This window comes from Streptosporangium lutulentum, from assembly GCF_030811455.1.
Lineage (GTDB): Bacteria > Actinomycetota > Actinomycetes > Streptosporangiales > Streptosporangiaceae > Streptosporangium > Streptosporangium lutulentum.
In genome coordinates, this window is record NZ_JAUSQU010000001.1 from 1 (window position 1) to 57,671 (window position 57,671).

48 protein-coding genes and 1 tRNA gene are annotated in these 57,671 nt (G+C 68.8%); 27 read left to right on the forward strand and 22 right to left on the reverse strand.

Annotated elements, in window-relative coordinates; translation table 11 throughout:
* The 3 genes from J2853_RS00005 to J2853_RS00015 all read right to left on the reverse strand — a co-directional run.
* Positions 1–874: selenium-binding protein SBP56-related protein (locus tag J2853_RS00005; RefSeq protein ID WP_307553556.1), on the reverse strand; the 874-nt coding region annotated here is incomplete at its 3' end.
* A 748-nt stretch (positions 875–1,622) separates the two neighbouring features.
* A complete protein-coding gene (locus tag J2853_RS00010) occupies positions 1,623–2,681 on the reverse strand; it encodes a hypothetical protein (protein ID WP_307553558.1) in 1,059 nt (352 codons plus the stop codon).
* 1,606 nt (positions 2,682–4,287) lie between these two features.
* A complete protein-coding gene (locus J2853_RS00015; RefSeq protein ID WP_307553560.1) occupies positions 4,288–4,740 on the reverse strand; it encodes a TetR/AcrR family transcriptional regulator C-terminal domain-containing protein in 453 nt (150 codons plus the stop codon).
* 698 nt (positions 4,741–5,438) lie between these two features.
* Here J2853_RS00015 and J2853_RS00020 point away from each other — a divergent pair.
* From J2853_RS00020 to J2853_RS00045, 6 genes are all read left to right on the forward strand, one after another.
* Positions 5,439–7,208, forward strand: coding sequence for a discoidin domain-containing protein (locus tag J2853_RS00020; protein WP_307553562.1), 1,770 nt, complete (start codon positions 5,439–5,441; stop codon positions 7,206–7,208).
* 210 nt (positions 7,209–7,418) lie between these two features.
* Positions 7,419–10,304, forward strand: coding sequence for a PQQ-dependent sugar dehydrogenase (locus J2853_RS00025; RefSeq protein WP_307553564.1), 2,886 nt, complete (start codon positions 7,419–7,421; stop codon positions 10,302–10,304).
* A complete protein-coding gene (locus J2853_RS00030) occupies positions 10,297–11,886 on the forward strand; it encodes a ThuA domain-containing protein (protein ID WP_307553566.1) in 1,590 nt (529 codons plus the stop codon). The genes J2853_RS00025 and J2853_RS00030 overlap by 8 nt, the downstream gene beginning before the upstream one ends.
* Before the next feature lie 85 nt (positions 11,887–11,971).
* On the forward strand, positions 11,972–13,282 hold the full coding sequence (locus tag J2853_RS00035) for a DUF1996 domain-containing protein (RefSeq protein ID WP_307553567.1): 1,311 nt from the start codon (positions 11,972–11,974) through the stop codon (positions 13,280–13,282).
* A 306-nt stretch (positions 13,283–13,588) separates the two neighbouring features.
* Positions 13,589–15,112 carry a vWA domain-containing protein gene (locus tag J2853_RS00040; RefSeq protein ID WP_307553569.1) on the forward strand — a complete coding sequence of 508 codons (1,524 nt, stop codon included), beginning with the start codon at positions 13,589–13,591 and terminating at the stop codon, positions 15,110–15,112.
* A gap of 239 nt (positions 15,113–15,351) precedes the next feature.
* Positions 15,352–15,424, forward strand: a tRNA-Ala gene (locus J2853_RS00045).
* Between the two features lie 440 nt (positions 15,425–15,864).
* On the opposite strand, the gene J2853_RS00050 is transcribed toward J2853_RS00045, so the two are convergent.
* From J2853_RS00050 to J2853_RS00075, 6 genes are all read right to left on the reverse strand, one after another.
* Complete coding sequence (locus tag J2853_RS00050; protein ID WP_307553571.1) at positions 15,865–16,899, reverse strand: ABC transporter ATP-binding protein; 1,035 nt, start codon at positions 16,897–16,899, stop codon at positions 15,865–15,867.
* A complete protein-coding gene (locus tag J2853_RS00055; protein ID WP_307553573.1) occupies positions 16,896–18,050 on the reverse strand; it encodes an ABC transporter ATP-binding protein in 1,155 nt (384 codons plus the stop codon). The genes J2853_RS00050 and J2853_RS00055 overlap by 4 nt, the downstream gene beginning before the upstream one ends.
* Positions 18,050–19,009 (reverse strand): ABC transporter permease, encoded by a 960-nt coding sequence (locus J2853_RS00060; RefSeq protein ID WP_307553575.1) that lies wholly within the window; start codon positions 19,007–19,009, stop codon positions 18,050–18,052. The genes J2853_RS00055 and J2853_RS00060 overlap by 1 nt, the downstream gene beginning before the upstream one ends.
* A gap of 40 nt (positions 19,010–19,049) precedes the next feature.
* Positions 19,050–20,558, reverse strand: coding sequence for an ABC transporter permease (locus J2853_RS00065; protein ID WP_307553577.1), 1,509 nt, complete (start codon positions 20,556–20,558; stop codon positions 19,050–19,052).
* 148 nt (positions 20,559–20,706) lie between these two features.
* Positions 20,707–22,416 carry an ABC transporter family substrate-binding protein gene (locus tag J2853_RS00070; protein ID WP_307553579.1) on the reverse strand — a complete coding sequence of 570 codons (1,710 nt, stop codon included), beginning with the start codon at positions 22,414–22,416 and terminating at the stop codon, positions 20,707–20,709.
* A gap of 350 nt (positions 22,417–22,766) precedes the next feature.
* Positions 22,767–22,925, reverse strand: coding sequence for a hypothetical protein (locus tag J2853_RS00075; protein ID WP_307553581.1), 159 nt, complete (start codon positions 22,923–22,925; stop codon positions 22,767–22,769).
* Positions 22,926–23,152: 227 nt separating this feature from the next.
* On the opposite strand from J2853_RS00075, the gene J2853_RS00080 reads away from it, so the two are divergent.
* Together J2853_RS00080 and J2853_RS00085 are read left to right on the forward strand one after the other, a co-directional pair.
* A complete protein-coding gene (locus J2853_RS00080) occupies positions 23,153–24,424 on the forward strand; it encodes an MFS transporter (RefSeq protein WP_307553583.1) in 1,272 nt (423 codons plus the stop codon).
* Positions 24,425–24,500: 76 nt separating this feature from the next.
* Positions 24,501–25,265, forward strand: coding sequence for a peptidyl-tRNA hydrolase (locus tag J2853_RS00085; RefSeq protein ID WP_307553585.1), 765 nt, complete (start codon positions 24,501–24,503; stop codon positions 25,263–25,265).
* On the opposite strand, the gene J2853_RS00090 is transcribed toward J2853_RS00085, so the two are convergent.
* Positions 25,252–26,259: a DUF3616 domain-containing protein gene (locus tag J2853_RS00090; RefSeq protein ID WP_307553587.1), complete on the reverse strand. Its 1,008-nt coding sequence runs from the start codon at positions 26,257–26,259 to the stop codon at positions 25,252–25,254. The two genes, J2853_RS00085 and J2853_RS00090, sit on opposite strands and share 14 nt — an antisense overlap.
* A 234-nt stretch (positions 26,260–26,493) precedes the next feature.
* On the opposite strand from J2853_RS00090, the gene J2853_RS00095 reads away from it, so the two are divergent.
* From J2853_RS00095 to J2853_RS00120, 6 genes are all read left to right on the forward strand, one after another.
* A complete protein-coding gene (locus tag J2853_RS00095) occupies positions 26,494–27,336 on the forward strand; it encodes a hypothetical protein (protein ID WP_307553589.1) in 843 nt (280 codons plus the stop codon).
* A gap of 226 nt (positions 27,337–27,562) precedes the next feature.
* On the forward strand, positions 27,563–29,584 hold the full coding sequence (gene ftsH, locus J2853_RS00100) for an ATP-dependent zinc metalloprotease FtsH (protein ID WP_307553591.1): 2,022 nt from the start codon (positions 27,563–27,565) through the stop codon (positions 29,582–29,584).
* A complete protein-coding gene (locus tag J2853_RS00105) occupies positions 29,581–29,802 on the forward strand; it encodes a hypothetical protein (protein ID WP_307553594.1) in 222 nt (73 codons plus the stop codon). Before ftsH ends, J2853_RS00105 begins: the two co-directional genes overlap by 4 nt.
* A gap of 249 nt (positions 29,803–30,051) precedes the next feature.
* Positions 30,052–30,648, forward strand: coding sequence for a Maf family protein (locus J2853_RS00110; protein ID WP_307553596.1), 597 nt, complete (start codon positions 30,052–30,054; stop codon positions 30,646–30,648).
* A gap of 287 nt (positions 30,649–30,935) precedes the next feature.
* The gene (locus tag J2853_RS00115) at positions 30,936–31,685 is read left to right on the forward strand and encodes an EI24 domain-containing protein (protein ID WP_307553599.1); all 750 of its coding nucleotides are present in this window, start codon (positions 30,936–30,938) and stop codon (positions 31,683–31,685) included.
* A gap of 226 nt (positions 31,686–31,911) precedes the next feature.
* Complete coding sequence (locus tag J2853_RS00120; protein WP_307553601.1) at positions 31,912–33,030, forward strand: DUF4192 domain-containing protein; 1,119 nt, start codon at positions 31,912–31,914, stop codon at positions 33,028–33,030.
* Positions 33,031–33,034: 4 nt separating this feature from the next.
* Here the strand turns inward: J2853_RS00120 and J2853_RS00125 are convergent, their stop codons facing one another.
* Positions 33,035–33,373 carry a hypothetical protein gene (locus J2853_RS00125; protein WP_307553603.1) on the reverse strand — a complete coding sequence of 113 codons (339 nt, stop codon included), beginning with the start codon at positions 33,371–33,373 and terminating at the stop codon, positions 33,035–33,037.
* A gap of 456 nt (positions 33,374–33,829) precedes the next feature.
* On the opposite strand from J2853_RS00125, the gene J2853_RS00130 reads away from it, so the two are divergent.
* Positions 33,830–34,459 (forward strand): DUF1707 and DUF4870 domain-containing protein, encoded by a 630-nt coding sequence (locus tag J2853_RS00130; protein ID WP_307553605.1) that lies wholly within the window; start codon positions 33,830–33,832, stop codon positions 34,457–34,459.
* Between the two features lie 92 nt (positions 34,460–34,551).
* Here the strand turns inward: J2853_RS00130 and J2853_RS00135 are convergent, their stop codons facing one another.
* On the reverse strand, positions 34,552–34,842 hold the full coding sequence (locus tag J2853_RS00135; protein ID WP_307553607.1) for a septal ring lytic transglycosylase RlpA family protein: 291 nt from the start codon (positions 34,840–34,842) through the stop codon (positions 34,552–34,554).
* A 31-nt stretch (positions 34,843–34,873) separates the two neighbouring features.
* Between J2853_RS00135 and J2853_RS00140 the strand changes: the two genes are divergently transcribed.
* Positions 34,874–35,563 (forward strand): hypothetical protein, encoded by a 690-nt coding sequence (locus J2853_RS00140; protein ID WP_307553610.1) that lies wholly within the window; start codon positions 34,874–34,876, stop codon positions 35,561–35,563.
* 746 nt (positions 35,564–36,309) lie between these two features.
* Here J2853_RS00140 and J2853_RS00145 read toward each other — a convergent pair.
* Together J2853_RS00145 and J2853_RS00150 are read right to left on the reverse strand one after the other, a co-directional pair.
* A complete protein-coding gene (locus tag J2853_RS00145; RefSeq protein ID WP_307553612.1) occupies positions 36,310–37,836 on the reverse strand; it encodes an ATP-dependent DNA ligase in 1,527 nt (508 codons plus the stop codon).
* 475 nt (positions 37,837–38,311) lie between these two features.
* Entirely contained in the window at positions 38,312–38,686 is a 375-nt protein-coding gene (locus J2853_RS00150; RefSeq protein ID WP_307553614.1) for an FKBP-type peptidyl-prolyl cis-trans isomerase, read from the reverse strand.
* A gap of 151 nt (positions 38,687–38,837) precedes the next feature.
* Here J2853_RS00150 and J2853_RS00155 point away from each other — a divergent pair, with 151 nt between their 5' ends.
* From J2853_RS00155 to J2853_RS00180, 6 genes are all read left to right on the forward strand, one after another.
* Positions 38,838–39,608: an SDR family NAD(P)-dependent oxidoreductase gene (locus J2853_RS00155; RefSeq protein ID WP_307553615.1), complete on the forward strand. Its 771-nt coding sequence runs from the start codon at positions 38,838–38,840 to the stop codon at positions 39,606–39,608.
* A gap of 332 nt (positions 39,609–39,940) precedes the next feature.
* Positions 39,941–41,239 (forward strand): ABC transporter substrate-binding protein, encoded by a 1,299-nt coding sequence (locus tag J2853_RS00160; RefSeq protein WP_307553616.1) that lies wholly within the window; start codon positions 39,941–39,943, stop codon positions 41,237–41,239.
* 189 nt (positions 41,240–41,428) lie between these two features.
* Complete coding sequence (locus J2853_RS00165) at positions 41,429–42,397, forward strand: carbohydrate ABC transporter permease (protein ID WP_307553618.1); 969 nt, start codon at positions 41,429–41,431, stop codon at positions 42,395–42,397.
* A complete protein-coding gene (locus J2853_RS00170) occupies positions 42,394–43,281 on the forward strand; it encodes a carbohydrate ABC transporter permease (RefSeq protein ID WP_307553621.1) in 888 nt (295 codons plus the stop codon). The genes J2853_RS00165 and J2853_RS00170 overlap by 4 nt, the downstream gene beginning before the upstream one ends.
* Positions 43,278–44,705 carry a GH1 family beta-glucosidase gene (locus tag J2853_RS00175; RefSeq protein ID WP_307553623.1) on the forward strand — a complete coding sequence of 476 codons (1,428 nt, stop codon included), beginning with the start codon at positions 43,278–43,280 and terminating at the stop codon, positions 44,703–44,705. The genes J2853_RS00170 and J2853_RS00175 overlap by 4 nt, the downstream gene beginning before the upstream one ends.
* Entirely contained in the window at positions 44,706–45,701 is a 996-nt protein-coding gene (locus tag J2853_RS00180; RefSeq protein ID WP_307553625.1) for a LacI family DNA-binding transcriptional regulator, read from the forward strand.
* Here the strand turns inward: J2853_RS00180 and J2853_RS00185 are convergent.
* Both J2853_RS00185 and J2853_RS00190 read right to left on the reverse strand, forming a co-directional pair.
* The gene (locus J2853_RS00185; protein ID WP_307553628.1) at positions 45,685–46,683 is read right to left on the reverse strand and encodes a LacI family DNA-binding transcriptional regulator; all 999 of its coding nucleotides are present in this window, start codon (positions 46,681–46,683) and stop codon (positions 45,685–45,687) included. The genes J2853_RS00180 and J2853_RS00185 overlap by 17 nt on opposite strands.
* The gene (locus J2853_RS00190; RefSeq protein WP_307568538.1) at positions 46,680–48,059 is read right to left on the reverse strand and encodes a GH1 family beta-glucosidase; all 1,380 of its coding nucleotides are present in this window, start codon (positions 48,057–48,059) and stop codon (positions 46,680–46,682) included. The genes J2853_RS00185 and J2853_RS00190 overlap by 4 nt, the downstream gene beginning before the upstream one ends.
* A 191-nt stretch (positions 48,060–48,250) precedes the next feature.
* On the opposite strand from J2853_RS00190, the gene J2853_RS00195 reads away from it, so the two are divergent.
* The 3 genes from J2853_RS00195 to J2853_RS00205 all read left to right on the forward strand — a co-directional run bounded on the left by J2853_RS00195 (position 48,251) and on the right by J2853_RS00205 (position 51,673).
* Positions 48,251–49,609 carry an ABC transporter substrate-binding protein gene (locus J2853_RS00195; RefSeq protein WP_307553629.1) on the forward strand — a complete coding sequence of 453 codons (1,359 nt, stop codon included), beginning with the start codon at positions 48,251–48,253 and terminating at the stop codon, positions 49,607–49,609.
* Between the two features lie 86 nt (positions 49,610–49,695).
* Positions 49,696–50,667: a carbohydrate ABC transporter permease gene (locus J2853_RS00200; protein WP_307553631.1), complete on the forward strand. Its 972-nt coding sequence runs from the start codon at positions 49,696–49,698 to the stop codon at positions 50,665–50,667.
* A 55-nt stretch (positions 50,668–50,722) separates the two neighbouring features.
* Positions 50,723–51,673, forward strand: coding sequence for a carbohydrate ABC transporter permease (locus J2853_RS00205; protein WP_307553634.1), 951 nt, complete (start codon positions 50,723–50,725; stop codon positions 51,671–51,673).
* An 82-nt stretch (positions 51,674–51,755) separates the two neighbouring features.
* Here J2853_RS00205 and J2853_RS00210 read toward each other — a convergent pair whose 3' ends face one another.
* A complete protein-coding gene (locus tag J2853_RS00210; protein ID WP_307553635.1) occupies positions 51,756–52,478 on the reverse strand; it encodes a YflT domain-containing protein in 723 nt (240 codons plus the stop codon).
* Between the two features lie 232 nt (positions 52,479–52,710).
* On the opposite strand from J2853_RS00210, the gene J2853_RS00215 reads away from it, so the two are divergent.
* Positions 52,711–52,848: a hypothetical protein gene (locus tag J2853_RS00215; protein WP_307553637.1), complete on the forward strand. Its 138-nt coding sequence runs from the start codon at positions 52,711–52,713 to the stop codon at positions 52,846–52,848.
* A 79-nt stretch (positions 52,849–52,927) separates the two neighbouring features.
* On the opposite strand, the gene J2853_RS00220 is transcribed toward J2853_RS00215, so the two are convergent.
* Positions 52,928–54,367 carry a GuaB1 family IMP dehydrogenase-related protein gene (locus J2853_RS00220; protein WP_307553639.1) on the reverse strand — a complete coding sequence of 480 codons (1,440 nt, stop codon included), beginning with the start codon at positions 54,365–54,367 and terminating at the stop codon, positions 52,928–52,930.
* Between the two features lie 137 nt (positions 54,368–54,504).
* Between J2853_RS00220 and J2853_RS00225 the strand changes: the two genes are divergently transcribed.
* Positions 54,505–54,972 carry a GyrI-like domain-containing protein gene (locus J2853_RS00225; RefSeq protein ID WP_307553641.1) on the forward strand — a complete coding sequence of 156 codons (468 nt, stop codon included), beginning with the start codon at positions 54,505–54,507 and terminating at the stop codon, positions 54,970–54,972.
* Positions 54,973–55,039: 67 nt separating this feature from the next.
* Here J2853_RS00225 and J2853_RS00230 read toward each other — a convergent pair whose 3' ends face one another.
* Genes J2853_RS00230 through J2853_RS00245 form a run of 4 tightly spaced genes read right to left on the reverse strand, consistent with a single transcriptional unit; the run spans position 55,040 to position 57,561 of the window.
* Positions 55,040–55,567: a hypothetical protein gene (locus tag J2853_RS00230; RefSeq protein ID WP_307553643.1), complete on the reverse strand. Its 528-nt coding sequence runs from the start codon at positions 55,565–55,567 to the stop codon at positions 55,040–55,042.
* Positions 55,567–55,803 carry a helix-turn-helix transcriptional regulator gene (locus J2853_RS00235; protein WP_307553645.1) on the reverse strand — a complete coding sequence of 79 codons (237 nt, stop codon included), beginning with the start codon at positions 55,801–55,803 and terminating at the stop codon, positions 55,567–55,569. Before J2853_RS00235 ends, J2853_RS00230 begins: the two co-directional genes overlap by 1 nt.
* Before the next feature lie 19 nt (positions 55,804–55,822).
* On the reverse strand, positions 55,823–56,719 hold the full coding sequence (locus tag J2853_RS00240) for an ABC transporter permease (RefSeq protein ID WP_307553647.1): 897 nt from the start codon (positions 56,717–56,719) through the stop codon (positions 55,823–55,825).
* Positions 56,716–57,561: an ABC transporter ATP-binding protein gene (locus J2853_RS00245; protein ID WP_307553650.1), complete on the reverse strand. Its 846-nt coding sequence runs from the start codon at positions 57,559–57,561 to the stop codon at positions 56,716–56,718. Before J2853_RS00245 ends, J2853_RS00240 begins: the two co-directional genes overlap by 4 nt.
* Positions 57,562–57,671 lie beyond the last annotated feature (110 nt).

Sequence of the window (57,671 nt, forward strand, 5' to 3'; positions counted from 1 at the left end):
TGATCTTTCGAGCCTTCCAGACCCCGTCTTCCAGATACCAGGTGAAGATGTTGGCGGACAGGTCCTCGACGTTGATCACGGTGTTGACGAAGCCGTAGGTCTTGTTCGGGTCGTGGGCGGGACGGAGTTCCAGGGCCATCTGGTGCTGGTCGCCCAGGTCGATCTCCTGAAGGTGCTTGCGCTTGGACAGGTCCCAGACGTGCAACCGGTGACCGTATTTCCGGCCGACCAGCTCCTCCAGCGAGGGACCGGGCTCTATCTGGTTCGGGGTGCCCCACTCGCTGGTGACCATCCTGTCGTGGCCGAGATGCCACCAGAAGTCGTAGTGCAGCTCCTGAGGCCCCCTGTTCGCCTCCCAGCGCCCCTTGGGCTCGAAGGTGTCGTGGTCGAGCGTGAACACCCCGCCCGGTGCGTCGCCGTCCACGTTGCCGAGCGCGCTGACGTAGATCGCGTCGGTGCCGCAGTGGACGGTGTGCGGGCGGCTGTAACCGGTCTTCTTGAAGATCGTCTCCGGTTCGATCGTCTTGACGAGCTTGGGATGCCAGGGATCGTCCTTGACGTCGAAGATGTAGATCCTGCTCGACCGCAGGCCGGGAAGGACGAGATAGCGCCGCTCCACATGAGGGTGCGGAGCGTACGGGCACAGGGCCGCGCTGCACACGTTCCACCCGAAGTGATGTAGCTCGTCCCCGGGGACGGACATGTCGTGCACGCTGGCGATCGACCCGTCCGACAGATCGATCGTGGCGAGCGCGTCCGGCCGGCCTTCGCCGTCGGTGTCGAGCAGGGCGACGTAGGCGAGCTGTTCTCGCGGGGCGAGCATGGCCTCACGGGCGGACGGATAGAAGGTGGGGTCGGGCTGGATGAGTGCCATGGCGGACTCCTAAGCCGAAAGCCGATATCCCTACTAACATTGTGGGAAAACTCTCTGTTGTCCAGTGGCTGTGTTGCGTAGCCGACCGGTGGGGGAGCCGTGACGGCACGAGGAGGAGCGTGCGCCGCGTTCTCCGCTCTGAAAAGTTCGGCGTGGCCGTGCCGGCCCCGCCGCCGCGACGACCTGGGCACCGTGGGTCCACAGCGGGCCGACGAGCCGAGGTGCCCCGGCGAATCCGAGCACCGGTCGGTCCGTCTGTGCTCGGGCGCGCATGCTCATGTCGGGACGAGGTCGAATCCCCCGTCTGAACACGCAGGTCGGCGGCCTCGCCCACTTTCAGGTTAATCCCACCGGTGAGGGCGGCGCGGGTGCGGGGACGGCCGGTCCCGTTCGTGGACGCCGACGGATCCATGCCGGCCGGACGGATCCGGGGAGTTCGAGGAGCGGGTGGCTTGAGCGGGTTGCCCGTGTCAGGACCGCGCCGCTCGTCGGGACCACTCGGGACCACGCTGCCGGTGCGGATCCGGCGAATGCCGTGATGCACCCCGTGCCGACGAACCGCTTGCGGGCAAACGAAGAGGTGCGGGCCGGTGACGGTCCCGCACCTCTCCGTTCTTGCCTTGCTTACCGGTTACCTGTCTTGCTGGACAGTGCTACCAGCCGCCACACACCGTGGGCCGAACGACCCAGCTGGTTGGGCACACTGGCTGAACGTTGCCCAGAACGACGGCAACGGGGGTTCCCAAAGTCACGGGAGTTCCGGGAGGTCCGGGAGGTCCTTCCGGTCCGATCGGGCCTTGAGGTCCTTCGGGTCCTGCCGGTCCCTCAGGGCCGGTGGCGCCGTCGACACCATCGGCGCCTGCCGGTCCTGCCGGTCCTGCCGGTCCTGCCGGTCCTGCCGGTCCTTCGGGTCCGGCTGGGCCTTCGGGTCCGGGTGCGCCGTCGGCGCCTGCGGGTCCCTCAGGTCCGGCTGGGCCTTCGGGTCCGGGTGCGCCATCGGCGCCTGCGGGTCCTTCGGGTCCGGGTGCGCCATCGACACCGTCAGCGCCCGCAGGTCCTGCTGGGCCTTCGGGTCCAGGTGCGCCATCGGCGCCTGCGGGTCCCTCAGGTCCTGCTGGTCCTTCGGGTCCTGCCGGTCCGGGTGCGCCGTCGGCGCCTGCGGGTCCTTCGGGTCCGGGTGCGCCATCGACACCGTCAGCGCCCGCAGGTCCTGCTGGGCCTTCGGGTCCAGGTGCGCCATCGGCGCCTGCGGGTCCCTCAGGTCCTGCCGGTCCTTCGGGTCCGGGTGCGCCATCGACACCGTCAGCGCCCGCAGGTCCTGCTGGGCCTTCGGGTCCAGGTGCGCCATCGGCGCCTGCGGGTCCCTCAGGTCCTGCCGGTCCTTCGGGTCCAGGTGCGCCGTCAGCGCCTGCTGGTCCTTCGGGTCCGGGTGCGCCGTCGGCGCCTGCAGGTCCCTCAGGGCCGGTGGCGCCGTCAGCGCCTGCGGGTCCTGCTGGGCCTTCGGGCCCGGGCGCGCCGTCGGCTCCCGCTGGTCCTTCGGGGCCGGTGGCGCCGTCAGCGCCTGCCGGTCCTGCGGGTCCTGCTGGGCCTTCGGGCCCGGGTGCGCCGTCGGCTCCCGCTGGTCCTTCGGGGCCGGTGGCGCCGTCAGCGCCTGCCGGTCCTGCGGGTCCTGCTGGGCCTTCGGGTCCAGGTGCGCCATCGGCGCCTGCGGGTCCCTCAGGTCCTGCCGGTCCTTCGGGTCCGGGTGCGCCATCGACACCGTCAGCGCCCGCAGGTCCTGCTGGGCCTTCGGGTCCAGGTGCGCCATCGGCGCCTGCGGGTCCCTCAGGTCCTGCCGGTCCTTCGGGTCCAGGTGCGCCGTCAGCGCCTGCTGGTCCTTCGGGTCCGGGTGCGCCGTCGGCGCCTGCAGGTCCCTCAGGGCCGGTGGCGCCGTCAGCGCCTGCGGGTCCTGCTGGGCCTTCGGGCCCGGGCGCGCCGTCGGCTCCCGCTGGTCCTTCGGGGCCGGTGGCGCCGTCAGCGCCTGCCGGTCCTGCGGGTCCTGCTGGGCCTTCGGGCCCGGGTGCGCCGTCGGCTCCCGCTGGTCCTTCGGGGCCGGTGGCGCCGTCAGCGCCTGCCGGTCCTGCGGGTCCTGCTGGGCCTTCGGGTCCGGGTGCGCCGTCAGCGCCGTCAGCGCCTGCCGGGCCTTCGGGTCCTACCGGTCCTTCGGGTCCGGGTGCGCCGTCAGCGCCGTCAGCGCCTGCCGGGCCTTCGGGTCCTACCGGTCCTTCGGGTCCGGGTGCGCCGTCGGCGCCTGCGGGTCCTTCGGGTCCGGGTGCGCCATCGACACCGTCAGCGCCCGCAGGTCCTGCTGGGCCTTCGGGCCCGGGTGCGCCGTCGGCTCCCGCTGGTCCTTCGGGGCCGGTGGCGCCGTCAGCGCCCGCAGGTCCTGCTGGGCCTTCGGGCCCGGGTGCGCCGTCGGCTCCCGCTGGGCCTTCAGGGCCGGGTGCGCCGTCGGCGCCTGCGGGTCCTTCGGGTCCGGGTGCGCCGTCGGCGCCTGCGGGTCCTTCGGGTCCGGGTGCGCCGTCGGCGCCTGCGGGTCCTTCGGGTCCGGGTGCGCCGTCGGCGCCTGCGGGTCCGGGTGCGCCGTCGGCGCCGTCAGCGCCGTCAGCGCCGTCAGCGCCCGCGGGTCCTACCGGGCCCCGAGGACCCACTGGTCCCCGAGGACCTGCGGGGCCTTGAGTACCTTCCGGAATCTTGCAAAGGAAGACCGGTAGACCCATCCACCGGCACAGCGGGATGTAGTCTGACGGCTGCGGGCAAACCTGGAATGCCGCATAGATAATCTTTTGAACCCCTGAAGTATCTTCAGTTGAATTCTTCTGGGGTGGAGGACAGAGGCCTTCCGGAATCGCAGAAGGCCCTGGTGTGAAAGCGAGGCTGACTGGTTGGCCCGCGATGTAACTAACCGCTTGGTAGCGGTTGTTTTCCTGGGCCGTCAACCAGTTGGCAGCAGTTGCTGATGCAGGGGAGTGAAGGAGAACGGCCCCAGCGAGAGCACCGCTCGCCAAGGTCCGTTTCATAAATTTAGCCACGTTCATTCTCTCTCCCGGCGCCTTAGGATAAAACGCTTGGTCAGCATCCTTGGGTTGGCGGAGAACGTTCAAAAGAAATGTTTCATGAAACTGGCTGATACCCTTGGTAAGGGACATGCATTTCTTTGCCGTCACCAATTGGAATAACACATAAAGACCAATTGTTCGATTAGGTGAATTAATCGGACTAAAGGACTTATATTCGCTTAACGCGGGCTGTGTCCCCCCGTTCCTTCGCGCGGCAGAGGGGCTTCGCGTCAGGGGAAGGCGCTCTGCCACTCCTCGGCGCGAGATCGGAACCACCGGACGCAGGCACCCTTTGCCGATCTGGGGCGCGAGTGTTCAGGCGGACCGTGATCGGATGAAGGTCTCGATGCCGTCCAGCACGCGCTGCAGGCCGAAATCGAAGCCGTCGTCCACGCCGCTGAAGACTCCCGCCTGGGTGACACGCGCCAGTGTCGCGTAATGATCGTCGGCCAGGATCCTGTCCAGGAAAGGTGCTTGGGCCTCCCAGGACTGCTCGTCGCTGATCCCTGTGCGTTGCGCCGCCTGGGACGCTTCCGCGACCGTTCGCGCCGTGCCGACCACGTAGCCGTCGATGGGCGTGAGCATCGCCATCATCTCGCCCTCGTTGAGGCCGATGCCGTCAACGACGCGCAGCCCTTCCTCCATGCCCTTCAACGCGTTGGGGCCCAAGACCGGGCGGGCCTGGGACACCTGGAGCAGCCGGGAGTGGCGATGGTACAGCGCCCAGGACTGCCGGGCGATCAGCCCCGGGCCGGCCCCGCGAGCCATCCGGCCTCGTCCGATTCGGCCGTCGCCCAGGTCGTCTGCGGGCGGCTGGAGCGCTGCCTCGGTTCCGGAGGTTCGAGGGGAGCCGGCCACGGCCGGGTGACGCCCGGTGCTGCTCGGGATCTTCCGTCATCCGTTCCGCCGGACGGTTCCGCGTCTCCGGAACGCGCTGCCGTCCCGGAGGGGTGGCCGCGCGGAAGGGCGGCCGTTGTCGCTCGGATGGGCCGCCGGACGGTCCCTCGGGCGGGCGACCCTGTCGGCGTGATGGAGGCGGCCGTCTTCCGGCGCGCCGTCGAAGGTGGCGCGGCGTACTCGCCGGACCCTTTCTTAAAGTCTAACTTGAAGTCTAAACTTGATCATGGAGAGAGCGCTCCCTCCAAAAGGGTGATGGGGGTGAGTCCTCCTGTCAATTTTCCGCCCGACGGTGATCTTCGCGTTCGGGTCGAAGGGCGGGTGTGGGGAAGAAAATCCACCCTCATTTGGACTCAAGTAGCCAAAGCTCACGGCATTATGTCGCGTTACAACGTGATCTTCGAGAAACCCTCTCCCGGTCGCACCGTGGCCGTCCTCTCTCGTGATGCCTGTTTCCGGCATGTTAATTGGGCTCTTGACAGGGTCTGTCGGACGAGAGCAATCTCTCGTTGAGAGAGCGCTCCCCGACTCGTCATCGATACGGCACCCCCCACTCCCGAGGAGACGCGATGCCCTCGTCCCGAAGTCCCGGACGCCAGCGCCTGGCGCTGTTCGTCGCCGCGGCGGTCACCTTGATCACATCCTGCCTGGTGGTGGTGCCCGCGATGGCCGCCGCTCCCGTCCTGCTGTCTCAGGGCAAGCCCGCGACGGCGTCGTCATCGGAGGCGGCGGTCTTCCCCGCGTCCTCCGCCGTCGACGGCAATCTCGGAACGCGCTGGTCCAGCGCGTTCAGCGATCCCCAGTGGATCCAGGTCGACCTCGGCGCGACCGCGAGCATCACACAGGTGGTGCTGAACTGGGAGAGCGCACACGGCAGGGCCTTCGAGGTGCAGACCTCCCCGAACGCGAGCACCTGGACCTCGATCTACTCCACCACGACCGGCACCGGCGGCACGCAGACCCTGAACGTGACCGGCACGGGCCGGTATGTGCGGTTGTACGGCACCCAGCGCTCCAGCCAGTGGGGTTACTCGCTGTGGGAGTTCCAGGTCCACGGCACGATCGGCACCACCCCGCCGGATCCCACCCCCACGCCGACCGTGAATCCCCCCGATCCCGGCGGTGACAAGCTGCTGTCCTACGGCAAGCCCGGTTCGGCCTCGACATCCCAGAACGACCAGAACTGCGGGAACTGCATCCCGGCCAGGGCGTTCGACCGCGACCCCGCCACTCGCTGGGCGACGAGCTCCACCACGGGCTGGGTGGATCCGGGCTGGATCTCCGTCGACCTCGGCGCGACCGCGCAGATCAAGAAGGTCGTGCTGCAGTGGGACCCCGCCTACGCCAGGGCCTTCCAGATCCAGGTCTCACCGGACGGGAACGCCTGGACCCCGATCTACTCCACGACCACCGGCACCGGCTTCAAGCAGACCCTGAACGTCACCGGTTCGGGCCGCTACGTGCGCATGTACGGCACGCAGCGGGCCACGCCGTACGGCTACTCGCTGTGGGAGTTCCAGGTCTGGGGCACCGGTGGCGCCCCCATAACGCCCCCGCCGCTGCCTCCCGACCCGGCCGTCCCGCCGAGGCTCGTGTGGAGTGACGAGTTCAACGGCGCGTCGGGCACCAAGCCCGACGCGGCCAAGTGGCGGCCCGAGATCGGGCCCGGCGTCAACAACGAGCTGCAGTACTACACCAACAACGACAACGCCACCATGGACGGTGCCGGCAGCCTCGTCATGGAGGCGCGCAAGCAGGTCACCGCGGGTTCGGCCTGTCCTCGCGACCCGCTCAGCGGCAGCACCACCTGCCAGTACACCTCGTCGAGGCTCAACACCTACGGCAAGTTCAGCTTCACCTACGGCAGGGTCGAGGCCCGGATCAAGCCGTCGGGCACCAAGGGCCTCTGGCCCGCCTTCTGGATGCTCGGCGCCGACTTCTTCGACCAGAACCGGCCCTGGCCCTACGTGGGCGAGATCGACATCATGGAGCACGTCGGCAAGGAACCGCACAACGTGTACTCCACCCTCCACGCCCCGGCCTACTTCGGAGGAGGCGGGTTCGGCAAGTCGTACACGATCCCCGGCAACTTCAACGACGCCTTCCACGTGTTCGCCGTGGACTGGAACAGCAAGGGCATGAGGTTCACCGTCGACGGCAACCTCGTCCACGAGGTCAACCGCGAGACGCTGGAGACCACCGTCGGACCGTGGGTCTTCGACCACCCGTTCTTCATCATCCTGAACAACGCCGTCGGCGGTGACTGGCCGGGGCCGCCCGACGCCACCACGGTCTTCCCGCAGCGGATGCTCGTCGACTACGTCCGCGTCTACCAGTAACCGCCCAGGAGCGGCAACCGCCCAGGAGGGATCCGGCACGGCCGCCGGCCGTGCCGGATCCCCGCGCCTGCCGCCGGATCCCTTCCCCGCCCGCGACAGGCCCCGTACCCGATCCTCGTCGTGTCCGCCCGTAGATCCTTCCCCCGCCCGCTCACCCGCGAGTGAGCGGCACGCTCAGAGCCGAGATCGCCTCCACCCCCCGGAGGGAAGATGCGTTTCCCGCTTTTCCGCTCTCTTGTCATACCGGCGGCCCCCGGACGAAAACGGCCGCTCGTCGTCACACCGTTCGGCGCCGCGTTCGTGGCGATGCTCCTGGCCTTGGCCGCGATTCTCCACCCGATTCCCGCGTCGGCCGCCCCGCCGGTCGATCCCACCAAGTTCCAGCAGGTCACCCTCGCCAAGGGCGTCGCCGAGGTGGGCGAGCCCATGTCGATGGCCGTGCTGCCGGACCGCTCGGTCCTGCACACCGCCCGTGACGGCACGGTCCGGATCACCGACGCCGCGGGGAACACCAAGGTGTCGGGCAAGCTCTCCGTCTACTTCAACGACGAGGAGGGCATGCAGGGTGTCGGCGTCGACCCCGGCTTCGCCTCCAACAGGTTCGTCTACCTCTACTACGCGCCGCCGCTGTCCACGCCGCCGAACAATGCCCCGCTCGACGGCACCGCGGCGGACTTCGCCCGCTTCGACGGCGTCAACCGGCTGTCGCGCTTCAGGCTGAACACCGACGGCACGCTCGACCTCGCGAGCGAGAAGGCCGTCCTGGACGTGAAGACCAGCCGTGGTTTCTGCTGCCACGTCGGCGGTGACATCGACTTCGACGCCGCCGGGAACCTCTACCTGACCACCGGCGACGACAGCGAGCCCGGTTTCAACGACGGCTACGCGCCTTTGGACGACCGCGCCACCCGCAACCCCGCGCTCGACGCGCAGCGAGGCGCCGCCAACACCAACGACCTGCGGGGCAAGGTGCTCCGGATCAAGGTCAACGCCGACGGCTCCTACTCCATCCCGGCCGGCAACATGTTCCCGCCGGGCACGGCGAACACCCGTCCCGAGATCTACGCGATGGGCTTTCGCAACCCCTTCCGGATGAGCGTCGACAAGGCCACCGGAGTGGTCTACCTCGGCGACTACGGTCCCGACGCGGGCACCGCCGGTCCCCGGGGACCGGGCGGTCAGGTCGAGTTCGACCGGATCACCGGGCCGGGCTTCTACGGCTGGCCGTACTGCACGGGTAACAACACCCCCGCCGAGACCTACGCCCGCTACAACTACGCCACCGGGGCGATCGGCGCGAAGTACGACTGCGCGGGCGGCCCGGAGAACACCTCGCGCAACAACACCGGCCAGGTCAAACTGCCCCCGGCCAAGCCCGCCTGGATCACCTACGACGGCTGCAACCTGCCGGAGTTCGGCTGCGGCGCCGAGTCGCCGATGGGCGGTGTCGTCTACCGCTACGACGCCGCGCTGAACTCGCCGATCAAGTTCCCGCAGGCGCTCGACGGGCACTTCCTCGCGGGCGAGCTGCAGCGCCAGTGGATCAAGGACATCGAGGTCAACGCGGACGGCGGCCGCGGCACCATCCAGCCCTTCCCCTGGTCGGGCAAGCTGGTGATGGACATGGCCTTCGGCCCGGACGGCGCCCTCTACGTGCTCGACTACGGCACCGGCTGGTTCAACGGCAACCAGGACTCCGCCCTGTACCGCATCGAGGCCGTCGGAACGGGCGGGCGGGCACCCCTGGCCAAGGCATCGGCGGACCGTGTCTCCGGGAAGGCGCCGCTGACCGTGGCGTTCTCCTCCGCGGGCAGCTCCGACCCCGACGGCGACGCGCTCACCTACTCGTGGGCGTTCGGCGACGGCGGCACCTCGACCGCGGCCAACCCGACGCACGTCTACACCACCGACGGCAGGCGCACGGTCACGCTGACCGTCAGGGACGGCACCGGCCTGACCGCCACGGCCAACGTCGAGATCAACGTCGGCAACACCGCGCCCACCGTGAGCATCCAGCTCCCGCTCAACGGCCAGGTGTTCTCCTTCGGGGACACCGTGCCGTACCGGATCACCGTCACCGACCCCGAGGACACCGTGATCGACTGCTCTCGGGTGAAGCTGACCTACATCCTCGGCCACGACACGCACGGCCACCCGCTCGCGACGGCCACCGGCTGCTCGGGCACGATCCAGACACCCGCCAACGGCGACCACGACGGGGCGGCCAACCTGTTCGGCGTCTGGGACGCCGAGTACACCGACGCAGGCGCCCTCACCACCCACGCCCAGCACGTCACCCAGCCGAAGAACCGGCAGGCCGAGCACTACACCACCTCCCAGGGCGTCGTTCAGTACGACAAGCCGACCGCGCACGGAGCCAAGACCGTCGGCAGCATCGAGAACGGCGACTGGATCGCGTTCGACCCCTACGTTCTCGCCGGCGCCTCAAGGATCACCGCCCGCGTCTCCTCGGGAGGAGTCGGCGGGACCATCCAGGTCAGAGCCGGGTCGCCGACCGGGACGCTGCTGGGCACCGCGACGGTGGCGCCCACGGGCGGCTGGGAGACCTTCACCGACGTCGGCGCCACACTGGCGGGAGCGCCGGCCGGCACCACGAGGCTGTACCTGGTCTTCGCCGGTGGGACGGGCCCGCTGTTCGACGTGGACGACTTCACGCTGACCGTCGGATCCGGCCCGCCGCCCACGGGCGGTCTGCTGTCGGCAGGCCGGCCGACGGCGGCTTCCTCCACGGAGAACGCGGGATTCCCGTCGTCGGCGGTGGTGGACGGCAACGCCGGGACGCGGTGGTCGTCGGGGTTCGCCGACCCGCAGTGGATCTCGGTTGACCTGGGCTCGGTGAAGTCGGTCAACCGGGTCAGGTTGCAGTGGGAGGCCGCCTACGGCCGGGCCTACCGGATTGAGACCTCCACCGACAACACCACCTGGTCATCGGTCAGTTCCACGACCGCCGGCGACGGCGGCGTGGATGACATCACCATCCCCGCGGTGAACGCCCGTTATGTGCGGGTGTACGGCACACAGCGTGCCACACCGTACGGCTACTCCCTATGGGAACTGGAGGTCTACGGTGCGTAAGCTCATCGTCTTCTTCGCCGCCTTGATCGCGGTCGTGATCGGGTTCGGAATGCCCGTCACGGCCATGGCCGCCGATCCGGCCTACAAGGTGCTCGTCTTCTCCAAGACCGCCGGATTCCGGCACGACGCCATTCCCGCGGGCATCACCGCGCTGCGGGAGCTGGGGACGGCGAACAACTTCACCGTCGACGCCACCGAGGACGCCGCCGCCTTCACCACGGCCAACCTGGCCGGATACAGAGCGGTGATCTTCCTGATGACCACCGGGGACGTGCTCAACCCCACCCAGCAGACGGCGCTCGAATCCTACATGGCGAGCGGCGGCGGCTACGTCGGCGTCCACGCGGCCGCCGACACCGAGTACGACTGGGCGTACTACGGCGGCCTCGTCGGCGCCTACTTCGCCTCCCACCCCGCCATCCAGCAGGCCACCATCCGGGTCGAGGACACCGCGCACCCCTCGACGGCCCACCTGCCCGCCGCCTGGGTGCGCACCGACGAGCTGTACAACTACCGCACGAACCCCCGCTCCACGGCTCACGTGCTGGCCACGCTCGACGAGTCGACCTACTCCGGCGGATCGATGGGAGCCGACCACCCGATCGCCTGGTGCAAGCCGTACCGGGGCGGCCGGACCTGGTACACCGGGCTCGGTCACACCGCCGCGTCCTACACCGAGCCGAACTTCCGGGCGCACCTGCTCGGCGGGGTCCGCTACGCGGCCGGGGTCGCCGCCGCCGACTGCGGGACGGGCACGCCGCCGCCGGCCACCGGCGCGGTGGAAGCGGAGAGCTTCTCCTCCCAGTCCGGCGTCCAGGTGGTCGACAAGGCCGCCGCGCACGGCGGCAGGGCGGTCGGCTACGTCGACAACGGCGACTGGCTGGGATTCTCGGCCGTGGACTCGGCCGGGGTGACGGGTTTCTCCGCGCGAGTCGCCTCGGCGGGCGCGGGCGGCACGATCGAGGTGCGGGCGGGTTCGGCGACGGGCACCCTGCTGGGCTCGGTGGCGGTGTCTCCGACCGGCGGCTGGGAGACCTTCCAGACGGTCACGACCACGCTGACGGGCACGGGCACCGGTCCGCTGCACCTGAGGTTCACCGGGGGAGCGGGCTCGCTGTTCGACATCGACGACTTCACCCTCACCCGGGGATCCACGCCCACCCCCACCCCCACTCCCACGCCGCCGACGAGTGGCGCGTTGTTGTCGGGGGGCCGGCCGACGGCGGCTTCCTCCACGGAGAACGCGGGATTCCCGTCGTCGGCGGTGGTGGACGGCAACGCCGGGACGCGGTGGTCGTCGGGGTTCGCCGACCCGCAGTGGATCTCGGTTGACCTGGGCTCGGTGAAGTCGGTCAACCGGGTCAGGTTGCAGTGGGAGGCCGCCTACGGCCGGGCCTACCGGATCGAGACCTCCACCGACAACACCACCTGGTCATCGGTCAGTTCCACGACCGCCGGCGACGGCGGCGTGGATGACATCACCATCCCCGCGGTGAACGCCCGTTATGTGCGGGTGTACGGCACACAGCGTGCCACACCGTACGGCTACTCCCTATGGGAGCTGCAGGTCTACGGTGCGTAGCCGCCACGGCGGTCGCCCGGGTTCGCAGGTCACGAGACATCGCTTTTCGGCTGTATCAACCGCATGACCGGAGGAGCCAGAACCCATGAATCGAACAGTCCCCCCACCCCGCTTCGGGCGGCGAGGTCTACGTCTGGCGGTGATGATGGGAGCGCTGGTGGCGCTCGTGACCGGCTCCCTGACGGTCGTCACCGGCCAGGCCAGCGCCGCCGAGACCCCGCTCTCACAGGGGCGCCCCGCCAGCGCCTCCTCGACCGAGAACGGCGGCTCACCGGCCTCGTCCGCGGTCGACGGCAACCTCGGCACCCGCTGGGCCAGCGCCTTCAGTGACCCGCAGTGGCTCCAGGTCGACCTGGGCGCGTCCGCCACCGTCAACAGGGTGGTGCTGAACTGGGAGGCCGCCTACGCCACCGCCTTCACGATCCAGACCTCCGCCAACGGATCCACCTGGACGACGATCCACACCACGACCGCGGGCACCGGTGGCAACCAGACCCTGAACGTGTCGGGCAGCGGTCGCTACGTGCGGCTCAACGCCACCAAGCGCGCCACCCCGTACGGGGTCTCGTTGTGGGAGTTCCAGGTCTTCGGCAGCGGCGGCACCGCACCGACGCCCCCGCCCGCGGGACCGATCGTGCGCGTGGCGGAGTTCCTCGCGGAATGCCCGTTCACGCACCGCCTGCCCGACGACCCGATCGTGGTCCCGGGAATCCCCGGCGGGTCGCACATGCACAGCTTCTTCGGCAACCCCTCGACCAACGCCCACTCCACCCTCGCGAGCCTGCAGCAGGCGAACAGCAGCAGCTGCGCTCCGAGCATCGACATCTCGTCGTACTGGGTTCCGACCCTGTACTCCAACAACGTCGCGGTGGAGCCCACCGGCACCACCTTCTACTACCTGGGGGAGGGCGTGAACGCCGAGACGCTCGCCCGGACGCAGCCGATCCCGCTGGGCCTGAGGATCGTGGCGGGCAACGCCAAGGCGACCACCCCCAACGACCCCACCAGCAACGCGCGCTGGTCGTGCCTGCACGCCGGACAGGTCAACCCGTCGAAGGACTTCGTCAACTGCCCGGCGGGCACGATGATGGAGTCCTACCTGGACTTCCCGCAGTGCTGGAACGGCAGGGACCTGGACTCGGCGGACCACAAGAGTCACATGGCCTACCCGGTGAACAACACCTGCCCGTCCTCGCACCCGGTGCCGGTGCCGAAGCTGCGCCAGGTCCTGCGCTACCCGGTCAGCGGTGACCCCGCGAAGTTCCGGCTGGCGTCCGGCCCCGGCTACACGATGCACGGCGACTTCTTCAACGCCTGGCCCGAGGCGGAGATGGAGCGGCGCGTGCGCGACTGCATCCGCCCGGTCATCAAGTGCGGCTTCGACGGTCATCCCTAGAGGGACGGGCTTCGAGAGCCGTCCGTAGCGGGACGGCGGCGGGGTGACCCGCACCGTCCCGCCAGGGGGCGGGACCCGGAAGGCCGGGTGCCGCCCCCTGGCTTCTGCCAGAGGAGCCCGGGGAGGTCGCCCGGGTGCGCAGAACCCCCGGAGAGCGAGGCGCTCGGGGCCGGGCTCAGCGGGCGCCGTCCGGGCCGGGAAATTCGATCACATGCCGAACACGGTTTGCGCTCGCTTGGGTGAAGCACCCGGCTCCCGGTGAAAAGGGATCGTCGTAGGAAGCGACACGCATCCTACGGAGGCGAAATGAAGCGCGATATGAAGCTACGCCCCCTGGCCGTCGCCCTTGCCGTGATCGCCCTGCTGCTCGTCGCCGCCTGCAGCGGATCGCAGGATACCGGTGCGCCCGCCAGCGAACCGAACAGGAACTCGGGCAGAGGGATCCCGTCCCCGGCGCAGGGCGGGAACACCGAGGGGAGCACCGAAAGGAGCGGGGAACAGGACGCCACCGCCACCCGGGAACAGGACGCCACCGCCGGCCAGATCTCCACTTTCGCCCTCGACGTGGACACCGCCTCCTACGGCTACAGCAAGCGGATCCTCCAGGAGGGCCGCCTCCCCGAACCGGACCAGGTCCGGCCCGAGGAGTTCGTCAACGCCTTCAGACAGGACTATCGGGAGCCCGAGGACGACGGTTTCACCGTGAACATGGACGGCGCGCGCATGCCGGAGAACGGCACCGCGCTGCTCCGCGTGGGCCTGCAGACCCGTGGGGCGGACGCGCGGACGCGGCGTCCGGCGAACCTGACCTTCGTGGTGGACGTGTCCGGCTCCATGGGGGAGCCCGGCCGGCTCGACCTGGTCAGGGAGGCGCTGCACAAGCTCGTCGACCAGCTCGGGCCGGGTGACCAGGTCTCCGTCGTGGCCTTCAGCGGCGAGGCCGAGGTGATCGTCCCCATGACCTCGGCGACCGGAAGGGACCGGCTGCACGCGGCCGTCGAGCGCCTCGCCGTACGGGACTCGACGAACCTGGAGGCAGGACTGACCAGCGGATACGCCGAAGCCTCGCAGAGCTTCCGCCCGGTGGCCACCAACCGGGTCATCCTGCTCTCCGACGGCCTGGCCAACATGGGCGACACGAGCTGGCAGGGCATCCTCGACAAGGTCAAGGGATTCGCCGGCAAGCAGGTCACCCTCCTGTGCGTCGGCGTCGGCCGCGACTACGGCGACCAGTTGATGGAGCAGCTCGCGGACAACGGCGACGGCGCCGCGGTCTACGTCAGCTCGGTCGACGACGCGCGCAAGGTGTTCGTCGAGCAACTCGCCACGAACCTCGATCTGCGGGCCCGCGACGCCAAGGCGCAGGTCGTGTTCAACCCCTCGGTCGTGGAGTCGTACCACCTGGTCGGCTACGAGAACCGGCAGATCGCGACCGAGGACTTCCGCGACGACGCCAAGGACGGAGGGGAGATCGGCCCCGGCCACTCGGTGACGGCTCTCTACGAGGTACGGCTGCGCGGCGGGGCCTCGGGCCAACTGGCCACGGCCACCGTCCGCTGGCAGGATCCCGACACCCGCGACCCCGCCGAGACCAGCCACTCCCTGGAGACGACCGACCTGGCGGCCTCGCTGTGGCGGGAGTCGTCGGCGAGGTTCCAGGTGGACGTGGTGGCCGCGGCGTTCGCCGAGAATCTCCGCACCCGCGAGCGGTTCGCCGGAGCGGAGATCCGGGAGCTCGCCGAGCACGCCACCCGCCTGGCGGCGACCACGGAGGACGCCGCGGTGACCGAGCTCGCGCGGTTGATCGACCGGGCCTCGTCGCTCGGCTAGGCGAGGACCGTCGAACCGCGGGGCCGGGGGCTGCCCGCGCCCGGCCCCGCGCCGGGGGAGTCAAGTCCGGCCGCGAACGGCGCGGGTGAGCCACCACCGGCCCGTCCGGCCGGAGCACCGGGCGCGTCCGCCCTCCCCGGCGGCCGAGAGGTTCCACGGTTACAGGGTGGGCCGCGATTTCCTATACACTGGCGTGGCGCCGCTGAACGGAAGTTCGGCAGCGTCACGTTTCACCGCAAGGGGCTATGGCGCAGCTGGTAGCGCGCCTCCATGGCATGGAGGAGGTCTGGGGTTCGAATCCCCATAGCTCCACTTGTGGCTGGGGTCTGCTGTTCGCAAGCGAGAGCTTGCTCGCGGCGGGCCCCTTCGTCGTTTACACGGGGGGACGACCCCCCGAGCCCCCCGGTGCGGGGGCTCTGCCCCCGCGCCCCCGGGGCTGGCCTCGCTTCGCTCGGGGCCCTCGGGTGGTGGGGCGGGTTCGCCCGGGGTCGGTCGAGGACGAAGGAGTGAGCGCCCTCGTCATTGGGGGATCTCGCCGCCACCCCGGATGCCGGAGCCGGGGAGGATCGTCCGGCTCAACGACGATTTTCCGCGTGGGCGGCTGTGTGATGGAGCACGAAAGTAGGTGCCCGTGCCCTCGCGCGAACGCCTCGTGCCGTCGACGGCTCGGCGCCGAGAACCACGGCGGGGAAAGTGCCCCGGAACGCCGCGAGCCGTACGGGACGCCGGTCCCGTACGGCTCGCGGTTCGCCTCAGCGCTCGGTGACCTCGGCGAAGTGGCAGGCCACGGGGTGGCCGTTGCCGCGATCGACGAGCGCGGGCTCCTCGACGGAGCAGATCTCCTGGGCCTTCCAGCAGCGGGTGCGGAAGCGGCAGCCGCTCGGCGGGGCCAGCGGGCTCGGCACGTCACCGGTGAGGATGACGCGCTCCCTGGCGCGCTCCTCCTTCGGATTGGCCGTGGGGGCCGCGGACAGGAGCGCCTGGGTGTAGGGGTGGGCGGGACGGTCGTAGAGATCGTCCCTGAGCCCGGTCTCGATGACCTTGCCCAGATACATCACCGCGACCCGGTCGGAGATGTGGCGGACCACCGACAGGTCGTGCGCGATGAAGACGTAGGCCAGTCCCAGCAGGTCCTGCAGGTCCTCCAGCAGGTTGACCACGCCCGCCTGGACCGAGACGTCCAGCGCGGACACCGGCTCGTCGAGCACCAGCAGCTTCGGCTCCAGGGCCAGGGCCCTGGCGATGCCGACACGCTGGCGCTGGCCGCCGGAGAACTCGTGCGGGTAGCGGTTGCCGTGCTCGGGGTTCAGGCCGACCAGCCGCAGGAGCTCGGCCACCCGCTCGGGCCCGCCGTCCTTCCACCGGTCGTGGACCTTCAACGGCTCGGCGATGGTGTCGTTGACGGGCATCTTCGGGTTGAGGGACGCGTAGGGGTCCTGGAAGACGATCTGCATGTCGCGCCGCACGGGCTGGAGCTGCTTGGAGGACAACGTGGTCAGTTCCTTGCCCTGGAACCGTACCGAGCCCGAGGTGGGCTTGTGCAGCTGCAGGATCGCCCGGCCCGTCGTCGACTTGCCGCAGCCGGACTCGCCCACCACGCCGAGGGTCTCGCCCTCGTCCACGTGCAGGGACACCCCGCTGACCGCCTGGACCTGGGCCACCACCCGGCGCAGGAAACCGCCGCCCCGGACCGGGAAGTTCATCACCAGGTCGTTGACTTCGAGCAGGTGGCCGCCGCTGCCGGGCTCCTGCTGCGGAGCGGGCGTCTCCTCGGTCTTCACGCTCATGCCACGGTCTCGCTCTCGGTGCGGAAGAACACGGTCGGATCCTCGACCGCGGCCAGCCGGTCCCAGTGGTGGCAGGCCGCGAAGTGCCCGCCGCTGTCGGTCTCGGTCAGCTCCGGCTCGGCCGTCCTGCACTTGTCGTCCGCCAGCGGGCAGCGCGGCGAGAAGGGACAACCGGTCGGCAGGTTGATCAGGGAGGGAGGAGTGCCCTTGATCGGGCGGAGACGGCTCCCGGAGTTCTCCAGGGACGGGATCGAACCGAGCAGGCCCGCCGTGTACGGCATGCGGGGCTCCTCGAACACCGGGTCGGTGTCACCGATCTCGACCGGACGCCCGGCGTACATCACCAGCACCCGGTGGGCCATGCCCGCGATGACGCCCAGGTCGTGCGTGATGAGCACGATCGCCGCGTTGACCGCGTCCTTGACCTCAAGGAGCTTCTCCAGGATCTGAGCCTGGACGGTCACGTCGAGGGCCGTGGTCGGCTCGTCGGCGATGATGATGTCCGGATTGTTGATGACCGCCATGGCGATCATCGCGCGCTGGCGCATGCCGCCGGAGAACTCGTGCGGGTAACTGCGCAGCCGGGCCTCCGCCTGCGGGATGCCGACGAGGTCGAGCATCTCCCTCGCGCGGGCCAGCGCGGCCTTACGCGGGATCAGATCATGCGCGAGGATCGCCTCGGCGAGCTGGTCGCCGATCGTGTGCACCGGGTTCAGCGCGGTCATCGGGTCCTGGAAGACCATCGCGATCTTGCGTCCGCGCAGGCCCCGCTGCTTGCGGGGCGACATCTTCAGCATGTCGTCGCCGCGGAAGAGGATCTGTCCCTTGACCCGGGCGTTCTTGGGCAGCAGGCCCATGACGGCCAGCGAGGAGACCGACTTGCCGGAGCCGGACTCGCCGACGATGCCCAGCACCTCGCGCTCGCGCAGGCTGTAGGAGACGCCTCGGACCGCGCGCACGACGCCGTCCTCGGTCGGGAACTCCACGGTCAGGTTGTCGACCCGCAGGATCTCCTCCTCCGACGGAGGCCGTACGGCGTCCAGGGTCAGGCCGACGTGCACCTCCCCGGCGGAGTCGAGCACGCTGGGGGAGATGTCATAGGTGTGCGCGTCGCCCTTGCGGGGCTCGATCGGCACGTTGGGAGTCGTCATTAGGCACGCACCCGGGTCTGTCGGGGGTCGAAGGCGTCACGCAGGCCGTCGCCGATGAAGTTGATGGAGAGCGCGATCGCGATGATGAACATGCCCGGCCACCAGAACAGCCACGGGCGAACGACCATCGCGCTGCGGTAGCGGCTGATGAGCTGGCCCAGCGAGGTGTCCGGCGCCTGGATGCCCAGGCCGAGGAAGGACAGCGCCGACTCCAGCAGCACCGCGCTGGCGATGCCCAGCGTGGCACTGACGATGATCACGCCGACGGTGTTCGGCAGGATGTGCCGGAAGATGATTCGCCGGGGGGAGGTGCCGATGGCGCGGGCGGCCTCCACGAACTCCTTCTCACGCAGCGAGAGGAACTCGCCGCGGACCAGGCGGCTCAGCGTCGGCCAGGTCACCAGGCCGAGGAAGAGACCGAGGACGAGCGCGCCGCTGTCGCCCATCATGCGGCCGACGACGGCGGCGATGATGAGGACCGGGATGGTGATCATCACGTCGGTGAGGCGCATCAGCAGGGCCTCGAGCCGGCCGCGGAAGTAGCCGGCGACGGATCCGACGACGGTGCCGAAGAAGGTCGCGACGATGCCGACGACGAACGCGATGATGATCGACTGCTGGGCGCCGCGCATGGTCAGCGCGAAGTAGTCGATGCCGATGTCGTCCTGGCCGAACGGGTGCTCGCCCAGGTGCATGCCCGCGCCGCCGAGGAACTCGGGGATCAGGCTGAGGGTCGGTCTGCCTTGGTTCGTCAGGGCGCCGGTGTCGAGGTAGGTCTTGTCCCACCAGCCGGGGATGCCCGCGAAGCCGATGGAGCTGAACGCCAGGATGATGATGAGCCCGAAGAGGATCATCCCGGCCAGCGCGGCGCGGTGCCGGAAGAAGCGGCGGCGGACCATCTGGCCCTGGGTACGGGCGACGATCGCCATGCCCTGCGAATCGGATGCGTTGTCAGGCACCGATGCCTGCGCATTGAGCGTCATGGGTGGTTCTCCGATTTCAGGACAGCCGGATGCGCGGGTCGAGGTACGCATAGAGGATGTCGGCGACCATGTTGAAGACGACGATCGCGGTGCCGGTGACGATGAAGAACGCCATGACCGGGGCAGGGTCCACCTCTCTGAGACCCTTGATGAACAGGTTGCCCATCCCCTGCCAGCCGAAGACGTTCTCGGTGACCACCGCACCGCCGATGACACCGGCGAAGTCGAAGGCCATCAGGGTGGTGACCGGGATGAGGCCGTTGCGGAAGGCGTGCTTGACCACGACGCTCCGCTCCGGCAGGCCCTTGGCGCGGGCCGTGCGGACGTAGTCCTGGTTCATGACCTCCAGCATGCTCGCCCGGCTGTAGCGCGTGTAGGTCGCCAGCGAGACCAGGATGAGCGCCATGCTCGGCAGCAGCAGGTGGCCCGCCGAGTCCAGGTTCATCTGCCAGAAGTCACCCACGAAGTTGGGGGTGCGCGCGCCGATCGTCGAGATCGGACGGCCGCGGACCACCTGACTGTAGGAGTCGAAGGCCTGGAGCATCCGGTCCACGAAGATCAGGGCGCCGGTGAACAGGCCGGTCAGCACCGAGGCGGTGATCGCCTGGCGGCGCTGGATCCCGCCGAGGCCGTAGCCGAGGCCGACGCAGATCACGACCGTCACCAGGGCGAGACCGATGATCTCCAGCCAGGTCGGGTCGACCAGCAACGGGCCGAGCACCTCGGAGGCCAGCGCGCCGATCAGGGCGGCGCCGAGAGCGGCGTAGAGCGGTCCACGCTGTCGCAACCCGGCGGACAGGACGGTGAAGCCCACCCCCGCGGCGAGCGAGATGGCCAGGACGAGGGGGAGCCCGAAACCCGGGTCGGCGAACCAGCGGGTCACCGAGAGCAGCGTGAACAGCGTGCCGGTGATCGCGGCGCCGACGGCGAAGGCGATGAGCCGTCGCCGGCGGTCGCCCGCGGTGAGCGCGCCGAAGATCAGTCCGCCGATCAGCGTCAGGACGCCGATGACGGCCGGTGGGATGCTGGGATCCTTCAGCCAGTTGTTGAACTCGATGGCCATGTACTGCTTGAGCATCACCGCGATCCAGAAGATCGGCAGGGAGAAGCAGACGAAGGCGGCGAAGGTGACCGAGTAGTCGAAGCCGCTGTACTGGCGGAGGGCGGAGACGATGCCGATCGTGATGCCGACGACGATCGCCAGCACGGTGGCGACGAGCACGAGCTGGAGGGTGGCGGACAGGGCGTGACCGAGAAGCGGGGCGACGTCCTGGCCGTCACGGTTGACACCGAGTTCGCCCCGGAAGAGGCGGCCGAGCCAGCCGAGGTAGCGGAGGGGAATCGGAACGTCGAGCTGCATCCGTTCGGTGCGGTCGGCGATCTTAAAGGCCTTGTTCGGGCTGTTGTCCTGGCGGAGGTCTTCCAACGGATCGCCCGAGAGCGCCGTCAACACAAAGATGATGAAGGTGGCCGCCAGGAGGACGAAGAACGAGATGACCAGTCTTCGCGCGATGAAGACGATCATTCTGTCACCCCCTGCTCATTTGAAGGGACTATACGTGCGGATCAGGGCCGGGGCCCGAGGACTTGTGATCCTCCGGCCCCGGCCCTGGGAAGGTCGGTGTTACGTCAACCGCGGACGCGGTCGGTGAAGGAACCCTGGAGCAAAGGGATTACGTCAGGCTCCACTTGTCCATGTTCCAGGTGATGGTCGACTGCGCGGGGTTCGGGACGACGTTCTGGACCGTCTCGTCCCACGCGGCCAGACCGGGGTGCTGGAAGAGCGGGATGGTGGCGAGGTCTTCCCAGAGGATCTTCTCGATCTCACCGATGATCGGGTCCTGCGCGGCGATGTCGACGGTCGAGTTCAGCTTCTTGGTGAGTTCGTCGACCTTCTTGTTGGAGTAGCAGCCGTTGTTGTTGCCCTTGCTCTCGCCGTCGCACTTGGGCGGCGTGGTGTAGGTGGAGCTCCAGCCGCTGACCAGGGAGGAACCCGACCAGGCGTACAGCGCCACGTCGTAGCCGTTGGCGGGCATCACGGTGCCGAAGAAGTCCTCGGAACCCTGGTCGACGACCTTGAAACCGGCCTTGTTGCAGGAGTCCATGATGAGCTGGACGGCCGCGGTGCGGCGCGGGTTCGGAGTCTGGTAACCGATCTTGACCTCGAGGCCGGTCTTGCCCGCCTTCTCCACGAGCGCCTTGGCGCCCTCGATGTCCTGCTGGGCGTAGACGCCGGCGCCACCGCTGGCCGCGATCACCGCTGCGGCGTTGGTCTGGAACGGGGCCACGTTGCGGACCTCGAGGGGCTTGGCGTCCGGTGCGACCGGCTTGATCAGGTTGTCGACGATGAGCTGCCGGGGCACGCACTTGGCGAAGGCCTCACGCAGCGCCTTGTCCTTGAACGGGCTGGAGTCGAAGTTGAAGTCCAGGTGCTCATAGGTGTAGGCGTCGCTGATCTGGGTCTTCACGCCCTCAAGAGCCTTGAGCTGGTTGAGCACGTCGGGGCCGGGCTGCGGCTCGACGATCTGAACCTCGCGGTTCTGCAGCGCCTGGGCCTGCTCGTCAAGGGCGATGAAGCGCTCGACGATGGTGGGAGTCGCTGCGGGGGCGCCCCACCACTTGTCGTTGGCGACGAAGGTCAGCGACTGACCGGCGTCCAGCTTCGACAGCTTGTACGGGCCGTTGGACGGGATCAGGTCGGCCGCGGGCAGCGAGCCCTCGACGACCCAGCCGTCGTTGAAGAACTTGATGGCCTTCTCGAGCTTCTTGGCGTCGGTGGCCTTGACCGCCGCGATGAAGTCGTCCTCGGACAGGCCCGCCTGCTTCTCGACCACGTGGGCGGGCATGATCTCGCCCGCGCCGGGGCCGCCGGCGACCCAGTCCGCGAACGGCTCGGAGTATTCGAGGGTGAACTTCTTGCCGCCCTTGTCGCACTCGGGCGTCTTGGTGAGGTCGACGCCGCTGGCGCCGGCGGAGGAGAAGCCCTTGATCTTGGTGGACTTGAAGCCCCACCAGAGCAGGATGTCGTCACAGTCGACCGGGACGCCGTCCGACCAGACCGCCTTGTCGCTGATCGTGTACTCGACGGTCAGCGGGTCGTCGGAGGTCTTCTCGTAGGTGCCGAAGTCCTTGTCCGGCGTGATGGCACCCTTGTCGCCGTAGATCCAGAAGCCCGTCAGCACACGCTGGAGGGGGCCGGCGTTACGGGTGGCGTTCTCCGCGGCGGTGTTTTGGTTGTAGGAGTGGAACTCCTGCTCATAGGCGTACGTGATGGTCTGAGCCGCCGGAGCGGAGGCCGAGGCCGCGGCCGAACCCGAGGCGGTGGGGTTGCTCGCCGAGTCGTTGCCCGCGCAGGCGCTCAGCAGGAGGGCACCTCCCGCCACTACCGCTAAAAACTTGCCAGATGTCCGCGCATGGAACACGGCAGCACTCCTTCAATTATCCGGTTTGTGGTCAGCCAAGCATTGGTTGAACAAAGCTGAGCACCGTGACTCTCTCATGGACAAGTGGGACGACATGGGTGTTGCAGACCTGAGACCGGTAACGTCCCAAGCTGTAACAAAGTCGGGCGCGAAGCGCAAAACGCCCACATTGGGGAGAATCGGGGAGAAATGTAACGTTTGCCTGGAACGTCCCAATATGCGAGATGACGGAGAGTGTCCGACGGGGGGCGTCGAAAGTCCTCCGGATATGCGATCTCTGCACCGGATTGTTCCGAGGGCCGGAGCGTCGTTCACTGTCCGTAATCACGAAGGTGGGCGCCGCCTTTCCAGCCGAGATGCCCGCAAGGGATGCGAGCTTGACGGCTGAAGGTGCCGACGTTGGCGAGATCGTACAGGAATTCCTTTTTAGGCGGGTTCAGGGTTGATATCGGGTTGTCGAACCATCCCATGTATGAACCTTTTTGTTTCAGGCGTGTTTCAGGGAAGTTCCCTTAGCGATCTATCCGGTCGCTCGTTCGGCCCTCGAAGAGGGGAAACGTCTGTTCACGCATAAGCGGATCTTCTTCGGTCCTTGGGCCGGGCCGCCGAGGCGCGGCCGTCGATCTGGCCTGATCCTTACGGATATTGGCATCCGGGCCACTCGTGAGATCATGGGCCGGACTTCATGCTTGAGCCCATGACGATGACCCTTCGGACGCGCAAGCGCGTGCCGCACCGCGCCTGGATCGTGGCGGGAGTCGCGTTCGTGGCCATACTCGGCGCGGCCGGGTTCCGGGCGACGCCCGGTGTGCTGATCACCCCGCTTCAGGAGGAGTTCGGCTGGTCCCGGGGGACGATCTCGCTGGCCGTCTCGATCAACCTCATGCTCTACGGGCTGACCGCCCCCTTCGCCGCGGCTCTCATGGATCGCTTCGGCATGCGCAGGGTGGTCTCGTGCGCGCTGCTGCTCGTCGCCGCGGGCAGCGGGCTGACCATCCTGATGAACGCGCCCTGGCAGCTCATCCTCTGCTGGGGTGTCCTGGTCGGCCTCGGGACCGGATCGATGGCCCTGGTCTTCGCCGCCACCCTCACCGAACGCTGGTTCGTCCGTCACCGCGGCCTCGTCACGGGCGTGCTCACCGCGGGCGGCGCCACCGGCCAGCTCGTCTTCCTCCCCGTCCTCGCTCATCTGGCGGCCGACCAGGGCTGGCGATCGGCCGCCGTCACGGTCACCGCCGCCGCCCTGGTCGTGGTCCCCCTGGTCTGGTTCCTGCTGCGAGATCGCCCGGAAGAGGTGGGCACGACCGCCCTGGGCGCCGACCCCGACGCGCCCCCGGCCGTCGCGCGACCCCGGACCGGCAGCGCCGTGCGCGCCCTCACCGTGCTGTGGAGCGCCGCGCGGACCAGACCCTTCTGGCTGCTCGTCGCCGGATTCGCGATCTGCGGGGCGAGCACCAACGGCCTGGTCGGCACCCACTTCATCCCGGCCGCCCACGACCACGGCATGGCCGAGCCCGCCGCCGCGGGACTGCTCGCACTGGTCGGGATCTTCGACGTCGTCGGGACCATCGCGTCCGGCTGGCTGAGCGACAAGGTCGACTCGCGGATTCTGCTCGGCGTCTACTACGCGCTGCGGGGCGTGTCACTGATGATCCTGCCCAGCCTGTTCGCCGCCTCCACCGAACCCAGCATGCTCGTTTTCATCGTCTTCTACGGTCTCGACTGGGTGGCGACGGTCCCGCCCACGGTGGCCCTGTGCCGTCAGATCTACGGGCCCGACGGCGCCGTGGTGTTCGGCTGGGTCTTCGCCTCCCACCAGGTCGGCGCCGCGATCGCCGCCGTCGGCGCCGGACTCACCCGCGACCACTTCGGCACCTACGACCTCGCCTGGTACGTCGCCGGCTCCCTCTGCCTCGTCGCGGCCCTCATGTCGGTCGCCATCGCGAAGCAGGCATCCTTGAAGGCGTGAACGAACGAGATGGGCGAGTGGCCGGGCACGGGTCCGGGCCCGTCGCACGCGCGGCGGGAGAACCGGGGGAGATCGCGTGACCGACGTGACGGACGACATCGCGGGCGCGACGGACGGGGGCGCCGACATGACGGGTGGGGTGCCCGAGACGACGGACAAGAAGGTGCTCCCGCTGGTGGTGCGGATCGAACGGTCCGCGCCACCCGAGCGGTCCGACGCCCTGGAGGCGGCGGCGCTGGCCGTGCTGACGCTGCTGAACGACCCCCGGGCCCTCGACGACGGCGAATGGGCCGAGCAGGTGAGGGCCTGGGAGACCATCGGGATCAGGAAGGTCGTCCGGCGGGCACGCGGGGCGGAGTGGCGCCGGGTGCTCGACCTGCCGGGCCTCACCGTCGTCTCGGGCACCGCCGAGGTCCGGGTCCACCCGCCGGTCCCGCTCGACGACTGGCCCAAGGACCTGTCCAGGCTCCAGGTCTCCGGCACCGAACTGGCTGACTCCGCCGAGCCGGGAGCACCCGGGGACGTGGTCCTCTGGCTCAACCCGGAGCTGGAGATGTCGGCGGGCAAGGCCATGGCCCAGGCGGGGCACGCGGCTCAGCTCGCCTGGTGGGGAAGCGACGAGCGCGCCCGGCGGGCGTGGCGGGAGGCCGGGCTGGCGGTGGCCGTACGGACGGCCGACCCCGCCCGATGGGCCGCGCTGGTCGGCGAGGGACTGCCGGTGGTCAGGGACGCGGGGTTCACCGAGATCGAGCCCGGATCCCGCACGGTCATCGCGGACGCCCCCTGGCTGCGCGCGGGCGGCTTCCGGCCCGCGGGCTCCGGACCGCTCAGGTCATCCTGACGATGTCGGCGAGCACGCCTCCCTCCGGGGTGAAACGCGCCTCGGACGGGCTGTCGTAGACCACCAGAAGACGTTCGTCGTCGAGCACGGTGATCCCCTCCGCGTGGTCGGCGCCCTCCCCGTGGGCCAGTTCCACCACGAACTCGGGCTCGTGCTCCACGGACGGTTCGTCCTCGGGGCGCCAGCGCATCACCCGGACGGGGCCGTCGAGGCTCATGGTCGGTCCGGCGAGGATCAGCAGGTCGTCCCGGTGCGGGCACAGGTCGCGGATGCCGAGGCCGCCGAGGTTCAGGAAATGCGTCCGATACGGCCTGCCGTCGATGGGGGCGAGCCTGAGCCGGCCCGGACGACGGGGATCGCTCTGCGGCCGGAGCTCCAGCAGTACGGCCCAGCCGCGCAGCACCGGGCCGCGCAGACCGATGAACAGGCGGCCTCCGAGCACCGCGATGCCCTCGATGTCCAGGCCGTTGTCCTTGCTGGGAATCGATACGAAGGGGGCGAGGTGCGGATCGTCCGCCATCAGGTCGGCCAGGTTCCGGCCGGCGCCCGACAGGATCTCGGCCCTGCGCCGGCCGTCCTCGCGGACGGGGGTGGCGCCGACGAGCGGCAGCCGTACGAGGATGTAGCGGTTCTCCTCGCGCGCCACGTCGGCGAGACGGCGTCGGGCCTTCTGGGGGGAATGCTCTTTTTTGACCCGCCTGCGCTTGAGGCTGTGCGACCCCACGGCCCACAGCCAGCCGTCGGAACGGCCCAGACCCTCGATGTCGGCCTCCTCCGTGCGCCCGGCGGGCAGGTCCACGAAGTCGGCCAGGAAGAACGTGCGCTGGTTGTCGTAACGGCCGTCGTGCGAGGTCAGATGTTCGACGGTGGCGGTCTCGTCGCCGGCCAGCCAGAGACCGGGACCGTCGGCACGGACGGCGGACAGATTGGTGTGGGTCGCGGCCTCGCGGGAGGGGATGTCGAATCGGAGCTCTACCTGGCGTTCTACGCGCATCCCAGGATCATCGCAGGCGGCGTTCCCCGGTAATGAGGTAGGCACTCGTTCCCGAAGTGTGATGGGGATCCCGCACGAGAAAACCGGATTTGTCGTACGCTCCCGATCGTGCTCGATGGGTTGGGTGGGACTCAGGGGACCCGGGAGACGGGTTCGACGCCGACGTATGTGACCGCCGAGGCGGACACGTCGGAATTACCGAAAGTCTTCGGTGACGGCCCCGCGCATTCCCCGGTGAAGCGATCCCGTATCGGCGACCTGCCGATGCGAGTGATCTACCGCATCCTGGCGGTGGCCGTCGTGGTCGTCCTGGCCGCGGTCGCGGCCGTGGTCGGCTTCGTGATGTCGGGCTCCTCAGATCAACCGGGCGAGGCGCGGCCGGGGCCGATTGCCGCGCCATCTGCCACGACGCCCTCGTCCGGTGTCAGCTCGCCGCCGCCGGCGCCGTCAGCGTCGGCCTCCCCGTCCGCCTCCGCCTCGGCCTCCCCCTCGTCGACGCCGGGGATCTCCACCCCGGCGCCGGACCGGAGCGCGGTGGTGACGGCACTGGCCGACCCCCGCGTCCCCGATCTGCCGCGTGACAAGCGGCTCGCCCTGCTGCCGGGCAAGCCGTACAAGGGCAAGAGCCGCCTGCGGGACGCCAAGGCGGGGGTGTCGCTGGTCAGGTTCGGCAAGCCGTGGAAGCCCTACGGCGCGTCGCCGTTCTCCACCAAGCAGGTGCTGCCGGTGGCGAAGGGGGCCGCTCACCGGGCGATGGTCGTGACCTGCCCGGTGCCGATCCAGGTGCAGAAGGACCCGAAGGACACCGCGGTGCTGGCCGCCCGCTGGACGCTCAACCACCACCCCAAGGGCAGCAGGATCACCTGGACCGCCTCGCAGCCGATCAAGGACGGCTGGCTGCTCGCCTACCGGGTGAGGTACGAGGTCAAGGGCAAGCCCCGGTTCTCCCAGGCGGCCGTCGCCGTGACGGAGGTCGCCGGCGCCAAGCCCGCCATGCTCTTCGTGACGATCCCCGACGTCCAGCGCACGCACTGGCGTGACATCAACACGGCGGTTTCGTCCCTCAGATTGAAGTAGGCCCCCTCTGGGCAGGAATGGCGTTGTTCGCGGACGTGATGAAACTCGGGGGAATTTCATGGCCGTCCTCTCCGCGGTCGCGGGCGACGATCCCGCCACCGCTGAGCGGGTGGGGCTCCGGAACGAGCGGCAGAGCCTGAGGAACGCGACGGAGCCGACCGTCCCGACGCCCTCCTAGAGGACATGCGTTCCAGGAGGCTCCCCCAGAGTCGTGGAGGGGGATGTCGTGAAGCCACCGGCGCCTCAGGACCGCAAGGGGAGCGACCCGGAGGGGAACGGCGAGAAGGAAGAACTCAAGCCGTGGCGGTCGGAAGGTCTGCCAGGCGAGCCGTCGCCGAAGGGCCCGAAGATCAACTGGTGGCGGTTCGTGGTCACCCTGCTGATCGCCTACGCCGCCGTCTTCATGATCTCGTCCTTCTTCGACGAGACGGCTCCCGAACCGATCTCCTACACCCAGTTCACCCAGCAGGTGCAGGGGGGCAACGTCAAGGAGATCTACGCCAAGGGCACGTCGATCCAGGGCAACCTGAAGAAGACGGCCCCGGATCCCGACAACAAGAACCAGCCCTACACCAAGTTCTCCACCGAGATGCCGATCTTCGCCAACCAGCAACAGCTCTACCAGCAGCTGACCAGGACGGGTACGGAGATCAAGGCCGAACCCGTCAGCGGCAGCAGGGGCTTCTTCGGGAACCTCCTGCTGTCCCTGCTGCCCATAGTGCTGCTGGCCGGCCTGTGGATCTGGTTCATACGGCGCTCGGCGGCCTCGATGGGCGGGGGAGGGCTGGGAGGAGGTCTCGGCGGGATCGGCGGGCTCGGCAGGTCGAAGGCGGCCACGCCGCTGGAGGCGGGCAAGGTCCGGGTCGACTTCGACGACGTCGCGGGCATCGACGAGGTCAAGAACGAGGTCGCCGAGGTGGTCGACTACCTCAGGGAGCCCGGCAAGTATCGCCGGCTGGGAGCCAAACTGCCCAAGGGCGTGCTGCTCACCGGCCCGCCGGGCACCGGAAAGACCCTGCTCGCCAGAGCCGTCGCCGGAGAGGCCGACGTGCCGTTCTTCTCCGCGAGCGCCTCGGAGTTCATCGAGATGATCGTGGGCGTCGGCGCCTCCCGGGTGCGCGAACTGTTCTCGGAGGCCCGCAAGGTCGCCCCGTCGATCATCTTCATCGACGAGATCGACGCGATCGGCCGGTCTCGCGGCGGCAGTGTCATCGGTGGTCACGACGAGCGGGAGCAGACCCTCAACCAGATCCTCACCGAGATGGACGGCTTCACCGGCTCCGAGGGCGTCATCGTGATCGCCGCCTCCAACCGGGCGGAGATCCTCGACCCGGCGTTGCTGCGCCCCGGCCGGTTCGACCGGACCGTGGTCGTGTCCGCGCCCGACGTCAAGGGGCGGGAGGAGATCCTCAAGGTGCACACCCGCGGCGTACCGCTGGACGACAGCGTGAGCCTGAAGCAGATCGCCAGGACCACGCCCGGCATGACGGGCGCCGACCTGGCCAACCTGGTCAACGAGGCCGCGCTGCTCGCCGCCAGGCGGGGCCGGCAGAGAGTGCTCCCCCCCGACTTCGCCGACGCACTGGAGAAGATCCAGCTGGGTACGGCCCGCATGGTCGTGATCTCGCGGGAGGAACGCAGGCGCACCGCCTACCACGAGGCCGGGCACGCGCTGCTCGGCATGATCCAGCCCGGTGCCGACCCGGTCAGGAAGATCTCGATCATTCCTCGCGGCCGGGCGCTCGGCGTCACGCTCTCCACCCCCGACACCGACCGCTACGCCTACGACGAGCAGTATCTGCGCGACAGGATCATCGGCGCCCTCGGCGGCATGGCGGCCGAGCAGGTCGTCTACGACGTCATCACCACCGGCTCGGAGAACGACCTGGAGCAGGTCACGATGATCGCTCGCGGCATGGTCGGCCGCTGGGGCATGTCCGCCGGCATCGGCCCGCTGACCATTCTGCCCGGCTCCGCCGACGGCCAGCCCACCGCGGCTCCGGAAACCCTCGCCACCGTCGACAAGGAGGTCCGGCGCATCGTGGACGAATGTTACGAGGTCGCCTTGCGTGTTCTGGAGGAGAACAGGGAGCGCCTGGACGCCATCGTCGTGGCCCTGCTGGAGCACGAGACCCTGGGCGAGGCCGAGGTCTACGCCGCGGCAGGGCTTCCCCGGGGCGTCATCTCGGCTCTGCCCCCTCCCGAAGAACCCCCCGGACCGCCGCCCTCGGGTGAGGTCCCGTCATGAGGCCGATCTCCGTCGTGGTGGCCTCGATCCTGGCCCTGGTCCTCGTCGTGGCTCTGGCCGCGGCTCTGGTTCTGGCATCGGTCCTGGCCCTGGTCCTGCTCCTGGCTCTGGTCCTGACCGTGCTCCTGGTTCTGGTCCTGGTCCTGGCCGTGGTCGTGACCCTGGTCCTCGTCCTGGTGCTGATCTTCGCCTGGTCCCGGCGCCGATCCCGGTCCTGATCCGCCCCCGGTCCCTGAGCGGCCGGAGTGACTCACCGCGCTTCCGCCGGTGAATCGCCGGACGGTCGGCCACCGGGCTTCCGCCGGTGAATCGCCGGACGGCCGGCCACCGGGCTTCCGCCGGTGAGCCGCCGGACGGTCGGCCACCGGGCTTCCGCCGGTGAATCGCCGGACGGTCGGCCACCGGGCTTCCGCCGGTGAATCGCCGGACGGCCGACCACCGGGACAGAGCCGCTAGGCTCGATCGACATGACCCAGATCGTTCTCGCCTCCGCCTCGCCTGCCCGCCTCTCCCTGCTCCGCAGCGCCGGCCTCGATCCAAAGGTGATCGTCAGCGGCGTGGACGAGGACGCCGTCACCGCAGACAGCCCGGCTGAGCTCTGCCTCACCCTGGCCCGCGCGAAGGCCGCCGTGGTGGCGCGAGAGCTGAACGACGGCCTGGTCATCGGGTGCGACTCGATGCTGGAGCTCGACGGCCAGGCCTACGGCAAGCCGGATTCACCCGAGGAGGCCGTCGCCCGCTGGCAGAGCATGCGTGGCCGCGAGGGCCGCCTGCTCACCGGCCACTGCGTGATAGACGCCGCCAGTGGCAGGGAGGTCTTCGAGGTGGGCGCCACGGTCATCCGTTTCGGCACCCCCACCGACGCCGAGATCGCCGCCTACGTCGCCACCGGCGAGCCTCTCCGCGTCGCCGGCGCCTTCACCCTGGACGGCTTCGGCGGCTGGTTCGTCGACGGCATCGACGGCGACCACGGCAACGTCCTGGGCATCTCACTGCCCCTTCTCCGCCGCCTCTTCGCCGCCCTCGGCGTCGCCTCCGTCCCGTCCTTCTGGCGACGCGCCTGATCCGCCTCCCCACCCCGCTTCGCGCTTCTCCGCGCCCGGCTCGCCGGGTCGGGCAGTCCGCAAGCCGCCACGCCTCTTCGCGCCTCTTCGCGTCTCTTCACGCTTCTCCGCGCGTTTTCGCGTGTTGTCGCTTGAGTGGCGCCTCGTCTCGTCGCCGCGGCGCGTCGTCCGGCGATGCCCACCGGACGATCACTTGCCACTCGCCACTCGCCACTCGCGGGGAGAAGCGGGGGCCGGTGGTTTCCGAGTGGTCACTCGGGCTGCCTTGATCCCGATAATGTTCCGCCATGGGTCATTTCCGCTCCTTTCTGGACGGCATCGGGTTTTTCTTCCAAGGGCTGCGCTGGGTCACGCGACACCCCCGCTGGTGGCTGTTCGGGTTGATCCCGGCTCTGATCGTGTTCGTCCTCTACGCGACGGTCCTCTACCTCCTCGGCACGAACGCGCTCGCCATCGCCGACTGGGCGACGCCGTTCGCCGACGGGTGGGGTGAGGGGGCGCAGACGGCCCTTCATGCCCTGTTCGGGTTGGTGATCTTCGGTGCCGGAGTGGTCCTGTTCGTGGTGACCTTCACCGCGACGACCCTGATCCTGGGCGAGCCCTTCTACGAGAAGCTCTCCGAGAAGGTCGAGGAGACCCACGGCGATGTGCCGACCGGGCACGAGCTTCCGCTCTGGAAGTCGATCCCCAGGTCCATCAAGGACAGCCTGGTCACCCTCGGCTACGTGCTGCTGTTCACGATTCCGCTGTTCTTCCTGGGATTCGTGCCGGTGATCGGGCAGACGGTGGTGCCGGTTCTGGGCGCACTGATCTCGGGTTTCTTCCTCACGGTCGAGCTCACCACGCTTGCCATGGAGCGCAGGGGCATAGCCCGCAAGGGTCGTTTCGTTCTGCTCCGGGGCAACAAGGCTCCGGCACTCGGCTTCGGGGTCCTCCTCTTCCTGCTCTTTCTCATTCCGCTGGTCGCGGTGGTCGCGATGCCCGCCGCCGTAGCGGGCGCGGCCATCATGGTCCGGACGCGGCTGTCGCCTGCCTGAGGCTTCCGCGGGAGGTCGCACGCGCCGCCGCGGCCACCGGTCAGCCCAGACGATCATTCAGGGCGAGGGACTTCGGTGGGGGCCGAGGTGCTCCGGGCGGTCACCGTCCGTTCTCGATGGGGCGTCTTCGGTCGCGGACGATTCGGGCTGTGGACAGTCCGGTGTCTCTCCACAGAACGCGGCTCGGCAGGCAGATGGGCCGGGGGATCCCGCGAAGCTCTCGGACATGACAACCGACAACCAGACCTCTCCCGGCCGGCCCGCCTCACAGCCGCGCCTGCTGCTCGGCTCCACGGAGGAGATCCTCGGTGCCGTGCCCTACCTCCTGGGATTCCACCCCGCCGACAGTCTGATCGTGATCGGGCTGGAGGGGGAGCCTCCCCGGGGCCGGCTGCACATCACCGTCCGGTGGGACCTGCCGCTGGCGGCCCCGGGCCTCGGCCAGATCATCCCGTTGTTCCGCAACGAGGGGATCACCCAGGTCGTTGTCATCGGCTACGGCTCCGGCCCGCTGGTGACCCCGGCCGCCGACATGGCCGTCGCGCTGTTCCGCCAGAGCGACCTCACACTCGTCGACGCCCTTCGCGTGGAAGACGGTCGCTACTGGTCCTACATCTGCTCACGGGCCGGCTGCTGTTCCGGCGACGGCACTCCGTACGAGCGAGGAGCCAACGCGATCGCCGCCCAGGCCGTCGTGCACGGGCTGGTCGCCCTGCCGGACCGGGAGACCCTGGAGCACTCGATCGACCCCGTCGGCGGGCCCGAACGGGCGGCCGTGCGCGAGGTCACCCTCCGCGTCACGGAAGAGCTGCACGGCAGACTCACCAGACGTGAGGACGACGAGGGATTCGCGGCGGAGTTCGTCGCGGACGGGATGGCCAGGGTTCGCGAGGCGATCGGCATATACGCCTCGGGCGGGCGGCTGGAGGACGAGCAGGTGGCCAGGCTGGGGCTGGACCTGGCGGTGATCCGAATCCGTGACGAGGCATGGGCGCTGATCACGGACGATACCCACGACGTCCACCTCAGGCTGTGGCAGGATCTCACCCGGCGGCTGGAGCCCAGGTTCGTTCCCCCCGCTGCCTCCCTGCTCGGGATGGCCGCCTGGCGCCAGGGCGACGCCGCGCTGGCGGGTATCGCCCTCACCCGGGCATGCGAGATAGACCCTGGTTACTCGATGGCGAACCTGCTCATCCACGCGCTGCGTCACCTGCTCCCGCCGCACGTTCTCCGGGAGAGGATGCCCAGCCCGGAGGAGCTGGACCAGGAGATGGGCAGTCCCACGATGGCCTGGCTCCTCCCGATGATCGCCTTACTGGAGGAACCGACGATCATGGCCGGGTGACCGCTCAGCCTTCGGTGCGCTTCTGACGCTCGTTGTACGCGCGCATCCGAGGCGGGTAGCCGGTAAGTTGCACGTCATAGACAGGGAGGGCCAGATCGCGGGCCACTTTGCGGATCACCGCCGGTGAGCCGACCCGGCGCCGGGTCCACTCGCCGTCATCCGCGACCGCCACCGCGGTGGTGTCCGTGGCGAAGGTCTCGGGCTCGACATAGAACTCAACGCCGCGACGTGACTTCGCGAAGGCGATGAGCGCCTCGATGTCAGCGTCGGTTGCAGGCCGGTCGAACTTGGCGATCTTCGGTCCGCGTAGACGCCTCAACCCATAACGGTCGCGCCATCTCATTCAATTACCTCCAGCGTGAAAACTCGGTCCTTCGGGGCCGGGAGGAGACGCCGAACGATCCCGGGCTTCTGAGTGGGTGGTGTGGCCGTAGCCGTCGGCTCGTTGGAGCAGTCGAACGTGACGGTGATGAATACCGTGGACGGTGCCGTGCCGGGTGGTGACGGTGAAGCTGCCGGTGGGTCTTGCCACTCACCTGAAACGTCGTCAATCGAATGCACCTCCTTCACGATGATCGACTCGAGCTGGTCAACGCGGGACATCAGTGCACGATGCGACACCTCAAGTTCTTACCTTCGGGCCGGGATCGTTGATGTCTCCTTGTATACCTCTCGTACTCGCTCCGTGGCGGGAGCCAGGGATGACTCTCAGGGGCTTGTAGGGGTTTATCCGGATAGACCCGAACGACGCTGTCGACGAGCATTGAGATCAAAGCGGCGACGAAAGGTTATCGGTCCCATGGCAGGCACAGCGACACCAGCGGCGAGCTCGTGGCACGAGGGCGTGCCGACACCGGGCCGGCGCCCCGAATACGCCGGGCTCCGAGTGAGCAACCAGGATCGGGAGCAGGTGGTCGGTCACGTCAAGACCGCCTACGCGGAGGGACGACTCGACAAGTTCGAGTTCGACGACCGCCTGGAGCGGGCGATGACGGCCCGCGTCCACGGCGACCTCATGCCGATCATGCACGAGCTGTACGGCTCGCACCCGGCGCCCTCATACCCTCCGGCCATGAGCCGGACGGTAACCGGCCGTCACCTCGACGGGCGGGCGGGTGTGGGAGGGGAGCGTCTGGGCGCGGCGGCGGCGCACCTCCTACCGCTGACCGGTCTGCTCGCGATCGGCCCACTGATCATGATGCTCACCATGGGCAAGACCTCGCCCTACGTCCGCGCACAGGCGGTGGAGGCCCTGAACTTCCAGTTGACGATGCTCGGAGCCACCATCCTGCTGGCGATCACGTTCGTGGGCGTGGTGCTGACGCCCGTGCTCTGGATCGGAGGCCTGGTGCTGTCCGTCGTCGGCGGTCTGGCAGCGCTGGGCGAGGGTGACTTCCGCTACCCGTTCACGGTGCGTCTGGTGAAGTAGACAAGGCGCGTGAAGTAGACAAGGCACGGCCGGGGTTCGCGGGGGCCGGATCACGTGCGCGCGTACCTCCGCGTCCGGTGTGGCAGGTTGGGTCAGGCGCCAAGGACCTCGTACTTGACCTGCATCGTTCCGGCGCCGACGTCGCCGATGGCGGCGAAGGCGGCCTCGGACAGGTCAAGGCAGCGTCCGCCGACATACGGGCCGCGGTCGTTGATGCGGACCGTAACCGACTTGTCGTTGTGGAGGTTGGTCACCCGGACCTCGCTGCCCATCGGCAGGCTTTTGTGCGCCGCGGTCATCGCACTGGGGTCGAAGGGTTCGCCACTCGCCGTCATCTGCCCCTCCGCGTAGAAGGAGGCGCCGCAGGTTCCGGTCGAGAGCACGTGGGTCTTCGCCCTGGGAGAGGTCTTGGCCGTGTCCTTGCGGGAGGTTCCGGGAGAGTCGGATCTGTTGCCCTTGGGCGTTTTCTTCGATCCGAAGGAGTCGGACTTCGAGCCTTGGGATGTGCCCTTCGTCTTCGGTCCGAAGGAGTCGGACCTTGAGCCTTGGGATGTGCCCTTCCCCTTCGGTCCGAAGGAGTCGGACTTCGAAGCTTGGGATGTGCCCTTCCCCTTGGGCGTGGTGGGGTCGTCCGACGACGGAGTGGTGGTTTCCGGGCTGGTGGGGCCTTCCGACGGTGCAGTGGTTTCCGGGGCGGTGGGGTCGCCTGACGGTGAGGTGGTGGGGTCGTCTGACGGCGGGGCGGTGGGGTCGTCTGACGGTGAGGTGGTGGGGTCGTCTGACGGCGGGGCGGTGGGGTCGCCTGATGGCGAGGTGGTGGGGTCGTCTGACGGTGAGGTGGTGGGGTCGCCTGATGGCGGTGTTGTGGGGTCGTCTGATGGTGAGGTGGTGGGGTCGTCTGATGGCGGTGTTGTGGGGTCGTCTGACGGTGAGGTGGTGGGGTCGTCTGACGGCGGAGTGGCGGGGTCGTCCGACGGTGTTGTGGGGTCGTCCGACGGTGTTGTGGTGGAGTCGTCAGGCGGAGCGGTGGTGTCCGAGGTGGTTGGATCGTCCGACGGTGTGGTGGTCTCTGACGCGGTGGCGCTCGCCTCGGTCGTGGGCTGAGGCTGGGGTGTGACCTCAAGAACGGGCTCGGTTGCCTCGGCGTCGGCCGTCTCGTTCTCGGAGGGAACGGAGTCACCGGCGGCCTGGTCGTCGAGCGGCTGAGCGCCGGCGTAAGCGGCTGCCGCGGCCGTCCGCGAGAGGCCGTCTCCGCTTGAGAATATTCCGACGATGACCGAGGCCACGGTCAGCGCGGTGAAAACGGCGATCAACGCGATCAGGTATCGCTTGCTCAGCGTCGGTTTCTTCGAGGCGGACGCGTCGGGAGAGGGGGAGCGGAGGTGTCGGCCCAAGGTAAACCACGATCCAAAATCCGAGGGAAGGCGTGGGAGGGTCGCGCGTGGCGGGGGAGAAAGGGGAGCCACGCCGACCGGTCCCACTGACGGAGCGTGGGGACTGTCCGTCAGAATGTGGTTGACCATATGCGACAAACAGGTGGTAAAGGTACGTTAATGTCGTAAAGAGAAGCCATGTTTTGGCAAAGAAATCGTTGGTCAACGAGCGACGAAGCGTGCTGTCCCCAAAACGCCGGTCACGTGAAGGACCGCGCAAGGTGTCCAAAACGCCGGTCAAGAAGGGACCCACGCGTGGAGTCCCGAAGCGCTGGCCAAAGAGGGATCCACGCGTGGAGTTCGTGGTGCCGGTCAAAAAGAGAACCGCGCATGGAGTCCGTGGCGCCGGCCAAGAAGGGACCCGCGCATGGAGTCCGCGGCGCCGGTCAAGGGGTGTGCGCCTCTTCGAAACGCCGGTCAGAGCAGAAGTGCGCGCACCATCTCGACGGTGTCGGCCTGATCCGCGTTCTTGTCCGGGCGGTAACGGATGACCCTGGCGAAACGCAGTGCCATGCCGCCGGGATAGCGGCTGGACTGCTGGACCCCGTCGAAGGCGATCTCAACGACGAGCTCGGGGCGGACGGCGACCGTCCAGCCGTCGGTGGGGCCCTCGGCGAGCCCGAGGAAGCGTTCGGTCTGCCAGGCCAGCAGTTCGTCGGTCAAACCCTTGAAGGTCTTGCCAAGCATGACGAAGCCGCCGGTGGCCGGATCCCGGGCGCCCAGGTGCAGGTTGGAGAGTTTTCCCTCCCGGCGGCCGTGGCCCCATTCCGCGGCCAGGACGACCAGGTCGAGCGTGTGCCGGGGCTTCACCTTGATCCAGCCCGCTCCACGGCGGCCGGCGGCGTAGGGGGTCTGCAGGGACTTGACCACCACACCCTCGTGGCCGCTCCTGATCGCGTCCTTGAAGAACGCCTCGCCCGCCGTGACGTCGTCGGTGACCATCCGGGGGATCACCAGCTCCGCGGGCACGGCCCCGGTCAGGGCCACGTGACGAACCTCGCCCGGCAGGTCGAGCAGATCCGCGCCGTCCACCCGCAACGCGTCGAAGAAGAACACGCTCAGCGGGACCTTGCCCCGTACGGTTGACACGTCGATGCGGCTGGACACGCGGCCGGAGGTGACCTGGAAGGGCTCGGGGCGCCCGTCCGGACGCAGCGCGATGACCTCGCCGTCAAGGACGAGATCCCGGGAGGGCAGGGCGCCGACCGCCTCGACCAGCTCGGGCACCTGTGCGGTGATGTCGTCGAGGGTCCGGGTGAAGACGGACACCTCGTCGCCGGAGCGGTGGGCCTGGACGCGGACGCCGTCGAGCTTCCACTCGATCGCGACCGGCCCGCCGAGCTTGCTCAGCGCGGCGGGGATGGAGGTGGTGCTCTGCGCCAGCATCGGCGACACCGGACGGCCGACCTCCAGGTGGAAGGCATGCAGCGCCGCGATCCCGTCGCTCAGGGCGGCGGCGCCGACAGCGGGCAGCCAGCCGCGGAGGGTCAGCGCTCGCCGGACCTCGGCGGAGGGAAGTCCGGCGGCCTTCGCGATGGCTTCGATCATCACGCCGTCCAGCGCTCCCTGTCGCAGCTCGCCGCGGAGCAGCCGGGACAGGAACATCTGCTCCTGGCGGGTCAGGGCGCCGAACAGCTCGACGATCAGGGCCCTTCGCGCGGTCTGGGAGCCCGGACCGGCCTGGGCCTTGATACGGCTCAGGAGGTCGTTGACCTGACGCAGGGTGGCGGTAGCCGCCAGCCGGGGCTCAGGCGGATCCTGCAGGCCGGCCAAACCCACGCCGATGTTGCGCTGCGGCAGCTCGCCGGAGAGGTAGGCGATGGCGATCTCCGCCTCGTCCGGCTCGATCCGGCCGAGCAGCTCCGCGAGGTGGGTGATCTTCGCCAGCCGGGCGGAGCTGGCGGCCACGGCCGCCGAGGTGCGCGCAAGGTCGATCAACAACACAAGGGCCAGCTTAGGCGCTACCGAGCTGAGGGCCGATGCTCCGGTATTCATCCCGTAGAGGGATCAAGGATGGCGTTTTGAAAAAACCAGCATCCTTCGGGGCAATCCAGGCTTCGTGCGGCAGGCGGCCACCGTGGGGGTCCGTATTCGGTTCGAGCGGGTGAGCCACGGCGGAAGCCGTGCGGCGAGCGGGCCGCGGTGGAATCGGGGTTCGGCTTGAACGGGGGCCACGGTGGAGGCGGTGGTCCGTATGACAGGCGGGCCGCGGTGGACGTGGGTGTTCGGTTCGAGCGGGGGCCCTGGTCGAAGCGGTGGTCCGTACGACATGGCGGGTCACCGCGGACGTGGATGTCCGGCTTGACCAAGCGGGTCACGGTGGCGGCCCGTGGGGCGCACGCTGAACGGGTCACCGCGTACGTCGAGTGGGCCGCCCCGTGAAGGAGAGGCGGCCCACTCGCTGAAATCCGTCGGACCGTCAGCTCACGTTGAGCAGGTCAACGACGAAGATGAGGGTCTCGCCCGGCTTGATGGCGGCACCCGCGCCGCGGTTGCCGTAACCGAGGTGGGCCGGGATGGTGAGGCGGCGGCGTCCGCCGACCTTCATGCCCGCGACGCCCTGGTCCCAGCCCGCGATGACCCGGCCGCCGCCCAGCGGGAACTGGAAGGCGTCGCCGCGGTTCCATGACGAGTCGAACTCCTCGCCGGTGGAGAAGGCCACGCCGACGTAGTGCACGCTGACCTGGTGACCCGGCTTGGCCTCCGGCCCGTCTCCTTCGACGATGTCGACGATCTGCAGATCCTTGGGAGGGTTGCCCTCCGGGAAGTCGATCTCCGGCTTCTCCAGTTCCACGTGGTTCTCCTTGGTTGGATGCGCGCCGGCCGCTTTCCGACCGGCCGAATGACTCTACGTGGTCCCGAGGCAGTGTGAGAGACAACGGGACGAGGCGGCCCTCACGTCGTACGCTCGGAAAGACCACTCGGGGAGACCGACTGGAGGCGCGATGCGCAAGCCGTACACCCCGGAGGAGATCCTCCTCACGGGGAAGGTCGCCGTCGTCACGGGGGCCGCGCGAGGGCTGGGACGGGCGATCGCGGAGACCCTGCGGGAGTTCGGCGCCGAGCTGGCGTTGTGTGACAGGGAGACGATCGAGGGGTTCGACACCCTCACCCTGACCGTCGACGTGCGGGATCCGGCGGCGCTGGAGGTGTTCGCCCAGGCGGTGCGCGAGCGGTTCGGGCGGGTCGACCTGCTGGTCAACAATGCCGGCGGGACCTTTCACGCGGCATTCGCCGAAACCTCGCCCCGAGGCGAGGAAACGCTGATAGCGGAGAATTTCACTCAGGTCACCGCCATGATCCGGCGATTTCTGCCGCTGATGTCCCCGGGCGCGTCGATCGTCAACCTGACCTCCAGCGAGGCGTGCCAGGCGGCACCCGGATTCGCGGTCTACGCGGCGATGAAGGCGGCCGTGGAAAGTCTGACCCGTTCACTCGCGCTGGAGCTGGCCCCGCGCGGGATCCGGGTGAACGCCATCGCGCCCGACGCGCTGCCCACGGGCGGCGAGGAGGGCGTGCGGGTGCGCATGCTGGAGGATCCGCTGCCCTTCGAGCCGGTACGGCTCCCGCCGCTCGGCTACCTCGGAGATCCCGCCGAGGCCGGGGCCGCGACGGTGTTCCTGGCGAGTGAGATGGCTGGATTCATCACCGGGACCACCTTGCACGTGGACGGTGGCATCCACGCCGCAGGTGGCTGGCGACGCGTGGAGCCCTGAGGAGAGACGTAGGGGAGCGCTCTCTGAAAGAGAGATTGGCCGCGTGCGGGGGAGCTGTCAAGGCTCCGTGTCCGGCCTGCGGAACCTGACCGAAACGCGACCTTAATATGTCTTTTTATCGTGGGAGCGCTCCATTGATTCCGCCCTGGAGCTATTAATACCCCTTTGAACTGCGGAAACATTATCTCCCATGGGAGAGCGCTCTCCCGATATGCGGCGCGGGGTAACGGCGATCGTTATCTGGAAGGTCGTTGACACGTAACCCGGATGCCATCAATCTGCTCAGGGAGCGCTCTCTTCATGATCACTTATGAGGACCCTAGGAGGGTTCCATGCGTAAGTTACGCCACCGGTTCCTCGTCCCGATGGTCGCCGTTTCCGCCTTGGCCCTGGGTCTCACCGCCTGTGGCAGCGGCGGTGACGCCCCCGCGAGCGGCGGGGCGGCCTCCCAGCCGGCAGAGAAGATCAAGCTGACCGTCGGGCTCTTCAGCGACTTCCACTACGCGCCGCTGTACGAGGAGTTCAAGAAGACCCATCCCAACGTGGAGATCGTGGAGCGCCGTGCGCAGTTCAACGACCACCACACCAACCTCATCACGCAGCTGACCACCGGCGCGGGGGCCGCGGACGTGGTCGCCATCGAGGGCGGCTACATCGCCGCGTTCACGCCCGTGCCCGACAAGTTCTACAACCTCAAGGACTACGGACTGGACAAGCGCGAGAGCGAATACCTCGACTGGAAGTGGAAGCTGGGCGTCTCCAACGACGGCTCCTCGCTCATCGGTCTCGGCACCGACGTCGGCGGCCTGGCCATGTGCTACCGCCCCGACCTGTTCGGGAAGGCCGGCCTGCCCACCAACCGTGACGAGGTCTCGGCGCTCTGGCCGACGTGGGACGCCTACATCGAGACGGGCAAGAAGTTCGTCGCGGCCAAGGTCGAGGGCGCCAAGTTCACCGACGGCCCCGGTGAGCACTTCCGCGCCATGGTCGAGCAGGCCCCGGTCGGGTTCTACGACGCCCAGTACAACATCGTCGCCGCCACCAACCCCGAGGTGCGCAAGGCGTTCGACATGGGCGTGAAGATGATCAGCGACGGTCTCTCGGCCAACCTCGCCGCCTTCTCGCCGCCGTGGAACACCGGAATCGCCAAGGGTACCTTCGCCACCATGGTCTGCCCGGCCTGGAAGACCGGCACGATCAAGGACCAGAAGCCCGGTGAGGGCACCTGGGACATCGCCGCGGTGCCCGGCGGCGGCGGCAACCAGGGCGGCACCCACCTGGCGCTGCCCAAGCAGGGCAAGCACCCCAAGGAGGCCGCCGAGCTGATCAACCTGCTGACCAGCAAGGAGAGCCAGGTCACGCTCTTCACGGAGGCCAGCGCGCTGCCCTCGCTGCCCGCCCTGTACGACGACCCCGCGGTGAAGGACTACGTCAACCCGTACTTCGGCAACGCGCCGATCGGCAAGATCTTCACCGACGCCGCCAAGGCGCTCAAGCCGCAGCCCGTCGGTCCCAAGGCCGGCGACGTCCTGCAGGCGATCGGCAACGGTCTCCAGCGGGTCGACCAGGGCAAGCAGAACGCGGAGGAAGCCTGGGCGCAGGCGCTCAAGGACGTCAGCAGGATCAAGTAGTCGCCCCTCGGCCGGCTGGTCTCGCACCGGTCGGCCACCGGCTTGCCGTCCCGGCGAGCCGCGCGCCCGTCCGCCTCGACGAATCAGCGAATCGACGAATCGGCGAGTCAGTGAATCGACGAGTCAGCGCATCGGCGAGTCAGTGCATCAACGAACCAGCGAGTCAACGAGTAACCGAAAGGAGCTGCCATGGCGACTCGGGCACCCGAACGCCTGGCGGCGGTTCCGCCGAACAGGCCGGTGCGACATCGCCGCCTCCGCCGCCACCTGGTCCACCAGCTCGACGTCAAGGGCTCGCCGTACGCCTACGTGGCCCCGTTCTTCCTGCTCTTCTCCGCCTTCGGGCTGTTCCCCCTGGCCTACACCGCCTGGGTGAGCCTGCACGAGTGGACGCTGCTCCGGGACGAGCAGACCTTCATCGGCCTGGAGAACTTCAGGACCCTGCTCGCCGACGACTACTTCTGGAACGCCACCTTCAACACCCTGTCCATCGGGGTGCTGTCCACCGCCCCGCAGTTGCTGCTGGCCATCTGGCTGGCCCACCTGCTCAACCGGCCGCTGCGGGCGCAGACCTTCTTCCGCGTCACGCTGCTGCTGCCCAACGTGACCAGTGTGGTCGCGGTGGTGGTCATCTTCAGTCAGCTGTTCGGCCGGGACTTCGGCATGATCAACTGGGTGATGTCGCTGTTCGGGGTCGAGGGCGTCGCCTGGAACGAGGGGGTGCTGAGCTCCCACGCCGCCATCTCCACCATGATCATGTGGCGGTGGACGGGATACAACGCCCTGATCTTCCTGGCGGCCATGCAGGCCGTGCCGCGCGAGCTGTACGAGGCGGCCACCATCGACGGCGCGAGCGGGTTCACCCAGCTCCGTAAGATCACCATTCCGATGATCAGGCCCACGATCGTCTTCGTCGTCATCACCTCGACGATCGGCGCCATGCAGATCCTCGCGGAGCCGCTGCTGTTCGGCTCCTACCTCATCACCGGCGGGGTGGACCGGCAGTACCAGACGCTCTCGCTGTTCATCTACGAGAACTTCACCAAGCTCGACTTCGGCTACGCCTCGGCCATCTCCTGGATGATGTTCGTCTTCATCGTCCTGGTCGCCGGCGTCAACTACCTGATCACCCGTCGTGGGAAGGGAGGGCTGACGTGAGCGCCCCCGCCGCCCCGAGGTCCTCCAAACGCCCGCGTCCCGCCCTCAACGGCTCCACGGCCCGGCGCTCCGAGCTCGCCCGCAGGCTCACCTACCTCACGCTGACCGCGGTGGCGTTCTTCTCGATGCTGCCGCTCTACTACAGCATCGTGGTGGCCTCCCGCGACAACGCGGCACTGGCGGACGTCCCGCCGCCGCTGGTGCCCGGCGGCAACTTCTTCGCCAACGTCGCCCGCGTCTTCGACACGGTCCCGTTCGCCATGGCGATGGTCAACTCCGTCCTGGTCTCCGGCTCCGTCGCGATCGCGGTGATGTTCTTCTCGACGCTGGCCGGGTTCGCCTTCGCCAAGCTGCGCTTCCGCGGTCGCAACGCCCTGCTCCTGCTCACCGTCGCGACCATGATGGTGCCGACCCAGCTCGGCATCATCCCGCTCTACATGCTGATGGTGAAGCTGGAGTGGACCGGCAGCATGTACGCGCTGATCGTGCCCGCGCTCGTCAACGCGTTCGGCGTGTTCTTCATGACCCAGTACCTCTCCCGGGCGCTGCCGACCGAGTTGCTGGAGGCCGGCCGGGTCGACGGCTGCACCACCTGGGGTCTGTTCTGGCACGTCGTGCTCCCGGCCGCCCGCCCGGCGGCGGCCGTGCTCGGCATGCTCACCTTCATGTCGGTCTGGAACGACTACTTCTGGCCACTGGTCGTCCTGACCCCGGAGGACCCGACGGTGCAGGTCGCCCTGTCCACCCTGGCCAGCGGATACGTCAACGACTACGTACTGGGCCTGGCGGGCACCACCCTCGGCACCCTGCCGCTGGTCCTGGTGTTCGCTCTTCTCGGCAAACAGATCATCGGAGGAATCATGCAAGGAGCTGTAAAGGGATGACCGTCGTCAGCACACGGGGGGCCACCCTTACGCAGGGGCGTGCGGACTTCCCCGTCGGTTTCGTCTGGGGCGCCGCCACCGCCTCCTACCAGATCGAGGGCGCGGCCCATGAGGACGGCCGCGGGCCCTCGATCTGGGACACCTTCTCCGGCACGCCGGGCAAGGTCATCGGGGGAGACACCGGTGACGTGGCCTGTGACCACTACTTCCGCTATGCCGACGACGTCCGGCTGATGAGCGACCTGGACCTGGCGGCCTACCGGTTCTCCGTCGCCTGGCCCAGGATCCAGCCGGACGGCACCGGTCCGGCCAACACCCGCGGCCTGGACTTCTACAGCCGCCTGGTCGACAGGCTGCTGGAAGCGGGGATAACGCCCTACGTCACCCTCTACCACTGGGACCTGCCCCAGGCACTGGAGGACGCGGGCGGCTGGCCCGAGCGCGACACCGCCTACCGGTTCGCCGACTACGCGCGAATCGTGCACGCGCGCCTGGGAGACCGCGTCCAGCACTGGACCACGCTCAACGAACCGTGGGTGGCGGCCTTTCTCGGCTACGGCAACGGGGTGCACGCGCCGGGCAGGAGGGAGCCCGCGGCGGCCTTCCGCGCGGCCCACCATCTGCTGCTGGGGCACGGGCTGGCGGCGCGGGCGATACGCGAGGCGGGGGCCGAGGAGATCGGACTGGCCCTCAACCTCTCACCGGTGATCACTCCCGCGCAGGTGGGCGACCCCGCGGCCGTCCCGTCGCTCCAGGACGCCGAGGCGGTCGGCCGGATCGACACGCTGCTCACCCGGCACTTCCTCGACCCCGCGCTGCGCGGGGAGTATCCCGTGGAACTGCTCGCGATGATCGAGCGCAACGGAGGTCTGGCCCACATCCGGGACGGTGATCTGGAGATCATCAATCAGCCGATCGACGTGATCGGCATCAACTACTACAACCCGTGCGTGGTCGAGTCGGGGCCGGGCCAGGCCGCCGACGCGGCGTGGCCCGGCAGCGAGGACATCCGGTTCTGCCCGGTCGACGACGTGCCGGCCACCGCGATGGGCTGGCCGATCGTGCCGAACGGGCTCTCCCGCCTGCTGGTACGGCTGGCCGACGACTACCCGGAGGTCGGCCTGGTCATCACCGAGAACGGCGCGGCCTTCGAGGACGTCGTGGAGGGCGACCGCGTCCACGACACCGGCAGGACCGGCTACCTGGACGGCCATCTGCGCGCCGTGCACGCCGCGATCGCCGACGGGGCGGACGTCCGGGGATATCTGGTCTGGTCCTTGCTGGATAATTTCGAGTGGGCCTACGGCTACGGGCGTAGATTCGGGATCGTGCACGTCGACTTCGACACCCAGCGGCGTCTCTTCAAGGACAGCGCGCTGTGGTACCGCGAGGTCATCAAGCAGAACGGACTGCGGGGGAACTGAATGAGACGCCCTACCTTGGAGGCGGTCGCGGCCCGGGCCGGGGTCTCCCGCTCGACCGTCTCCAGGGTCGTGAACGGCCAGACCACGGTCACCTCGGACATCCGTGACCTGGTCATGCGCGCCGTGAACGAACTGGGCTACGTCCCCAACGGCGCCGCCAGGAATCTCGCCACCCAGCGCACCAACTCCGTCGCGCTGGTCGTCTCCGAGTCCCCGCACCGGGTGTTCTCCGACGATCCGATGTTCTCCACGGTCATCCGCTCGGCCAGCATCGAGCTGGAGGCCGTCAACAAGCAGGTCGTGCTGCTGCTGGCCGGATCGCCGGAGAGCCACGCCCGCGTGGAGAACTACGTCGCGGGCGGCCACGTGGACGGTGTCATGCTCGTGTCGAGCCACGGCGCCGACCCCCTGCCCGTCGCGCTGACCCGGCTGCGCGTCCCGGTCATCTCCTACGGCAGGCCCGCGGTGCCGGTGACCATGCCGTACGTCGACACCGACCACGTCAACGGCGCCGCCACGGCCGTGCGCCATCTGCTGGAGCGGGGGAGGCGGCGGATCGCCACGATCTCCGGGCCGCTGGACATGATCGGCGGCCAGGACCGCCTGGCCGGATACCGCGAGGTGCTCCACGACTCCGACCGCCGCTCGATCATCGCGGTCGGCGACTTCACCCGCGAGTCCGGCGCGGTCGCGATGCGGCAGCTGCTCGCCGACGACCCCGAGATCGACGCGGTGTTCGCCGCCAACGACCTGATGGCGATCGGCGCCATGCACGCGCTCCGCCAGGCGGGCCGCCGGATCCCGGACGACATCGCCGTCGTCGGCTACGACGACATAGAGGCCGCCCGCTACACCGACCCGCCGCTGACCACCATTCACAACCCGCACCAGGAGCAGGCCGCGGCCATGGTCCGGCTGCTGCTCGGCCTCCTGGACGGCGAGCAGGTCGAACCGGTGATCATGCCCACGGAGCTTGTCGTCAGGACGTCCTCGTAGACTCCCGCACCACCAGCTCGGTGGGGAGGACGAGCTGTGCCTGCTCCTCCAGGCCCAGCACCATGCGCGCGAGCCGCCGGCCCATCTCGACGGTCGACTGCCTGACCGTGGTCAGGGGCGGTTCGGCGTAGGCCGCGGCCGGGATGTCGTCGAAGCCGACGACGGCCACGTCGTCCGGAACCCGGCGCCCCGTACCCCGCAGGGTCCGCAGCGCTCCCAGCGCCATCAGGTCGTTGGCCACGAACACCGCGTCGATCTCGGGGTCGTCGGCGAGCAACTGCCGCATCGCGATCACCCCGGACTCGCGGGTGAAGTCGCCGACCGCGATGATCGAGCGGCGGTCGGAGTCGCGCAGGGTGTCGCGGTAGCCGTTGAGCCGGTCGATCCCGGCGATCATGTCCTGCGGTCCGGCGATGGTCGCGATCCGGCGGCGTCCCTGCTCCATCAGATGCGCGACGGCGCGCTCGGCGCCCCCCGAGTTGTCCATGTCCACGTACGGGAGGTTGCTGGGCGTGCCCGGGCGGCCGCTGCAGACCACCGGGACGCCGCGCCGGGTCAGGATCGCCGGCAGCGGATCGGCGCCGTGCATCGACGCGATGATCACGCCGTCCACGTGCCCGTTGGTGGCGTAGCGCTCGACCCGCTGGTAGCCGCCCTCCGCTCCGGTGAGCATCAGCACGAGCTGCTTGTCGGCCTGTTCGATCTCCATGCTGACCCCTCGGATGATCCCGGCGAAGGTCGGGTCGTCGGAGAAGACGCGGGTCGCGGGCTCGGGGAAGACCAGGGCGATCGAGTCGGCCCGCTGGGTGACCAGGCTGCGCGCCGCCTGGTTGGGGACGTAGCCCAGTTCTTCCACGGCGCGATTCACCGCCTCGCGGATCTGCGGGGCCACGCGGGTCGAGCCGTTGATCACGCGGGAGGCGGTCGCCCGGGACACTCCTGCCCGGGCGGCCACTTTCTCCAGGGTCGGACGGGCCCTCACAGCCCGTTCCGGCGGACGACCTCGCGGAACCACAGGGCGCTGTCCTTGGGAGTGCGGCGCTGGGTGCTGTAGTCGACATGTACGACACCGAACCGTTTGCGATACCCTTCCGCCCACTCGAAGTTGTCCAGCAGCGACCAGACCAGATAACCGCGCAGATCGACGCCCGCCTCGATGGCGGCGTGCGCGGCGCGCAGGTGCCCGTCCAGGTAGGACAGGCGGCCGACGTCGTGCACCTGGCCGTCCTCAACGACGTCGTCGAAGGCCGCGCCGTTCTCGGTGATGATCAGTGGGGTGTCCGGATAGTCGTGCGACAGCCGCAGAAGCAGCTCGGTCAGCCCGAACGGCTGCACCGGCCAGCCCATCGCGGTCTTCGGCGCGTCGGCGCCGGGAAAGGCGATTCCCTCGCTGCCCGGGTAGACCGGGTTGGCGGGCTCGCCGACGCGGCCGGTCACGGTCTGCGGGTTGTAGTAGTTCACGCCCAGCAGGTCGATCGGCCGGCTGATGATCTTCAGGTCGCCGTCCTCGACGAAGGACCAGTCGGTGAAGCGGCGGGCCCGCTCCACCACGTCGGCGGGATACTCGCCGCGGAGCACCGGGTCCAGGAAGATCCGGTTCTGCAGGCCGTCCACGACGGACGCCGCCTCGGCGTCGTCGCCGAGCACGGGGGCGAGATTGAGCGTGATGCCGATCCGGCTCGCGCCCGCGGCGCGCAGCGCCTGGACGGCCAGGCCGTGGCCGAGCAGCAGGTGGTGGGCGGCGGCGAAGCTCAGCCCGGGTTCGGTACGGCCCGGCGCGTGGATGCCCGAGGCGTAGCCGAGGAAGGCCGAGCACCAGGGCTCGTTCAGCGTGGTCCACGTCTCGACCCGGTCGCCCAGGCGGGAGTACATGATCGCGGCGTACTCGGCGAACCGCTCGGCGGTCTCCCGGTTGGTCCAGCCGCCCCGGTCCTCCAGGGTCTGCGGCAGGTCCCAGTGGTAGAGCGTCACGATCGGGGTGATGCCCCCGCCGTGCAGCTCGTCCACCAGGCGGTCGTAGAAGTCCAGACCGCGAGGGTTGGCCGGGCCCGAGCCGTCCGGCTGGATGCGGGGCCAGGAGACGGAGAACCGGTAGGCGTGCAGACCCAGGTCGCCCATGAGGCGGACATCGTCGGGGTAGCGGTGGTAGTGGTCGCAGGCGACGTCACCGGTGTGACCGGCATGCACCTTGCCGGGGGTCCGGGAGAAGGTGTCCCAGATCGAGGGTCCCCTGCCGTCCTCCCGGGCCGCGCCCTCGATCTGGTAGGCCGCGGTGGCGGCGCCCCAGACGAAGCCCTCGGGAAACCTCAGCACGCCGGAGTCCTGAAGGTCGTAGGACTTTTCGGCGGACATGGTCATGTCCTCACCGCCCCATTCTGTTTCGCAGTCGTGTGAGAGCGCTCTCACGAGCATCACGTTAGCTTAGGGAGTGTGTCAAGAAAAATGGGCCTGTAACCGTAATATCACAGTTATTGACATCGTGTTGTGTGCGGACAATTCTTCCAGAGAGCGCTCTCACACTCCCCGGCAACGTATATGGAGGAAGGTTCATGTCACTCCTCTCACGGCCTCATCGCGTCGCCCTGGCGGCGGGCACCATCGGGCTGGCGTTGGTCGCCAGTGCCTGCGCATCCACGGAGACCACGCCATCGGCGGGTGGCGGCAGCGCCAGCGCGGCCCCCGAATGCGCCGCCTTCACCCAGTACGGCAACCACGCGGGCAAGACCGTCAGTATTTACTCCTCCATCCGCGACGCCGAGGCCGACCTCTTCCAGGAAGCCTGGAAGCCGTTCGCCACGTGTACCGGGATGAAGATCGCCTATGAGGGCAGCGGCGAGTTCGAGGCTCAGATCCAGGTGCGTGCCGACGGCGGCAACCCGCCGGACATCGCGTTCTTCCCGCAGCCCGGCCTGCTGGAGCGCTTCGCCAAGGCCGGGAAGCTCAAGCCGGCCTCGGCCGAGGTGAAGAAGCTGGCCGACGAGGGCTGGTCGGCCGACTGGGCCAAGTACTCCACCGTCGACGGCGTCTTCTACGGCGCCCCGCTGGGCGCCAGCGTGAAGTCCTTCGTCTGGTACTCGCCGGGAATGTTCAAGGAGAAGGGCTGGGCCGTCCCCAAGACCTGGGACGAGCTCATGACGCTCACCAACACGATCGCGGGCACCGGCATCAAGCCGTGGTGCGCGGGCCTGGAGTCCGGTGACGCGACCGGCTGGCCGGCCACCGACTGGATCGAGGACATCCTGCTCCGGGAGATCGGTCCCGAGGGCTACGACGACTGGGTGAGCCACAAGATCCCGTTCAACGACCCCAAGATCGTCTCGGCCGTGGACAAGGTCGGCGCGATCCTCAAGGACGAGAAGTTCGTCAACGGCGGCTACGGCCCGGTGAAGTCGATCGTCAGCACCGCCTTCCAGGAGGGCGGCGTCCCGATCACCGAGGGCAAGTGCGCCCTGCACCGCCAGGCGTCCTTCTACGCCAACTTCTGGCCCGAGGGCACCAAGGTCGCCGAGGACGGCGACGTGTTCGCGTTCTACCTGCCGGGCAACGACCCCGCCAACAAGCCGGTCCTCGGCGCCGGCGAGTTCGTGGCGGCCTTCGCCGACCGTCCCGAGGTCCAGGCCGTTCAGGCCTACCTCGCCGGAGCGGAGTTCCCCGCCACCCGCATGAAGCTGGCGACCTACGTCACCGCGCGCAAGGGCGTGGACCCGGCCAACGCCCAGAACCCGATCGACAAGCTCTCCATGGAGATGCTCCAGGACCCGAGCACGGTCTTCCGGTTCGACGGCTCCGACCTGATGCCGGCCGCGGTCGGGGCGGGCACCTTCTGGAAGGGCATGACCGACTGGATCAACGGCAAGGACACCAAGACGGTCCTCGACTACATCGAGGCTTCCTGGCCTAAGTCCTGATATATAGCGATGTGTCCGGTGCCGAGTGATCAATGGCGCCGGGCACATCGTCCGTCTTGGCCCGTTCCCTCCGGGAGATCTCTCCGATGGACTTCGACTTCGCCGCCGAACAATCCAAACTCGTTCAACTGCTGATCGGCATCGCCGCCTTCCTCGTGGTGGTCGCGGTGATCCTGCTGCTGGTCGACCGCGCTCCGATGCGGCGGCGGGCCTGGGTTCACGCGACGATCCTGCTCCTGCCGGCGACCCTGCTGCTCGGCGTCGGCCTGGTGGTGCCCGCCATCCGGACGACCCTGCTGTCGTTCATGAGCGGTGACAGCAGGCAGTGGGTCGGCCTGGACAACTACGGCTGGATGTTCACCCAGCCCGAGGCCGTCACCGTCCTGCGCAACACCCTCGTCTGGGTACTGCTCGTCCCGCTGCTGGTGACCTCGGTCGGACTGGTCTACGCCGTCCTGGTGGACCGCACCCGCTTCGAGGCGGTCGCCAAGTCGCTGGTCTTCCTGCCGATGGCGATCTCCTTCGTCGGCGCGGGCATCATCTGGCGTTTCGTCTACGCCTACCGTTCCGTGGAGCAGGAGCAGATCGGCCTGCTCAACCAGATCGTGGTCGCCATGGGAGGGGAGCCCCAGCAGTGGCTTCAGGAACCTCCGCTCAACACGCTGTTCCTGATCGTGGTGATGGTCTGGATCCAGGCCGGTTTCGCCACCGTCGTGCTCTCCGCGGCCATCAAGGGAATCCCCGCGGAGATCATCGAGGCGGCCAAGCTGGACGGCGCGAGCCCCCTGCAGATGTTCTTCCAGGTGACGCTGCCCTCCATCCGAGGCGCGGTGATCGTGGTGCTGGTCACCCAGTCGATCGGCACGCTGAAGCTGTTCGACATCGTCCGCACCATGACCGGCGGTCAGTTCGACACCAGCGTCATCGCCAACGAGATGTACAACCAGGCGTTCCGGTACGGAGAGACCGGAAAGGGCGCGGCGCTGGCGGTCTTCCTGTTCGTCCTGGTGCTGCCCATCGTCGTCTACCAGATCCGCCAGCGCCGGGAGGTCCGATGAGTGAGCGAGCCGGCAGGCACAGCGCCACGGGAACGTGTCCGACGAAGGAGGCGGCGTGACCACGTTGGCCAGTACCGTGGTGCGGGCGAAGGACACGACGGCCCCGCAGCGTGTCCGGCGGCGGCTGAGCGGCAGGGTCGCCAGTGTCGTCGCGATCGTCATCGCGGTGCTGTGGACCACCCCGACCTTCGGCCTGCTGCTGTCCTCGCTGCGCCCCGAGGACCAGATCAAGACCACCGGCTGGTGGACGTTCTTCGCCGACCCGCAGCTCACGCTGGAGAACTACCGGGAGGTGCTGTTCGGCACCTCCTCGTCCTCCGGCCAGATGATGAGCTTTCTGATCAACTCGGTCGTCATCACGATTCCCTCGGTGCTCTTCCCGCTGGCCCTGGCCACCTTCGCCGCCTACGCGCTGGCCTGGCTGCCGTTCCGCGGACGCGAGTGGATCTACATCGGCATCTTCGCGCTCCAGATCGTGCCGCTGCAGATGTCGCTCGTCCCGCTGCTGTCGTTCTTCTCGCAGGGCGTGGAGATCTTCGGCCTCCAGTTGTCGCCCGCCTGGAACCTGGAGGGCCCGGCCCGCTTCATCCAGGTCTGGTTCGCGCACACCTGTTTCGCCCTGCCGCTGGGCATCTTCCTGCTGCACAACTTCATGTCCGAGCTTCCCGGTGAGCTCATGGAGGCGGCCAGGGTGGACGGAGCCAGTCACGGAGTGATCCTGCGCAAGCTCGTCCTCCCCCTGGTCCTTCCCGCGCTCGCCACCTTCGCGATCTTCCAGTTCCTCTGGGTCTGGAACGACCTGCTGGTAGGCCTGATCTTCGCCGGCGGCACCCCGGACAGCGCTCCCATGACCGTACGGCTGGCACAGATGGCCGGCACCCGCGGCAACGAATGGCAACGCCTGACCGCGGGCGCGTTCGTCTCAGTGATCATTCCACTGGTCGTCTTCCTGTCGATGCAGCGCTACTTCGTCCGGGGCCTGCTCGCGGGCAGCGTCAAGGGCTGAGCTCGCCGGGTTCCGTGAGGAGCGACCCGAAGCCCCGTCTTCGGTCGCCTCCCTCCCCCGGTCGAAGCCCGGCGCCCGGCTCTCAGGGGCGAAGGCCGTCCGGAGTGGCCGACCGCGCGGGGGCGGTCCGCTCCGGTGCGGCCTGGTCCGGCGTGGCGGGCTGTGCCGGGACGGGGTGGTCCGGCGCGGGCGGCTGCGCCGGGACGGAATGGTCCGCCGCGGCGGACCGCTCCGGGAGGGGGTGGTCCGGCGCGGTCGGCCGTACGGCCGCGGGGTCGTACGTCCCGGCGGTCGGCGGGACCTCGACGACCACGGTGTCGGCGGGCCCCGGGGTGCCCTCCTGGATGGCGCGGGCATGGTCGAGGTGCGAGGCGGCGACCAGCACGTCGTAGCGGCCGGCGACGATCGCGCTGCGCGAGGCGAAATCGCGCTTGCCACCGGTGAACAGGTGGTTGATGAGCCCGAAAGCGGCGCCCATCACGGCGCCCCAGAGCGCCGCCCACAGCACGAGGACGATGAACGACAGCGTGGTGGCGGTGAACAGCCCGAGGAACATTCCCACCACGGCACCGAAGATCGCGCCGCTTCCCGCTCCGGTGAGCGCGGCCCGTCCGTTGGTCATCCTGCCGGTGACGGTCTCCTCGAGCTTCAGGTCGCTGCCGACGATCGCCACGTTCTCGACGGGGAACCCCGCGTCCGAGAGGGTGTCCACGGTCCGCTGCGCGGCCAGGTAGTTGTCGTAGCCGGCCAGGACCCTGCGGTCGACGACTACTTGCGCGTCCAGGTGGGTGGGCATGTCTGCCATGTCCGCTCGCCTTTCCAGTGGGGGAATGGTCCGGCTTGCGACTACCCTCCGGCGGGGTAACGATGCGCGGTCCCGGCGTGGATCTGGCGGCGACAGAAAATCATGGAAAGCGGGGAAGACAAAACGGACATTACGCGACAAATAGGGACGTCCACTGTTAAGGTTCTTGCGAAATGGTGCCTGCGATGGACGTGTAGGGGACATCCGGGCGGGGCCCGCGAAGGAAGCTTGAATGATCGCATTCATCGTGGTGATCGAGGCAGTGCTCGCGCTGACGGGGCTGATCGCCCTGTGCCGTCTCACCCGTTACCGACGCTCCGGCGTCCACGTCGCGATGAAGTCCGGCACGTGTGAGAGTCACCGGAAGTGAACGCGTGAGCCCGCGCGACGTCCCCCGGCCGGCCCGCCCGGGCAGGGACGGCGGCGCCCGGCGCCGCCGTCCCTGAGGGTCACCAGCTCTGGTGGAGCGGCAGGCCCTCGGTGTAGCCGGACGAGCTCTGGATGCCGACCACCGCGCGCTCGTGGAACTCCTCCAGGCTGGAGGCGCCCGCGTAGGTGCAGGAGGAGCGCAGGCCGGCCACGATGGCGTCGATCTGGTCCTCGACGCTGGGCATGGCCGGGTCGAGATACATCCTGGAGGTGGAGATGCCCTCCTCGAACAATGCCTTGCGGGCCCGGTCGAAGGGGGAGTCGTCAGCCGTGCGCAGCTTCACGGCGCGAGCCGAGGCCATGCCGAAGTTCTCCTTGTACTTACGGCCGTCGGCGGCGGTGCGCGTGTCGCCGGGAGACTCGTAGGTGCCGGCGAACCAGGAGCCGATCATCACGTTGGCCGCGCCCGCGGCCAGGGCCAGGGCCACGTCACGGGGGTGGCGGACCCCGCCGTCGGCCCAGACGTGACGGCCGAGGCGGCGCGCCTCGGCGGAGCACTCCAGCACGGCGGAGAACTGCGGACGGCCCACACCGGTCATCATCCGGGTGGTGCACATGGCGCCGGGTCCGACACCGACCTTGAGGATGTCCGCTCCGGCCTCGACGAGGTCGCGCACGCCGGCGGCGGTGACGACGTTGCCCGCCGCGATCGGCACGCCCGGGTTGAGCGCGCGGACCGCCTTCAGGGCACTGAGCATCTTCTCCTGGTGACCGTGGGCGGTGTCCACGACCAGGCAGTCCACCCCGGCCTCGAGCACCTCCTCGGCCTTGGCCGCCACGTCGCCGTTGACGCCGACGGCGGCGGCGACGCGCAGCCTTCCGGAGGTGTCGAGCGCGGGCTTGTACAGCGTGGCCCGCAGCGCGCCGGTCCGGGTCAGGATGCCCACGAGGCGGCCGTCGCCGTCGACGATCGGGGCGAGCCGGTGACGGCCTTCGTGGAGCCGGTCGAACGCCTCGCGCGGGTCGAGTCCCGCGGGCAGGCTGAGCAGCTGGTCGGACATGATCTGGGACAGTTGCGTGTACATGTCCACGCCGGAGCAGTCGCCCTCGGTCACCACGCCGATCGGGCGGTTGTCCCAGTCGACGATGACGATCGCGCCGTGGGAGCGTTTGGGCAGCAGGTTGAGTGCCTCCCCGACGGTGTCGTGCGGGGTGAGCGTGAGCGGCGTGTCATGAACCAGGTCGCGCTTCTTGACCCAGTCGACGACGTTCGCGACGACGTCGATGGGGATGTCCTGCGGGATCACGGCGATTCCGCCACGCCTGGCGACGGTCTCGGCCATACGGCGTCCCGCGACCGCTGTCATGTTGGCGACGACGATGGGAATGGTCGTACCGGTTCCGTCGTGGGTCGACAGGTCGACGGCGAGCCGGGAGTCGATCGAGGACAGCGAGGGAACCATGAACACGTCGCTGTAGGTCAGGTCGTAAGCCGGGGCCATCTCGTTAAGAAACTTCACGTTCGTCCACCTTATCCGGTGAATCACCAAAGACGGATGTTCCCCGTTCGGGCTGACTCGAAGAGGATCGACCTGGCCAGGCCGGGGACTAGGATCCGGTTTGCGTGAATTTAATGGTGTGGCCATGAGGAGTAGCTGTGATCGTCGTTGATCGGCCCGAAATGCTCGTGGTAGGCCATGCCGTACGGACGTCCAACGCCGACGAGATGGAGCAGGGCAGGGGACGGCTCGCCGCGCTGTGGGCCAGGGCGGGCTCTCCGGGAGCCTTCGCGCACGTGCCGGGCAGGGTGGACGAGAACCTCTACGCCGTGCTGACCGACTACGAGAGCGACCACCACGGCTCCTACACCCAGATCGTCGGGGTGGCGGTGCGCAGCGCCGCCGCACTGCCCGAGGGCATGGTCGCGGTCCGGGTGTCCGGGGTGCCGTCGATGAAGCTGGAGGCCCGGGGGCAGATGCCGGACGCGTTGCTCGACGCGTGGCAGCGGGTGTGGAAGCACACCGAGTCCGGAGGCACTCCGCCGCGGGCCTTCACCACCGACGTGGAGATCCATCACCGGGAGGGCGTGGACCTCTACGTGGCGGTGTTCCCCTCGATGGGGTGACCGCGAGGACGTGCTCCGAGGGGCCGATCGCGACGGCGCGCCGGTTCGGACGGCGTGCCGATCGGGATCAGTCCTCGTCGTCGGGCAGGGGATCGGGCATCCGCCAGGCCGCCACCAGCGACGGCATGATCAGGTGGGTCAGGATCAAGGCGACCAGGAACACGGCGATCGCCGCGGTCGGGATCAGGACGGTGTTGGAGTCCCTTCCCACGGAGGACATGACCAGTACGAAGACCGCGACGAGAACCCACAGGGTTCCCCGATGGGCGTCGGCCTGGATCTTCTGGCGCTCGCGCGCCTGGCGCTCGTCGGGACTTCTCTCCAGGAAGCCGACCATGCCGCGATCGGCCCCGACCAGCGCCGAGAAGAACACGACGTAGAGCACCACGAAGGCCCCCACCAGGGCGAAGGTGATCCACATGGCGGTGAGGCTCGGCGCGAGATAGAAGCACACGATCGCGCCGATCCAGAGCATCCCGGTGGATCCGGCGCCCGCGCAGGCGAGGATCCTGCGGCGCCTGCGGGTGGCGTACCAGGAGGGGGGAGGCCAGGCGCGACGGCCGGCCTTCGGCGGTGCGGGGGTCGGATCACTCATCACTTCGCCTCACTGCCCAGTCGGGGGAACGATTTCAACGAGAAAATGACTTCCACCGGCACCTCGAAGTACTCGGCGATGCGCAGGGCGAGATACAGGCTGGGGCTGTACTCGCCGCGCTCCAGGTAACCGATGGTCTGGTAGTGGACGCCCAGTGCGGCCGCCAGATCCTTGCGCGAGACGCCGCGTTCGGCTCTCAGCATCGGGATCCGGTTGTGCACCTCTTCCGCGGACATCGCAGTAGTCTCTCAGGATTCAGGAGCTCTGCGCGGCGAGCTGGCGCTCGGCGAGTCTCGACCCGGACTCGCGCCGGGTGACCCGGCGGATCAGCGACGGCGCCAGCAGCATTCCGGCCACGGCCCATGCCGCCAGTACGGCGCCGACGAGCGGCAGGCGCCAGCTCCCGCCGATCTCGGCGGCGAGCATGGAGTCGGGCAGGAACGCCGCGCGCATGCCGAGTCCCTGCCAGTAGAGCGGGAACGCCTGGGAGATCCACTGGACGACCTCGGGCATGTACGTGACGGGGAGCATGACCCCGGAGGTGATCATCAGGATCATCATCGGCAGCCCCAGGAGCGCCCCCGCGGTCTTCGGGCCGGGGAGCACGCAGCCGATCGCCGCCCCCAGCGGGACCACGGCGGCCGTACCCAGCAGCGTCACCCAGATCAGGGTCACCCAGTCGCGGGGCATCGTGACCCCGCCGAGGGTCATGCCGACGGCCAGGATCAGCGTGTTCTGCACCACGATCTGGCACAGGACCGTCACCGCCCGTCCCGTGATGTAGGCGGTGACCCCGCCGGGGATGGTCCGCAGCCGCAGGAGCGTTCCCTCCTCGCGGTCGGTGACGAGGGCCATCGGGAGCGTCACCAGGCCGTTGGAGAACACGGTGAAGGCCAGGAAGCCCACCGTCATGAACGTGCCGCTGGAGATGGAGGTCCCCTCCACGGGGCTGTCGCCGATCCAGAGGATCAGCAGAGCGAAGACCCCGACCGTGCCGACGATGGTGGTGGTCAGCTCCTTACGGTTCCTGATGAGGTGCATGTGCTCTGTCCAGCCCCGCCGCAGGCCGATGCGCAGTGCCTTGACGTTCAATGCTCCGCCTTTCGTGACCGTGGTGTCCACGACCTTGGTGTCCTCGACCTTGACGTTCATGCGGCCCTCCCGATCAGGCTCAGGTAGCTCTCCTCCAGCGACGGGCGCCGGATCTCCAGGCCGGGCACCGGCCCGTCGAACCTGCGATGCAGCTCCCACGCGACCTGCGACGGATCCGACGTGGCCTGGACCCGCTCCTGGCCGTCCTCCAGCCATCGGACGCGCGACTGCGTCTGTACGGCGTCGGCCAGCTCGGCCGGGGTCCCGCAGACGGCGATCTCCCCGTTCACCAGGATCGCGGTGCGGTGGGCCAGTTTCTCGGCCTCGGCGAGGTCGTGCGTGGTGAGCAGCACGGTCATGCCGTCGTCGGCCGCCAGCTTCTCGACCAGCAGGTGGAACTCCCTGCGGGCCTCCGGGTCGAACCCGGTCGTCGGCTCGTCCAGGAACAGCAGCTCCGGGCGGCCCACGATGCCCAGTGCCACGTCCAGCCTTCGGCGCTGCCCGCCCGACAGGCGGCTCACCTGCTGTGCGGCCTGCGCGGTCAGGCCGAGCGCGGCCAGCAGTTCGTCCGGGTCGCGGGGGTCGTCGTAGAACTCGCCCAGATGGGCCAGGAGGTCGCGGGCGCTCCAGCGCGGGTGGTCCCGCCAGCTCTGGAGCACGATCCCCAGCTTCGCCTGCCAGGCCTTGGTGCCCCGCTCGGGGTCCGCCCCGAGCACGTTCACCTCGCCCGCCGACCGCTTCCTGAAGCCCTCCAGGATCTCGATCGTCGTGGTCTTCCCCGCCCCGTTGGGCCCGAGCAACGTGAAGATCTCACCGCGCCCGATGTCGAGGTCGACCCCTCGCAACACCTCGGTCGCGCCGTACTTCATCCGTAGCCCGCGAACATTCACCACAGTACTCATGCTTATGAATGTAGTACATCTACTACATTTTAAACAACCCGCAGGACAAAGGGCGGTACACCTATGTCAGGTGTACCGCCCTTGAGCTGCGACGATCAGGTCAGGAGCAC

What these genes read in the sequence shown, in the direction of transcription:
- J2853_RS00105 (WP_307553594.1), top strand. Translation starts at nt 29,581, where the DNA reads ATGAGGCCGATCTCCGTCGTGGTGGCCTCGATCCTGGCCCTGGTCCTC.
- J2853_RS00110 (WP_307553596.1), top strand. Translation starts at nt 30,052, where the DNA reads ATGACCCAGATCGTTCTCGCCTCCGCCTCGCCTGCCCGCCTCTCCCTG.
- J2853_RS00210 (WP_307553635.1), bottom strand. Translation starts at nt 52,478, where the DNA reads ATGGCAGACATGCCCACCCACCTGGACGCGCAAGTAGTCGTCGACCGC.
- J2853_RS00010 (WP_307553558.1), bottom strand. Translation starts at nt 2,681, where the DNA reads ATGGCGCACCTGGACCCGAAGGCCCAGCAGGACCTGCGGGCGCTGACG.
- J2853_RS00055 (WP_307553573.1), bottom strand. Translation starts at nt 18,050, where the DNA reads ATGACGACTCCCAACGTGCCGATCGAGCCCCGCAAGGGCGACGCGCAC.
- J2853_RS00180 (WP_307553625.1), top strand. Translation starts at nt 44,706, where the DNA reads ATGAGACGCCCTACCTTGGAGGCGGTCGCGGCCCGGGCCGGGGTCTCC.
- J2853_RS00190 (WP_307568538.1), bottom strand. Translation starts at nt 48,059, where the DNA reads ATGACCATGTCCGCCGAAAAGTCCTACGACCTTCAGGACTCCGGCGTG.
- J2853_RS00130 (WP_307553605.1), top strand. Translation starts at nt 33,830, where the DNA reads ATGGCAGGCACAGCGACACCAGCGGCGAGCTCGTGGCACGAGGGCGTG.
- J2853_RS00065 (WP_307553577.1), bottom strand. Translation starts at nt 20,558, where the DNA reads ATGATCGTCTTCATCGCGCGAAGACTGGTCATCTCGTTCTTCGTCCTC.
- J2853_RS00125 (WP_307553603.1), bottom strand. Translation starts at nt 33,373, where the DNA reads ATGAGATGGCGCGACCGTTATGGGTTGAGGCGTCTACGCGGACCGAAG.
- J2853_RS00200 (WP_307553631.1), top strand. Translation starts at nt 49,696, where the DNA reads ATGGACTTCGACTTCGCCGCCGAACAATCCAAACTCGTTCAACTGCTG.
- J2853_RS00020 (WP_307553562.1), top strand. Translation starts at nt 5,439, where the DNA reads ATGCCCTCGTCCCGAAGTCCCGGACGCCAGCGCCTGGCGCTGTTCGTC.
- J2853_RS00195 (WP_307553629.1), top strand. Translation starts at nt 48,251, where the DNA reads ATGTCACTCCTCTCACGGCCTCATCGCGTCGCCCTGGCGGCGGGCACC.
- J2853_RS00035 (WP_307553567.1), top strand. Translation starts at nt 11,972, where the DNA reads ATGAATCGAACAGTCCCCCCACCCCGCTTCGGGCGGCGAGGTCTACGT.
- J2853_RS00165 (WP_307553618.1), top strand. Translation starts at nt 41,429, where the DNA reads ATGGCGACTCGGGCACCCGAACGCCTGGCGGCGGTTCCGCCGAACAGG.
- J2853_RS00155 (WP_307553615.1), top strand. Translation starts at nt 38,838, where the DNA reads ATGCGCAAGCCGTACACCCCGGAGGAGATCCTCCTCACGGGGAAGGTC.
- J2853_RS00075 (WP_307553581.1), bottom strand. Translation starts at nt 22,925, where the DNA reads ATGGGATGGTTCGACAACCCGATATCAACCCTGAACCCGCCTAAAAAG.
- J2853_RS00120 (WP_307553601.1), top strand. Translation starts at nt 31,912, where the DNA reads ATGACAACCGACAACCAGACCTCTCCCGGCCGGCCCGCCTCACAGCCG.
- J2853_RS00160 (WP_307553616.1), top strand. Translation starts at nt 39,941, where the DNA reads ATGCGTAAGTTACGCCACCGGTTCCTCGTCCCGATGGTCGCCGTTTCC.
- J2853_RS00040 (WP_307553569.1), top strand. Translation starts at nt 13,589, where the DNA reads ATGAAGCGCGATATGAAGCTACGCCCCCTGGCCGTCGCCCTTGCCGTG.
- J2853_RS00115 (WP_307553599.1), top strand. Translation starts at nt 30,936, where the DNA reads ATGGGTCATTTCCGCTCCTTTCTGGACGGCATCGGGTTTTTCTTCCAA.
- J2853_RS00015 (WP_307553560.1), bottom strand. Translation starts at nt 4,740, where the DNA reads ATGGCTCGCGGGGCCGGCCCGGGGCTGATCGCCCGGCAGTCCTGGGCG.
- J2853_RS00240 (WP_307553647.1), bottom strand. Translation starts at nt 56,719, where the DNA reads ATGAACGTCAAGGTCGAGGACACCAAGGTCGTGGACACCACGGTCACG.
- J2853_RS00080 (WP_307553583.1), top strand. Translation starts at nt 23,153, where the DNA reads ATGACGATGACCCTTCGGACGCGCAAGCGCGTGCCGCACCGCGCCTGG.
- J2853_RS00090 (WP_307553587.1), bottom strand. Translation starts at nt 26,259, where the DNA reads ATGCGCGTAGAACGCCAGGTAGAGCTCCGATTCGACATCCCCTCCCGC.
- J2853_RS00235 (WP_307553645.1), bottom strand. Translation starts at nt 55,803, where the DNA reads ATGTCCGCGGAAGAGGTGCACAACCGGATCCCGATGCTGAGAGCCGAA.
- J2853_RS00175 (WP_307553623.1), top strand. Translation starts at nt 43,278, where the DNA reads ATGACCGTCGTCAGCACACGGGGGGCCACCCTTACGCAGGGGCGTGCG.
- J2853_RS00230 (WP_307553643.1), bottom strand. Translation starts at nt 55,567, where the DNA reads ATGAGTGATCCGACCCCCGCACCGCCGAAGGCCGGCCGTCGCGCCTGG.
- J2853_RS00050 (WP_307553571.1), bottom strand. Translation starts at nt 16,899, where the DNA reads ATGAGCGTGAAGACCGAGGAGACGCCCGCTCCGCAGCAGGAGCCCGGC.
- J2853_RS00245 (WP_307553650.1), bottom strand. Translation starts at nt 57,561, where the DNA reads ATGAGTACTGTGGTGAATGTTCGCGGGCTACGGATGAAGTACGGCGCG.
- J2853_RS00025 (WP_307553564.1), top strand. Translation starts at nt 7,419, where the DNA reads ATGCGTTTCCCGCTTTTCCGCTCTCTTGTCATACCGGCGGCCCCCGGA.
- J2853_RS00215 (WP_307553637.1), top strand. Translation starts at nt 52,711, where the DNA reads ATGATCGCATTCATCGTGGTGATCGAGGCAGTGCTCGCGCTGACGGGG.